Below are 55,368 nucleotides of genomic sequence, written 5' to 3' on the forward strand. Positions count from 1 at the left end.
ATCACGAAGGCGCCGTCGATTACCCGGAGAATCGTCTGCACCTGGAGGTATTCAGCGCGGGCGACGTGAAAACGTTCCTGCGCCTGAGCCGCCTTTGGGCAGACAAACTGCCCGCCAGCAGCAGGACTTGGCTGAAACTCGTCAAAGGCACTCGCGTAATCGCGCATCAGGGCACGTTCAGCAGCAAAAAGCCGCCGACGTTGAAGGCGGCAGGCACGTTCAGCGCCGCGCAGTTGTTGCTTCCCAAAAGTCTGATCGACGGCTTGCCGGCCGAACGAAAAATCGCGGTGCCTGCCAGTGGTGACAGCAAAGCGTGCAACTGGTATCGCCTGAATGGGCTGCTGCATGACGCCGACAACAACCTGCTCGACGGTTGGGTGCGTGAAGAAGTCGGCGTGACGCCGTGGCTCAGTCCTTGGTCGTGGGAGGGTTACGAGACCCTGGCAGACTACGATTCACCGCGGAGCATGCTCGCCTCTTTTATGCGTGCATCAGGCCGGTTCAACGAGGACGAGATCACACGCCATGGCGCGGCGGCTGACAAGGCCGACCAAGGCCCGATCAAAAAGCGCCTGTTCGACATCATTGACCGAAACCGCGACGGCAAACTGAGCGGCAGCGAGATACAAGCCGCACTGAGTTTCTCAGCCCATGCCCAGTCGATTTCGCAGTTGATAGTTCGCTACCAAAGCGAATGGCATCACGTCCCGGGCAAGTGGGATGCGCTGGATGACTTGCTGGGGCATGGCGGGGCGACGCCTAACCTGAACTGGTTGGCGGAGAAGGAGCGGATCAAGGCGATGAGTTGGTGGGCAGAGGTGGCCGGACGGCTTGGGTTGCCGGCGGATGGGAAGGTGCATCATCTGCATCCGATCGGGTTGATCAGTAGCTTTCAAGGAAGTGGATTCACGTTCAGCCTGGAAGCGATGCTTAAGCTTTATCCCCGGCTGGACTCAAATCGGCATAAGGACTTGACCACAATCGCCGACGAGCTTAATGCAAAAATTGAAGTTTACAAACTTGACACCCCCTTAAGACGCGCTCACTTTTTCGCTCAGATATTGGAGGAGACAGGCGAAGGATTAAGTGTCATTGAAGATCTAACTTACAGCGCCGATGCACTTATAGCACTTTTTAGCTACTTCAGGACTCGACCGAACGAAGCTAAAAAACACGGATACTATAAAAAGCACGGGAGGATAAAGGAAGATGGTTTTCCTATGTCCCAATCAGATTTTGAAGCGATCGCGAACGGTGCCTACGGAGCACGAAGTGAACTGGGCAACAGAGGCCACGCCAGCGGTGATGGCTGGAAATACCGCGGGCGCGGGCTCAAGCAATTAACAGGTATTCATAACTATAAAGTTTTCAACGACTGGCATGTCGAGAACCAGCACAACTGGCCTGAAGACAAAGTAAACTTTGTAGAAAACCCGGATCTGCTCACCCACATGAGATACGCAACGCGATCAGCGATAAACTTCTGGCTGAGCAAGAAGATATATGAAATTGCGGACAAGGGAGCAATGCCGGACGTTGTAAACCTGGTAACCGATATCGTCAACAAAGGCACCAAGAGTAGACGAAATCGCGTCAAGAATTTCGAAAGAATCTGGGCGAGCGGAATTTTAGAATGATACGTCCAGAAAATATAATAAGGCACTTTCGCGGGGCCGCCAAAAACGGCACACGGACCGGGCTCATAAAAGGGTTGCCAGCAATACTGTTGATGCTGACAAGCGCGGCCACCGAAGCAGCCTGTTTTGAGGAATATGAGGCTCTTCTCACTGAACGCTATGTAGGCTATGCGCCTACCGAGCACGAGACAGTTTGTAAGCGATGGCCGGCCACCGGATTACTGATTTTCGCAACCGCCATCAAAACAGATGTAATTGCTGACCTGGATTTAGTGATCATAGACCCCTCTACGCAAAGCATCGTGGGCACAACCCGTGAGAAAGAGACTCTCGACGCAGGCGCAATCAACAGTTATGGAATAACGATAGACACGGCAAATTACCGATTAGATAAAAATAACGTTGCGTTCGGGATCCGGACTTTGTGGGAAGGATCGTCACAGCCAAATCCATACGGTTCGACCTCGCTGAGTCTATACAGCTTAGGTGACAACGGATTGAACAATGTATTGAAAGGACTCACTGTCCAAGAGCGGTTTGGTGAATGGGACACGCACTGCGCTGGAAGCTTTCAAGAAAGGCATATGACTCTGGCAATGCAGCAGTCGCGAGAGAATTACGCTGACATCGTCGTCAGAGAGACGGTGAGAAATACAAGATCGTTTGAAGCTGAAGCCAACTGTGAGACCACTACCCTGGGGCAGAAAACCAACTCATACACGCTTGAATACAAGCAAGGATACGCAGTTCCTGAAAATTTAAAATCACTTGGCTACAAGTAAACCCTGCTCCAGATACTACCTGCATATGCCCAATTTTAGGAGAGTGCTTTATATGAGATGCAGCGTGTGGATGGCGGCACTTCCCAAGCGCTTCGCCATTATTGGTGTCGGTTGCGCAACGACAGTTGCTGTAGCGAGTTCGTCCACCAACGCACAAGCTAACTTCTCTTGGGAGGGTACGTTCAGAGTAGGCAGTTTGCTTTGCACCTCGCCAGAGAACGGATCTGACTGCTCAGACGTTTTCAGCGACAGTTTAGAAGCACGCAAAAAAGGTGAGGACTATCTGGTGACGCTTGAAAGCACCCAGGCCAATCAGCATGTCTGTGCGTTTTCATTTCTCATGAAAGAAGCTGGCCGACACCTGATTTACGAAACCGCGCACGGACGAGTACGGATGATCCGAACGGATGCAGCGCTGATCATCTCGTCGAGAAATGTCGACCCAACCGCGTTAGGCCTGGGTATTTGCGGGGCACATGCGGACATTGATGGCCTGGTATTTCCTTGGTCAAGTAAGCGTCGAGCTGAATGAGTCCGAAGCATGAAAAGAGTGAATCAAAGAAGTACATGCATCAAGTCGATTTTGAGCCTCGGATTCACAGTTACGATTCTGATGAGCGTGTCAGTTCTCGCCAGTGAGGACGTCAGTTGCGTCAAAGGCGAAACCCTCATTGCCGGTTGCCGTCTTGATGAGCAAAATCAGCGGTCAGTCTCTCTGTGCAGCAGTGCCAACAAAGAAACCATCACCTATCGATTCGGGACGCCTGAAAAGGATGAGATGACGCAAACATTCCGAGCAACCCGCCCGCTTTTTCGGTGGGTAGATAAGGCGACATACACCACCTATTTTGGATTTCGCACGGGTGATTACGGATATGTCGTAGGTGTGCCTCAACAAACCTTCGGTGCCAAAGCGTTTCTAGAGGTACTCAAGCTCAACAAAACCATCATGAGCAAAACCTGCACCGCGAACTCGTTCGGCTCGGAGCATCTGAAGAATGTTGTGATAAAGGAGCTGGATGACGGCTCGGTTCGAGCACAGCATTTTTCATTTCCGCCGTGATCCACGCATAAAGAGGAACAGTGTCCTGTGGACGCAAACCTTGGTCAAAAAAAAAACACCCCGACCACTCGGGGTGTTTACTTTCTGCGCTATGGGGTTCAGCCATAGGGTAAAACGCGGAGGACTTCAGTGCGCTGTAGCTGTGATCAACGTTGCACGCTCCCCGCTTGTTCGGTCAGCCGTTAGCGCACGCCTTCCTGACGCAGCGCGTTGGGCTGGAAGTCGCTGACAGTGGCGGTAAAGCCGAAGTCATAGGCTTTTTTCTCTTCGTTCTTCATGCCCAGCGCCAGGTAGCGGCCTGATTGCAGGTCGTACAGAGCTTCGAGGGCATACCACGGCACTTGTTTGTCGTAGTAGTTTTCGGCGTGGGCTTCAGCCACGCGCCACAGTTGACCACGGCCGTCATAGTGATCGATGACCGCGGCCTGCCAGGTGTCTTCGTCGATGAAGAAGTCACGTTTGGCGTAGATGTGACGCTGGCCTTCTTTCAGCGTGGCAGTCACGTGCCAGACGCGACGCAGTTCATAGCGCGCCAGGTCCTGATTGATGTGGCCGGCCTTGATGATGTCGGTGTATTTCAGCTTCGGATCGTCGAGCTTGTAGCTATCAGAGGCGATGTACATTTCTTGTTTGCCAATCAGCTTCCAGTCGTAGCGGTCTGGCGCGCCGTTGAACATGTCGAGGTTGTCGGAGGTTCGCAGGCCATCGGCGGCGGTGCCCGGCCCGTCATAGGACACTTGCGGCGCACGGCGTACGCGACGTTGACCCGCGTTATAAACCCACGCCGCGCGCGGCTCTTTGACCTGATCGAGGGTTTCGTGCACCAGTAGTACGGAACCTGCCAGACGCGCCGGCGCCGTCACTTCCTGTTTGAAGTAGAACAGGATGTTGCCCGGGTTCTTCGGATCGAAATCCTTCATCTTGTCGCGGAAGACGAACTCGTCGTGGAAGTACACCGGGTTGAACGAGCCGTTGGTCTGCGGCGTGGCCTGGGTAACCAGACGCGAGACGCTGCCGCCGCGATAACGGGTGATGTGGTTCCAGATGACCTCAAGGCCATCCTTCGGAATCGGGAACGGCACTGCGGTTTCGAAATTCTCCAGGCCGTTGCCGCCACCCACCAGCTTGGTGTTGGTGGCGTTTTTCTTGATGGCGGCGAATACGTCAGCGGGCACAGTCGCGCCACGATGGGACGGGTAGACCGGCATCTTGTAGGTGTCCGGGTAACGCTTGAACATCGCGTACTGGCCCGGGGCGAGTTTGTCCTTGTACTGATCCACGTTCTGCGCAGTGATGGTGAACTGCGCTTTTTCATTGGCGTACGGGTTGGCCAGGAAGCCTTTGTCGTCCACGGCGCCAGCATTGGTCGGCATCGGGCTCCAGGCCGGAATGGTGTTGGCAGCGTTGCCGGCTTTTTCCGCGCCCATCGGCGTCAGCGTGGTGCCCAGCTTGGCGGCTTCGGCGTCGGACACCGCAGCCATCACGCTGGTCGCCAACAACGACAGACCCAACACGCCAACCTGCAACAGACCCTTCGTGATTTTCATTTTCATTATTGTCCTTAGAAGTTCATGCCGAAGCTGAGCGCTACGAAGTCGCGATCGTCCACGGTGGTGTACTTGCCGTCGAAGAAGTTGGTGTAGGAAAGGTTGGCGGTGTAGGTGTTCTGGTACTCGGCGTCGAGGCCCAGACTCACGGCCTTGCGACCTTCCTCGAAGTTGCCGCCAGGACCTGGCGAGTAGCCGTCGACGTCGTGGGACCAGGCCACGCTCGGACGCAGGTTCACCCCGGCGAAGACGTTGTTGTAATCCCAGATGGCGCGAGCGCGGTAACCCCACGAATCGGTGGTGGTGAAGCCATCGTTTTCGCAGTAGCGGCTGAGGTTGTTCTGCGCGGCAGTGCCCAGGGTGCTGGCGTTGAGGGTCTGACATTGACCGCCTGGCAGCGGGCCCGGCCCATAGCTCGGGTCGCGGCCATAACGCAGTTTCGATGTACTTTCCAGCCCGCCGACGTGGGTCCAGCCCACCTCACCCACTACGGTCAGACGTTCGGCGCCCATCACCTGGTCGAAGAAGTGCGTGAAGGTGGTCTGCGCCTGGCTGATTTCCTTGCGGCGATAGCCTTTCTGGTCCTGGCCGGGTGCGCCCTGCAGCAGCGACACGTTCGAGTTCAGCGGCGACAGGCCGGAATACAGGATGTCGGTAGTGTTCAACTGCACCGGTGCGTTAGGGCGATAGCTGACTTCGCCGCTCCACGCCGTGCCGGTGGGCAAGGTGGTGGAGAAGCTCAGGCCGAACAGGTGAATGTCTTCCGGGTATTCAACGTAGTAGCTGGAGTTGGCAGCGACCACGACGGGCAACAGGGTTGGCGCGAGGGCCGCCGCGACGCCTCGAGGAACGCCGTTGGCCGCCAGACCGCCAACCAGGCCCGCTGCGCTGTAGGCGCTTGCCGGCCCGCCCTTGCCGCTGAAGATCGGCAGACGGCTGTGGTAGTTCATGTAATAGGCGCCGAACTCGGTGTCCAGCGGCTCGAAGTTGTAGTGCATGGCCAGGCCGTACTGGCCACTGTCTCGGGCATCGCGATCAGGGCCGCGGGCGACCACTGCGCCCTCGTCAGGATTACCAAAGTTCACGCCGCGCGCAGCCAGCGTGTTCTGAACGGGGCCACGCAACGCGGCAGGCAGAGCCGCATTGAGGCTGTTGCGGGTACGCAGTACGGCCAGGTTGCTGTTGCAGCCGTCCGCGATCACGTCCGGTTGCGAGAAGAAGGTGCCGCAGTTGTCGACGACGGTCTGGTCCCATTCCAGCTGGTAAAAGCCTTCAGCCGACAGGTTTTCGGTCAGGCTTTGCGACAGGTAGAACATGTTGACCGGAATCAGACCTTCCTTGATTTCCGAGCCAGGGCGACGGAACGCGGACACGTCGACCGGGTTGATGCTGTTGATGCCGCCCTGGATGAAGGTACTTTCACCCCAACTGACGACTTGCTTGCCCAGACGCACCGAGCCCGGCTCATCGGCAATGGAATAGTTGTGATAGACGAATGCGTCGAGCAGCTCGAAACCTGAGGATTTGGCGCCTTCCTTGCGGCCGGAATCGCTGATGTCCTTGAAGTCACGGCTTTCATCCTTGAGCTCGAAGTCATACCAGTACTTGCCCCGCAGGAACACACCGGTGTCGCCGTATTTCAGTTCAAGATCGTGGATGCCCTTGAAGATCTTCGAAAACGTTTCGCCGCTTTTGAAGTTCAAGTGACCGTCGTCGGAGGTTTGCGAAAGACCGTGACCGCCGTTGTTGGAGCCGATCAGGTTCTTGTTGGCGTTCTGGGTGGACCAGCTTGCCCCTATTGAGAGCGACGAGTCGAAGTTGCCTTCGATTTCTCCGATATTGAAACTGACGCCGAATGCAGGGCCGGCGAGCGTGGAAGCGAGGCTGACGGCCAGGGGCAATTTAGCCCGGCGCCAGAACTGGTTAGCTGATGTCATCGACGCTACTCCATGTGCTTTTATTTTTATGGCAGTGGGTGCTTCCAGAAACGACTCAGGCAGACGGGCCGCAGTGCCTGGGTGTCAACGCCGATCGGGCAGCCAAACAACTGCGAAACGATCAGTGCGCCTTTTCTCCGGTACCTACCTACTGCCGACTATAGCCAGCAGGGGCTGCTGCTTGATCCCTCTAAAGTGTGATTTGCAGCGCCAACACCTCTGGCACGCCGACTCCAGAATGGCAAATTACAACGCAGGGGGATCATGGCTGAAAAAAGAGAATTGGCAAGGAAGACGCCGGATTAGAGCCTTCGCGGCACATTTTCACGGGGATGAACCGATGAAATGGCCGCGAAGGAAAGCGTCAGAGCGTGGAGAGGAAAGCGCTGTTACTGCCCTGCCATTCGAGGATGTTCTGACGTATTTGCTTCTTGTCGAGCTTGCCGACGCTGGTCTTGGGAATTTCGGTAACAAGGGCGATCTGGCTCGGGATCGCCCACTTGTTAATGTGCCCCTGTTCCACAAACGGCTTGAGATGTTCCTTAAGGGTCTTGGCATCCAGGACGTGACCCTCGCGGGCGACCAGCAGCGCAAACGGTCGCTCGCCCCACTGAGGATCGGCGATGCCCACCACAGCCACTTCGCGCACACCGGGATGGCGACTGCAGAGGTCCTCCAGTTGCAGGGAAGACACCCATTCGCCGCCGGTCTTGATCACGTCTTTGATGCGGTCACGAATGTCGATCCCGCCCATGCTGTCCAGCGTCGCCACGTCACCGGTGTGCAGCCAGCCCCCAGCCCACAGTTCGGCGCCCTTCTCCGGCTCGCGGTAATAACCTTCACTCAGCCACGGTGCGCGCAGCACCAGTTCGCCTTGGGTCTCGCCGTCGGAAGGCAGGAAATTGCCCTCGCCATCGACAATCGCTGCCTCAACCAGCACACCCGGCGCGCCGGCCTTGATTCGGTAAGCAGTGCGTTCGTCTTCACTGGCGGCCATCAAGTCGTCATTCAGGTGCGCAACCGACACCAATGGCCCGGTCTCGGACATGCCGTAGGCGGCAGACAGCTGAATGCCTTTGGCCTTGGCTGCCTCGTACAGCGAACGATTGAGCGAGCTGCCGCCGATGATGATGTGCCAGCCGGTGAAATCCATGTTCTGGGCGGCTTTGGCGTTGAGGACCATTTGCATGATGGTGGGCACGCAGTGGGAAAACGTGACCTTTTCCTTCTGCCAGAGCTGCACCAGCAACTCGGGGTCGTAACGGCCGGGATACACCTGTTTCGCGCCCAGCATGGTCGCGGCATACGGCACGCCCCACGCATGAACGTGGAACATCGGCGTGATCGGCATGTAGACCTTGTCGCCGCCCAGAATGCCTTCGACGCTGCCCATGATCGTCGCGACGGCCATGGTGTGCAGCACGAGTTGGCGATGGGTGAAATAAACGCCCTTGGGGTTCCCCGTCGTGCCAGTGGTGTAGAACGTGGTCGCCACCGAGTTCTCGTCGAAATCCTCGAATTGATAGTGCGGACTCGCCGCCGCCAGCAACGCTTCGTACTCGCCCACAAGATTGGGCAGGTCGGCGGTCGCGCCATCGGTGTCGGTCAGTAACAGTGTTTTTTCGACGGTCGTCAGTTGCCCGGCGATGGCGTTGTAGAGGGGCACGAATTCGCTGTTCACCAGCACGAGCTTGTCTTCGGCATGGTTCATGGTGAACAGGATCTGCTCGTGCGAAAGCCGGACGTTGATGGTGTGGATCACCGCGCCAATCATCGGGATGGCAAACATGCACTCCAGGTAACGATGGCTGTCCCAGTCCATCACCGCCACGGTGTCACCCGCCTTGACCCCGGCCGCCGTCAGCGCACCGGCCAGCCTGCAGATGCGCTCGTTGAGCATTTGATACGAATAGCGCGAATGGTCCCGGTAAACGATTTCACGGTTTTTTTCGTAGCGCACGCCTGACAGCAGCAGTCGCTTGATCAACAGAGGGTACTGGTACGCCCCTTCGGCGGGCGGAATCACGCGGGTGTGCAGCATAGGAATCCCTTTTCACGGTGCAGGTGCGGGGGCTGAAAATATGCACTGTAGGGCCTGGGCGCGTCGATCGGATCAGCCGAAGGGATGAATTGTTGGTCTGAGGTGCCTAAAAAATACCAACTTGGCCTAGGAAATTCTGGACCGGTATAAAGAATTTTTTCGGTGCCGCCGAGATCATAAGAAAGGTGTCATTGGAATACCTAACCGCTCAAGAATGTTCCAACGTTGCTGAATAACGATGCAGCAGCGGTCAGGATTGATTTTCTTCGGATGAAGCTTTAGCTTTCACGTTCAATGCTGGCCATTATGAGGAATCGGTGTGGACAAGAAATTACTTGACGAAAGCAGCAAGTTTTTAAGTTATGTCTTAAGGCATGAACCAGAAGCCATCGGCTTGGAGCTGGATTCAGATGGATGGGCCGATATCGATGCGCTAATCCTGTGCGCCTCGAGAAATAATCGCGTTATTGACCGAGACCTGTTGGAGAAGGTGGTTAACGAAAGCGAGAAGAAAAGATTTATTATTTCAGAAAGCCGACAACTTATCCGAGCCGCGCAAGGTCATTCAACTCGCACAGTAAATCTTCAACACACGCAGACGATACCGCCCACACTCCTCTACCATGGTACGGCCACCAGATTCTTGGAATCAATCTATGAGAAAGGACTCATTCCGGGAATACGTCATCATGTGCACTTGTCGGAAAGCCCAGAAACTGCACATTCCGTAGGGCTTCGCTATGGCAAGCCAGTTGTCCTGAAAATTGAAGCCCTTCGAATGCATGAAATGGGCTTCAAGTTTTATAAGGCCGAAAACGAAGTGTGGCTAATCGATAAAGTCCCTGCGGAGTGGCTTCCTCTCAAGACTGGTCTATAACTTCGAATGACTGCGCTACGATGTGAAGTGCTGCCCCTTCAGACTGAAGATACAACCGAAAGTGCCTAAAATTGGCCGAGCTAGACATTTTATTAGCGATATCCACGATTTCTGAGCTTTTATACTCAACCAAGCAACTCAGCAACGATAAATCCCGGTCGTCAGGGCAACTAAAAAAGCTATGACCCGGGAACGGAGTCTTTACAAAATAGCTAGGCCAGAAAAATCGAAGGCTTTTCTTTACGCGTGTAGGCGCAGAAAGCTCCGGATCGTAATATATATCGAGTGTAAGATAGTTCTCAGCATAAGACATTGAAAAATCATCTTCACCATCTGAAGGTAGAAAGGTATCAAGATCTAAAAGCTTTTGGGGTTGAGATAGCTTCATTAATTATTACCTTCTTGCATTAAGTACGGAGCCGCCGTAATTCTTTCTAAGCTGCTCTTTGACAAGCTCGTCGAAAGTTGTATTCTCAAAAGCTACAACACCTGTTTTATTAGCCCCATACCACTGACTCTTGGGTATACCAGCATTTATAAGCGCTGTTGAGCTTCGGGTATTTGCTATGACATTGTGCCCATCAACAACAACGTAATCAAGAGGTACTTGCCTAGGGGTTATGGCGCCAGTCTCCAAGGCACTCGTGAGATCGGACACTGTATTTATGGGCTGCCCTGCAGCCATAGAATAAATATTTTGTCCGTCTTTGCTAAACGCCTTGGTCGGCTTAGACATTTTTTGTGCGAACACACTGTCTTCCAATACACCTAAAACGGGATTTCCTTTAGGAGGTGGTTCGTCGTCTTTTTTATCAGTTTTTGGTTTTTCTGGCTGTATCGGGGCGCTAGTTTCTTGCTCTTTTTTAGTAATTTCTGGCCTTTCTGTCTGCTTTTTAATCTCGGCTTCAAGTTCTTGTTTAGCCAACGGTATCGGCTCGCGTACTCGCAATTCAGGAAGTGCCAACAAGCCTTGTTCATTTCGAGCTAACCAACCAGCAATCTCTTTGTTAGTCATGTCTGCTTGAAGCTTTGCGCTACGCGCGGCAATGCTGTCCAGGCTGCTCACGACTCCAGCCTTAATCTGTCCTCTAGAGATATAAGTAACAATGGCTGTCAGCAACAGCATTACCAACTGCTCCTGACCTCTGGCAAGCTTCCTCGCTGCTGCGTCTATACGCTCGTCCACTATCCATGCGGACGCGCCTGTAGGGTCAAGTCCGGCAGGTCTGACGCCATCTTCAGCGTTCCATGCGGTAACGATGCCCTCATAAATGCTTGCGAGACAAGGAGGTAGCCCCTGGTAGAAATAATCGGCGATGGCTGAAAGCCCCATCCCCAGCAGAATCAAGTTGCCAACTTGCGCGCCTATGCCCCCACCCACCACAGCTCCCGGTAACGCACCCGCTCCAAACGCTAGCGATCCAGCCGCCCCACCGGCAACGGCCCCTACAGCTACGCTGCCGCCCATGATCATGGCGACCGCTTTAACCAATTGCAGCAACGTGGGCAGGATATCGGCGATGTTGATGGATGCCCATTTGCGCGTCAGATCTAGTTGGATAATGGGATAGGACTTGGCCATCGCCGACCTGACCGATTCGATGCGGCTTCCCCCTACACTGCCGTAGGCAAGAGTGGCCTCGGTGCTCACGCGTCGAGTGAAGCCATTCCAACTGCCGAGCGTGCTTTCCCAGCCCTGATCTAACGACTGGTTTAAATTACCGAACTTTTCTTCAAGATTACGCGCTACATCATCCCAACTGGGAACATCGGTTAGAAAATCCATTTACTCATCCCTGCCGTCTAAAGGCGGTAGTACCCAACCTAATTCCTTAAACAGTGGTACTTCACTAAACCCAACATCAATGCATCTCCGTCAACGCCAGCTTCAAACCCAGCGCAACAAGTACCCCACCCATCGCCCGATCAAACCAATGGCCCATCCGCGCGAATCCGAGGCTGGCTGAACAGGCGTGCCACCAGGCAGAACCATGCGCCGGTCGCGAATGCCAGGTAAACGCCGTAGCCCGCCTGAACCAGCATCGGCGTGTGCGGATTGATCACGACGGTGAACAGCGACAGGAAAAACAGCGTCGCTTTCGGGTTCAGCCCATTGGTCACGAACCCCGCCGTGAAGGCGCCACGCGCGGTGCGCTCGCCTTTGGCGATGTCCACGGGCGCATCCGATGCGTTTGCGGGTTTTGCGCGCAGTGCTTTGATGCCGATGTAAATCAGGTACGCCGCCGCAGCCCATTTCAAGGCATTGAACAGGACGATGGACTGCGAAACGATCAAGCCAATCCCCAGCAGCGAATAGCCGACGTGCAGGAAAATCGCTGTGCCCACCCCCATGGCGGTGTAGGTGCCGGCCTTACGACCGTGGGTCACGCTTTCGCGCACGACGACGGCGAAATCCGGACCGGGGCTGGCGACGGCCAGCAGGTGAATCAGCGCAACGGTTAAAAATTCGGTCCAGTACATCGAAGTTCTCCAGGCGTTATGGCGAGCGGCAGGCTCTGGTAGGCTCGTCACATTACGCTTCCCACCCACCGAGCAAAAGGTACAGCTGATGCCCACTCAACGCAGAGCAGTTTTCCTGGATCACACCTCTCTGGATCTGGGGGATCTCGACCTCGGGCCGTGGCGTGAAACCTTCAGCGAACTGGTGCTGCATGGCAGCACCACACCCGATCAGGTGGCCGAGCGTTTGAAGGACGCCGATGTGGCGATTTCCAACAAGATCATGATCGATGCCGCCACGTTCGCCGCCTGCCCGAAGCTGAAACTGGTGCTGGTGACGGCCACCGGCGTCAACAATGTCGACCTCGATGCCGCGCGTGAGCAAGGCGTGGTGGTCAGCAACTGTCAGGGCTACGGCACCCCTTCCGTGGCCCAGCACACGCTGATGTTGCTGTTGGCGATGGCCACCCGCTTGCCTGACTATCAACAAGCGATCCACCAAGGCCAGTGGCAGAAATCGAAGCAGTTTTGCTTGCTGGACTTCCCCATCGTCGAGCTGGAAGGCAAAACATTGGGGCTGCTGGGCCATGGCGAGCTGGGCGGCGGGGTCGCGAAGCTGGCCGAAGCCTTCGGCATGCGCGTGCTGTCGGGTCAGATCCCCGGTCGTCCTGCTCGCCCTGATCGCGTGCCACTGAATGAGCTACTGCCCCAGGTCGATGCCCTCACCCTGCACTGCCCGCTCAACGAGCACACTCGGGACATGATTGGCGCCCACGAGTTGAGCCTGCTGAAACCCAAAGCCTTCATCGTCAACACCGCGCGCGGCGGCTTGATCAACGAGCAGGCACTGGCCGATGCCCTGCGCAACGGCCATCTCGGCGGCGCGGCCACCGACGTGCTGACGGTCGAGCCCCCGGTTAATGGCAATCCGCTGCTGTCGGGCGATATTCCGCGCTTGATCATCACGCCCCACAGCGCATGGGGCAGCCAGGAAGCGCGGCAGCGCATCGTCGGCCAGATCAACGAAAACGCGCTGGCGTTCTATGAGGGCAAGCCGGTCCGCGTCGTCAGCTGACACGGAGCTTTTCGCAGGCTCGCCACTCGGCCGCACAGCGCGTGCGCGGCGTGGCAGGCCTGTTAAACTTCGCCCTTTTTTCGAGGAGCCGATGATGGACCCGCGCAGTGAAGTGTTACTCCGGCAGGCCGATTTGTTTCAGGGTTCCTTGCTGCTGACCGGCCTCCCTGCCGACGACTTGCTGAGCAAGCTGCCCAACGCGCGCGGCTGGAGCTGGCACGCTGGCGACTTCGACACCCTCGGTACACGATTTCCCGAGCGCGTGCACTTCGGCACCGAGGCCCCGGGCGAACCCTTTGAAGCCGCGATGGTGTTTTTGCCCAAGGCCCGCGACCTCGCTGATTACCTCATCAACGCGCTCGCGTCGCGTCTGGCCGGACGTGAGCTGTTTCTGGTGGGCGAAAAACGCGGTGGCATTGAAGCCGCTGCCCGCCAGCTGAGCCCCTTCGGGCGTACGCGCAAACTCGACAGCGCCCGGCATTGCCAGCTCTGGCAAGTCACCGTCGAAACGCCTCCGCAAGCCGTCGAGCTCGACAGCCTGGCCAAACGTTTCGACATCGAAATCGAAGGCGGCGCGTTGAAGGTGGTGAGTCTGCCGGGCGTGTTCAGCCACGGCCGTCTGGACCGGGGTTCGGCCCTGTTGCTGGAAAACATTGATCGACTTCCCGCCGGCCATTTGCTCGATTTCGGCTGCGGCGCGGGCGTTCTCGGTGCTGCGGTGAAACGCCGCTACCCCGAAACCCGCGTGACCATGCTGGATGTCGATGCGTTCGCCACCGCCAGCAGCCGTCTGACGCTAGCCGCCAATGGCCTTAAAGCCGACGTGCTGACGGGCAACGGAATCGATGCCGCACCGAAGGATCTGGATGTGATTCTGACCAATCCGCCGTTCCATACCGGCGTCCACACTGATTACGCCGCGACTGAAAATCTGCTGAAAAAAGCGCGAGAACATCTGAGAAAAGGCGGCGAACTGCGCCTGGTTGCAAACAGCTTCCTGCGCTATCAGCCGATTATCGAGTCGCATCTGGGGCCGTGCGCAATCATGGCCGAGGGTCAGGGTTTCCGGATTTACCGTGCGAAACGTGCGTGATAATTAGCGCTTGCCGAACACGAGACGTGTAGGCAGAATCCGCACCGTCCTAGGGGAGTAGTCTCCCACGAGCGCCATGCTCGTCCGGCACGCATCAACATACTTGGTCCACAGACCATGGTGCGTGCGACCCCAGATCCGCTCAGACGGATCGGTGGTTTGACAAGACCTATGACACGAACATCCTGACCCGGGGCGGGGAGGTTGTACGTGTCATAGCCGTGTTGACCCGCCCCTTAGGAAAACCCTGATGCTGGAATCCCTGTTGGTCCCCACCGCTGTCGTCGCACTGGCTGAAATCGGTGACAAGACCCAACTCCTCGCGCTCGTTCTTGCCGCTCGCTTCCGCAAACCCTGGCCCATCATTGCCGGGATTGTCGCAGCCACGCTGGCCAACCATGCCGCGGCCGGTGCCGTTGGCGCATGGTTCAGCAGCTATTTCTCCGACGCCGTCCTGCACTGGATCCTGGCCGCCAGCTTTACCGCCACGGCGCTGTGGACGCTGGTTCCGGATAAGCTGGACGACGACGAAGCCAGCACCAGTCGCAAGTTCGGCCCCTTCCTGACCACACTGATCGCTTTTTTCATCGCGGAAATCGGTGACAAGACGCAGATCGCGACCGTCATGCTGGCGGCGCAATACCCAAGCTTGTGGCTGGTGATCCTCGGCACGACGCTGGGCATGTTGCTGGCCAATGTGCCGGTGGTGCTGGCGGGTAATTTTGCTGCGGAGAAACTGCCACTGACGCTGATTCGTCGTCTGGCAGCAGGGGCGTTCTTCATTCTGGCGATCGTTGCGGTGTACAAGGCGATGCAGATCAGCGGCTGGGTATAGCCGCAGACACCAGCCCCCTGTAGGAGTGAGCTTGCTCGCGATGCTCTTCAGCCGTTTCGCAGATACGCGGCGACAGTTGATGATCGCGAGCAAGGTCAGTCCACGTGGGAGTGAGCTCGCTCACGAAGACGGCATTCCAGTCGCTGAAGATGCAGCGGATGTCCCGACCTCTTCGCGAGCAAGCTCGCTCCCACATGACCGTGTCTGCTACCGGGATCAGGCGATGATCAGCCCTTCGGCGCCTGCTGATACAACGGCATCACTTTCGGAATCGCCGCCTGCAGCGAGGCGATCCGGTTGGACGAAGCCGGGTGGGTGCTCATGAACTCCGGCTGCGACGCGCCGCCTTGGGCTTCCATCTTCTGCCACAGCGTGATCGCGGCATTCGGGTTGTAACCGGCGCGAGCAGCCAGCTCGAGGCCCAGCAAGTCCGCTTCGTTTTCATTGGCGCGGCTGTTCGGCAGCGTCAGGCTGTAATCGACCACGGTGTCGGCCAGCGCCAGACTGTCCTGCCCCAACCCCAACAATGCACCAGCGCCCTGCTTCGCCATCTGCACACCGTAGGCCTTGGACATGGCTTCACGGCCGTGTTCGCGCAAGGCGTGCGCAATTTCGTGGCCCATGACTGCCGCCAGTTCGTCATCGCTAAGCTTGAGCGTATCGATCAGGCCGCTGTACACGATGATCTTGCCGCCGGGGCCGCAGTTGGCGTTCAGCTCATCGCTTTTGATCAAGTTCACATCCCACTGCCACTGCGCCGCGTCGGGCCGCAATTTCGGTGCCTGGGCAATCAGACGCTTGGCGATGGCCTGGACGCGCTTGCCCTCGGCGCTGCTGTTGTCGAGCACGCCTTTGGACGTGGCTTCGCTGACCGTCTGCTGATAGGACTGGGCGTACATCTTGTTGACTTCGTCCGTCGACAGCATGCTGAACATGTATTGTTTGCGCTCGACACCCACCGAATCGCCGGTGGTGGTATTGACCGCCTGACACCCGGCCACCAGCAACGCTGCCGTTACGCCACAAAGAGCAAAAATCCTGCGCATTTCGTATCTCCAATGAAACAATCGCGCCATCCTAGGCAATACGCGGGCCGAGCACCAGATGCCAGCCGTCTGCCATGTGAAAAGGCGCAGGAAAACGCGGCTGTGTAACAGGAAAGAAATACGGGATCGCGATTCACACCGTGAGACAGCACTACAACGGCGTCAGGCATTCCGGCGCGTTGAGCTTCGGATCGTTCACCAGATTGGCCAAAGGCCGTTCGCGCAGTTGCATCTGCGGGGCGGCGAGCATGGCCTGCAAAGTGATCAGCGGGCAGTCCGGATCAAGCCAGGCGCGCTGCCCTTCTTCGTCGAGAATCAACGGTCGACGCTGGCTCATGGCCGACTGCGTGACCACAGCAACGCTCAGGTAGGTGTGGCCTTCAACGGGATAGGCCTCCCAGATCGCCGCGAAATACAGCGTCGATCCTTCGGCCGGCGTGAGCCAGAACGGCCGCTTGCGCACGCTGCCACGCCACTCATAAAAGCCGTTGGCCGGCAGCAGGCAACGTCGCTCACGAAACGCCTGTTTGAACATCGGCTGCTCCGCTACGGTTTCAGCGCGAGCATGGGCCGGCGTGCGCGACATGTCGGTCAGCCAGGGCGGCGTCAGCCCCCAACGTGCCCGCGCCACTTCGCGTCCGCGCTCGGCGCCCTCCTCGACCTCGCCTGGCGCTGCCCGAACCATCAAGACAGAAGCGGCAGGAGAAATATTCCACTGCGCTTGCTGGTCGCTCGGAAATCCGGGCAGGGCCGCAAAGGCAGGCGACCAACGAAACAGCGCATAACGTCCACACATGGGTTCAGCACAACTCTTTTTGAAAGCGAATGAGGCGCGCGCGAACCGGATTCAGCACAGCAACACATCGGGATAGCTGTCCGGCTCGTCACCGGACAGCGGAAAGGCGGCATTGTACTCGGTGATCAACAGACGCGCCCGCTCGGCCTGGTCATCCTCGACCGTCAGGCCCAACAACCCGAACGCCGGCAAATCCCCAACGGCGCCCAGTAAATGACGCCCGGTGATGTGGGACTCGATGCCTTCGCTGGCGAGCATGGCCTGCAGCAGCTCACCTTCCATCAGGTGTTCGGGCTCATAAATCTTGCGCATCACTCGTTCTCGCTGCGGACGTCCAGCGTCCACTCTTCTCCATCGGTTTGCAGGCTGAAGATGATCGGCCGGCAGCAGACGGGGCAATCTTCAATGTAGGTCTGATCGCCGCCGGACAGATCCAGCGCCGCCTCCACCGGTTCGCCACAATAAGGGCAGTCGTAATCCTGTATTTCCTGCATCGCAGTCTCCGGGCCCAGTTTTGCGTATAATCGCCGACTTGTTTGCGGGTCGAGCTTTATTCCTCAGCATCCGGGCATCAGCCTGAGTCGACACCTTGAGCGAAGCCGCCTTGTTGTGCGGCCGCCCCGCCGCCCAGGCATCAAGCCTGTGGTGTCGTGACTCGCTGCTGCACCGGACTCGACCTCCATTACCTTAGCCGTTTCCGACAAGAGAGCATGATGGGCGAATTCGATGCCATCCGACCGTACGACGACACCGAAGTAAAAGCCGTACTTGATCGGCTGCTGGGTGACAAGGCGTTCCTCGCGATCCTCACGCATTTCCGATTTCCGCGTCTGGCCGGCTCCCTCGGCTGGATTCTGCAACCGGCCATCGCGCGCAAGTTGCGTCGCCAGTTCGCCGGCATCGACACCGTCGCGGCCCTGCAGGACAAGGTCGAGCATTACGTCGATCACACCATCGAACGGGCCACTGACGGTGTGACCTACACCGGCGTCGAGCAGTTCAAGTCAGGGGTTGCGTACCTGTTTCTGGCTAACCACCGCGACATCGTGATGGACCCTGCTTTCGTCAATTACGCGGTCTACCACGCGGGCCTACCAACGCCACGCATCGCCATTGGCGACAACCTGCTGCAAAAGCCCTTCGTCAGCGACCTGATGCGCCTGAACAAGAGCTTCATCGTGCACCGCTCGATCACCGGGCGTCGCGAGAAGATGGCGGCTTACCAGTTGCTGTCGGCGTACATCAATCATTCCATCCGCAATGACTGCCAGTCGATCTGGATCGCCCAGGCTGAAGGCCGCGCCAAAGACGGCGACGACCGCACCGAGTCGGCCATCCTCAAGATGTTCCACATGAGCCGCAAGGACGAGCCGTTCGGCGAAGTCATCCAGTCGTTGAACCTGACGCCGGTGTCGATCAGCTACGAATACGACCCGTGCGATTACGCCAAGGCGCGGGAGCTGTACATCCGCGCCACCACAGGCAGTTACACCAAAGTGCCGGGCGAGGACGACGTCAGCATCGCGCTGGGGATCACCGGCTACAAAGGCCGCGTGCACGTGAACTTTGCCCCGCCGATCACCGAGCTGTTCGAGGACACCAAGCTGCTGGCCATCGAAATGGACCGGCAGATTCTCGGGGGCTATCGCCTGTTCCCGGTGCATTACCTGGCGTACGCGCAGTGGGCCAACGCCGAGCCGGCGCTCCAAGTGCCGAACGCGGCTCAAGTATTCCCGGCGGACGAACTGGAACGCGCTCAAGAGGAATGGCAGCGCCGACTCAATGGCTGCCCTGCCGAGCACCGGCCGTTTCTGATTCAGCAATACGCGATGCCGGTACGCAATCAGTACCGGGTGAAGGCCGGGTTGCCACTTTAGGCGCCCTACGCTTCCAAGAATAAACGGCGCCCCAGGGCGCCGTTTTTCGTTGTGCGCCTCCGTTGCCTTGGCGATATCAGCCTTCACAAATGTGTCACCGCTGACACACTCAAGCGTAAGACTGGCTCGCTAAGGTCGTCGCCTATCCAAATGAGTGAAGGCGTACGCTATGCGATCCAGCAAACCGGTTGCCCATGTAATGGTGTTTTCCCTGGTACTTTCATTGCTCGCCGTGTCGGTTCAGGCCGCGAGCCGTGCGGGAGACGACACCATCAACGGTGTCGACCTGCTTTCCGGATTCAATACCTTATGGACGACCGGCGCGACCTGGGACACGGGCACCCCCACAGCTCTGGGTCAGAGTCTGCTACGGCGCAACCTGCAAATCGTGGTCGACCGCGCCAACACTCGGACCCTCGCCCAGGAAACCGCCGCCTACTTCGATGACCGCCGTGACCAGAGCTACAGCGCCATCAGCGGCCTCGGCTCGTTGAGCGCTGCCTACAAGGCAGGCGCTGGCGCCTTCACGACCATCACGCAATTCGACGACAGCAACAAAACCGTCAAATACGACGATAAAGGCAATGGCGCCGGCAGTTCGTCCTCGGCGCTAGGCAAAGTCGTCGATCTGGTCAGCGCTGTACGCAACGACGCCTCGACAACGCCCGCCAAATCCCACTATTTGTATCCGCGGCCATGGCGTCAAAGCCTGGATGGTCAGAGCCTGGACTTCGTGGTCGCGCCCTCCCTGCGCCCGGCGGAAAGCACCACGCCCGCCAGCGACTCGGGTTTTCCCAGCGGCCATACCAATGCCGCGTACCTGTCTTCATACGCACTGGCCTATGCCATTCCCGAGCGTTTCAGCGAGTTGATGCTGCGCGCCTCGGAAATTGGCGACAACCGCATTGAAGCCGGCATGCACTCGCCGTTCGACGTGATGGGTGGACGCATCACCGCAACGTACTTCGCCATCGACAACCTCTCCAATCCGGCCAACGCCCAACTGCGCGCCGATGCGCGTGCTCAGGCACTGAGTTATTTCACGACGCAATGCGGCGGCGACGTCAACAACTGCATGGCGAGCATTGACCCGGCCACCGATCGCACGTCTCAACATGCGCAAGACAAGGCGCTGTTCACCTCGCGCATGACCTACGGCTTCGATCCGGTGGGCCCGACCAACCTGGCCGCCGTGGTGCCAACCAACGCCGAAGTGTTGCTGGAAACCCGCTTCCCTTACCTGGACGCCAGTCAGCGCCGCGAGATTCTGGCGACCACTGAAATCTCCTCAGGCTATGCGGTGATCGATCAGTCAGGGGGCTATGGCCGCCTGAACCTGTACGCCGCGGGCGATGGTTATGCGGCGTTCAATTCCAACGTCACGGTCAACATGGACGCCAGCCTCGGCGGCTATAACGCCATCGACGCCTGGCGCAACGACATCAGCGGCAGCGGCGCGCTGATCAAGAACGGCAGCGGCAATCTCATACTGACCGGCAATAACACTTACGCGGGCGGCACCGTGATCAACGGCGGCGTGCTGACCGGCCATGCCAAAGCATTCGGCAGCGGGACAATCACCGACAACGCGACGCTGGTGGTCGATCAGTCAACCAACGACACCCTCGCCAATACCCTGACGGGCAACGGCGCGCTGATCAAACGTGGCATCGGCTCGCTGAACCTGACGGGCAACAACAGCCTGTCCGGCGCAACGACGGTGCAAGGGGGTCGGCTGGCGGTCAATGGCAATCTGGGCAACTCCATCGTCAGCGTGCAGCAAGGCGCAACGCTGGGTGGCAATGGCACCGTCGGCGGCATCAATGTCGCGCAGGGCGGCGTGGTGGCGCCGGGTAATTCGGTCGGGCAACTGAACGTCAACGGTGATGTGAACCTGGCTCAGGGCTCGACTTACCAGATTGAATCGGACGCCAGCGGCAGAGCCGACCGCATCGTCGCCAGCGGCCGTGCAACCATTAACAACAGCACAATCTCGCTGGTTGAAGGCGGTAACTGGCTGGCCGCAAGCCGCTACTCGATTCTCGAGGCAGCCGGTGGCGTCAGCGGTGCGTTTGCCAACGTGCGAACCAACTTCGCTTTTCTCACCCCGACGCTGAATTACACGGCGACCGATGTCGGACTGACCCTGGACCGCAACGCACAGACCTTCGCCAGCCTGGCGACGACCCGCAATGCCCGAGCCGTCGCCCAAGGGTTGGACAGCGCGGGCGCTGGCAACGCGCTTTGGCGTGAAGTGGTGCAGGACGATACGTCGACCGCCCAGGCCACGTTCAAGGCACTGTCCAATGAGCTGCATGCGTCGACGCAGTCCGCGCTGATCGAGGACAGCCGTCTGGTGCGCAACGCCGTGAACGATCGCTTGCAGCAAGCGCAGTCAGCACCGGCACTTCGCGGCACGACGCAAACCCTCGTCGGTGACGACTCCCGTGGCGCGGTTTGGACTCAGGCCATCGGCGCGACCGGCAAAACCGACAGCACCAGTGATGTCTCGGGTCTCGACACGCACAGCAGCGGCATATTGTTCGGCGCAGACGTGCCACTCGACGACACCTGGCGCGTGGGTGCCATGGCCGGTTTCAGCAACAGCAGCTTCGACCTGCGCCATGCCTCCGGCTCGACCGACAGCGACAACTACCATCTGGGCGTCTATGCCGGCGCCAAGTGGGGTCAACTGGGCCTGCGCCTTGGCGCAATACGCACCTGGCACGATCTGACGGCCAAGCGCACGCTGGACTTGCCAGGGGCTTCCGAGCACTTCAAGGAAGATTACAACGCGGCGACCAATCAGGTATTTGGCGAACTGGGTTACGCCATCGAGCTGGGCAATGCGCAACTTGAGCCCTTCGCCAACCTCGCCCATGTGCGACTGGACACGGATTCCTTCGATGAAAACAGCAATGCGATCAGACTGGAGAACAAGTCTCAGGACAACAACATCACCTTCAGCACCCTCGGCCTGCGCGCCGCCACTCGCTTGAATGCGGGCAGCGTCGCGATCAAGCCCAACGCGACACTGGGCTGGCGTCGTGCCTACGGCGACGTGACGCCAGAGAACCGCGCGGCCTTCAGCGGCGGCGACACCTTCGATCTCTCCGGCGCACCGATTGCCCGCAACGCAGCAGTGCTTGGTGCGGGGGTCGATCTGGGCTTGAGCGACACGCTGAGCGTCGGGCTGAGTTACAACGGACAAGTGAGCAGCGATGCGTCGGATCAAACCCTGAACGCCAGGGTGACGCTGGCCTTTTAAGCGATCACAGCTTGGTGCTCACCCACGACAACAGCAGCGCGAACGCGAGGCACGCCGTGCCGAACCGATAGCTCAGGCGGATCATGCGCAAGGTGGGCACATCCATCAGGTGCATGGGTTCGTCGATTGGGGCTTGTTCGGTGAGATGGTGCAGATGGGCCATCTCCCGCTGCTCGCGAGTACGGGTGGTGTGCAGCAGCCAGATGCCGGGGCCGGCGGCGAGCAAGGCGCAGAGGTTGATGGCGAGACCGGGGGCGTGATGGATAAGCGACATGGTGCCTCGATGACGCCGGATTAATGGGCGCCGCAGACTCTGTTTGGATCTGTCGCTCACACTAGTCGCTGTCACCTTAACGTCACCTGAACCGGGCACTGTGTGGGACCTCAAATCGACCCACCGCCACGGAGAGCGTCATGCTGCACGCCCACAACCAGGACCGCCTTTACCTCATCGCCCCCAGCGACGAACAGGAAGCATTGATCGACGCACTGGCGTTCAACGTTCAGGACAGGCACTGGCTGGTGTACTGCGCGCTCGGCGGCCATGCGCACAACGATCTGCCGGAAGTGGATCTGCAGACCGGTTTCAGTTTTCTGGACTTTTATCAGGCAGCTTGACCCCCGCGCTGCGAGCCCCAGGTGACGCCGCTGAACAAACAAAAAGCCCCGGCTTCTCGCGAAACCGGGGCTTTTTTGTACGTCAGAATCAGGCGCTGAACTTACTGGCCGAGGGTGCGGCCAATCGTCTGATCCTGGAACAGGCGGGTCAGTGCGTCACTGAGCACGTCGCTGATCAGCTTGGTGTTGGTCTCTTCGTTTGGCGCCATGCCGAAGCGTTGATCCAGTGAGGCCGCGTAGCGACCGCTGTAGTTACGGCCGGCGTTCTGAACGTCAGCGCGGAACGTAGAGCTGATGTTGGCTTCGGTGACGTACAGGCCTTCTTTCGGCGATTGATACTTCAGGTCTGCCAGGGTGACGGTCAGCTGCGGACCATTACCATTCTGCACGGGCGTGAAACCCAGCAACCGCACGCCGGCTTCAGCCTGAGCCTGCAGCTGCGGCAGCAACTGCTGACCATTGACGGTGATCGAACTGGTTTCCGGGTACAGGCCACCACGAGTGCCCAGTTGCTGCGACTGACGACCGTCAACCACGCGCACGACCACTTGCTGGCCGTGGCCGACCGGCGCCAGTTGAGCGTTCAGCTTGGGTTCCGGGGTAAGGGATTGCGGGCTGTGGGCACAGCCCGCCAGGGTCAGACTGCCAGCGGCAAGCAAACCGAACAGAACGCGACGCAACATGCTCATTTCTCCATGGGCCAAGGCACAAAATGTGCCGCAGTATAGCGACCTCCCAAGGCCGCTCACTAGGGTAAAGATACGACAAAGTGCCATCCCACCGGTTCCGGGCAGACGACGTTGTCCACAGGATCAAAATCAACACAATTGCGCAATCGCAACGTCACAGCGGTGTCATGCCTGCCGGCCATACTTTTTTCAACTCTCCAGCAAGGAGTCCTGCCATGGACTTTCTTTGGTCGTTGTTCTCGTTGCGCCGCCGTCATCGTCACTATGCCCGTCTGGACCAGCACGGCATTTGCCTGGCATTCAAGCACTGCGCAGAAACGCCCTGTGGTCAGGGGTGGGTCGAAGTCCACGAAGCAAACCTGTGCTGGCTGCAGCGCCCACTCCCCTCCAGCGCCCGCGTGACTTCCCGGTCACGGGCGATTACCGCCCGGCATATGCTCAGCATCTGACCAAAAGACGAATAAAAGTCATTTTTCCTGGATCATTTCTGCCCGTTTCATCGCTATAATCTTCCCCCGATTATAAGGACGTCTCCTGATCGGGCCTCGCAGCATCGTCGATAGCCATTATCGACTCCTTCGTAACGCCCACAGAGAGCCTTCCACACAGACATGTGCAGCCCGATGTGGCCGCAGCGCAGACGCCGGATCGTCGACTAATCCGAACGTCCTTCGCCAGTTCTTGCCTCACATCGCGTATGAACCTGATCTGCAGAGCTGCCATCGCGCAGCCCTTTTTGAGGTTCGCGTCTCCAAAAGAGCGTGAAAAAAAACGGGTTTTCACAACTTCACAAGAGTGTGGCAAGCAAATGAATAGTTTCGCGTTTGTAAATGCACCGTTAGCGTCTGACCCAGCCCCCTTGCAAAGGACCGACCGCACCGCAGTCTCCGTCAAAAGAGCCTGAAGCCTGTCCGCTACGGATTTGGTTGCACAACCGGACGCCTTGACGATAGTCGAATTGCTGTACGGGCCGAAAAATGCGTTCATGCTTGCCTTATAAAAGCATCAACCAGGCTCGTTCGGTGGCGTCCGCTGAAGATGCAAAAAATTGCGAAGAATCGGACATGGCGATCCCGGCCAGGTTGAACGAGGCACTGCGCGAACACCGCGCCGCCCGAACCTGGCGACTGACCACGGGAACGCATGCCGTCAATTTGGTGCTGCAGATTTTGGAGACGCGTTAATGGCGCATAACGAAGCAGTCGACGTAGTGCTGGTCGGGGCAGGCATCATGAGTGCCACCCTCGCCGTACTGCTCAAAGAGCTGGACCCGAGCCTCAAGGTTGAAGTCGTCGAGCTAATGGATTCCGGTGCTGCAGAGAGCTCCAACCCCTGGAACAACGCAGGTACCGGCCACGCCGGGCTGTGCGAGCTGAACTACACGCCGGAAGCGGCCGACGGCTCGATCGACACCAAGAAAGCGATTCACATCAACACCCAGTTCGAAGTCTCCAAACAGTTCTGGGCCTACTTGGCTCGCAAAGGCACGTTCGGCTCCTCGCGCTCGTTCATCACGCCGGTTCCGCACCTGAGTTTCGTTCAGGGCGAAAAAGGCATGGCGTACCTGAAAAAACGCTACGAAGCACTGCGTCCGCACCACGCCTTTTCCTCGATGGAATACACCGAAGACAAAAGCAAGCTGGCAGAGTGGATGCCGCTGATGATGCCCGGCCGTCCAGCCGATGAGCCTATCGCGGCGACGCGAGTCATGCACGGCACCGACGTCAACTTCGGCAACCTGACCAACATGCTGCTCAAGCACTTGGCCAGCGCGCCCGATGCGCAGGTCAAATACTGCAAACGCGTCACCGATCTGAGCCGCCAGGGTGACGGCTGGACCGTCACCATCAAGGACGTGAACAGCGGCGAGACTCGCAACATCGACGCCAAATTCGTGTTCCTGGGCGCAGGCGGCGCGGCGTTGCCATTGCTGCAGATGTCCGGCATTGAGGAAGGCAAGGGTTTCGGCGGCTTCCCGGTGAGCGGCCAGTGGCTGCGTTGCGATAACCCTGAAGTGGTGAAGCATCATCAGGCCAAGGTGTACAGCCAGGCGGCAGTGGGTTCGCCACCGATGTCGGTGCCACACCTGGACACCCGCGTTGTCGACGGCAAGAAGTCCCTGCTGTTCGGACCTTACGCCGGCTTTACCACCAAGTTCCTCAAGCACGGTTCGCTGCTGGACCTGCCGCTGTCGATCCGCGCAGCCAACATCGCGCCAATGCTGGCAGTGGCCCGCGACAACATGGACCTGACCAAGTACCTGATCAGTGAAGTGCGGCAGTCGATGGAACAGCGGCTCGATGCACTGCGCCGTTTCTACCCGGAAGCCAAAGCCGAAGACTGGCGCCTGGAAGTGGCCGGTCAACGGGTACAGATCATCAAGAAGGACCCGAAAAAAGGCGGCGTTTTGCAGTTCGGTACCGAGCTGGTGTCGGCGAAGGACGGCTCCCTCGCCGCACTGCTGGGCGCCTCGCCGGGCGCTTCAGTGACCGTTTCGATCATGCTGGACCTGATCGAGCGTTGCTTCCCGGACAAGGCGCGCACCGAGTGGGCCACCAAGCTGAACGAGATCTTCCCGGCTCGCGAAAAGGCACTGGAAACCGATGCGCAGCTTTATCAGCGTGTCAGTGCTCAGAGCGATGCCACCCTGGATCTGGTGCAGAACAGCGAAGCAGCCACTTTCGCCTGATCGTTGGGTTGCTTCAAAAAGCTGTAAAAGAAAACCCCGCCAAACCAGGCGGGGTTTTCTGTTTTTGCACTCAATGGCAGCCGCTTTAACCGGAAGATCCGGGCTGCAGCTTCAACGCTACTTCATCACAAATCTGACGGAGTACGCCTGCATCGAGTTCGTCCCTTTGGTCACCGATGCGATGCATTCCGCCGGTACTGTTCCGAGCGACCTGCCCGTTGCCGACTTCTCCGGCGCCGGTGTGATCGAGACCCAACTGAACGTCACCGAGTGGGCTGCCGTGAACTCGCAGGTCTTGCCTTCGCCGCTCACGCGGAAGCTCGCAGAATCATTGCGAGGATTCTTCAGCGGGATGGACACAGATGCAGTGGGTGCGTCAGCCGAAAAGCCGTAACCGGTGTAATCAGCATTGGGTTTGGCCCAGCTGGACCATACCAGCGCGAGGTCGATGCCTGTCTGATTCCACATTTCCATGTTGAGCTGGATTTTATTGGGGTAAGCCGCCTGAGCGGATGCTGCCGCGACCATCATTGCGATGGCGGCGATTGTGCGCGTGAAGCAAGTCTTTACGTTGTTCATGTCGTGAATTCCTTTTCGCTTGATGATGCGAGCGTCCTGCTCGCGTTCCTGTGAGCGTTGTCACAGGGCTGAGTATGAATCAGCGTGCCGCTTTCGATAGTCGCAAACGCCGAAGGAGGCGGTAGGAAGGGTCTTTCGATTCTGTAGTGAGAGCGCGTAAGCAGGAATCTGATTACCGGAGGGAAGCATCAGGCGCCGAGGGACGGCGCCCGGGAAGCGGGTCGAATCAGCCTTTCGCCCTGTCGATCAGTTCGATGTATTCCTCGGCATTGCGTTGATCCTTGATCAGCGCCACGAAGTCATTGCCGTGTTCGTCTTTGCCGTCGAGGTCGTAACCGGCTTCCTTGAAGAACGTCAGAAACCGCGCGAAATCGTCAACGCGCAGGCCTCGATAAGCCTTGATCAGCTTGTGCAGCGACGGCGAAGTCGCGTCAACCGGCTCGAAATCCAGGAACAGCTTGATCTGGGCGTCGCCGATTTCATCGCCAATCACCTGCTTCTTATCTTTACGCATTGCTGACTCCAACTGACTTGCGGGACATTTCACGGGCGGGCAGTTTACCCCCCGCCCGGTCGCCGGCTCAACGCGCGCGTACGCTGCCGGTGTGCAGGTCGGCCCAGACGTGACCGTTGGCATAGCTGAGGAATTGGCAGTAGACCTTTTCGTTACGCAGCAAGTCCACGAGCACGCGGTATTGCGTCGCCGGGTAATAGAGCGTCAGCGTGCGCGACGGCTCGTCGTAAGTCGGTTTTTTCAGGCTTTTGCTTTCGCCGTCGAAGTGGATCAGCACGTCGGCAATGGTCGCGCCCTTGTTCATGGGCTTGCCTTTCAGGCGCAGGGTCAGTGGCGAGGTGACCGGGATCGGTTGCTGATTGGACTGACGCTGGCTGCCGATCACCACCGAATACTCAGTGATCTGCAGCAATTGCTGCTGCTCGGGTTCGCCCTCGCGCACGGACAATTCGTCCGGCGGCAGGTACTGCGCGTGCATGGGTTCGGCGAGTGCGGGGAGTGGCAGCGTCAACAGCAACATCCACGCAGCGGTGGTTCGAAACGATAACGACATGGGCGCCTCCCGAAAAAGTGGGAGGCACTCTAGCATGGGCTATGCCCGGATCAGGCAGATCCTGTGGGAGCGGCCGGGGTGGTGCTCCCACAATAAAGCGGTGCTTGCTGTTACATCCCCTTCACGGCATAGATCCCGGCCGCGTTGCGCCAGTAGCCTTTGTAGTCCATGCCGTACCCGAAGATGTAGCGGTCAATGCAAGGCAGACCGACGAAGTCTGCTTTCAGGTCAGGGCGCGCCTTGCGGTCGTGGTCCTTGTCGATCAGCACGGCGGTATGAACAGCGCTTGCACCGGCATGTTTGCAAAAGTCGATGATCGCGCCGAGGGTGTGACCTTCGTCGAGGATGTCGTCAATGATCAGCACGTCACGGTCGATGAACGAAACTTCAGGTTTGGCTTTCCAGAACAGGTCGCCACCGCTGGTTTCGTTGCGATAGCGGGTAGCGTGCAGGTAGGACGCTTCCAGCGGGAAATTCAGATGAGTGAGCAGCTTGCCAGCGAAGATCAGGCCGCCGTTCATGACGCAAAATACCACCGGGTTGCGATCGGCCAGCACGCCATTGATTTGCTCGCCGACGCGGGCGATGGAGGCTTCGACTTCGGCCTCGTTGTAAAGGCAGTCAGCCTCGCGCATGACTTGACGGATATGCTCGAGATCAGCGGACATGACGCTCTCCAAGGGGGCTGTGTAAGGAAAAGCGGGCAAAGGTACGCATCCGCCGACATCAGGGCAAGTGTTTCTGGACTAACGTTGCACTGCCGTTCCAGAAATCTCGACACGCGAACCTAACCGTCAGGACAAGTTACAGCTGAATAGATTAATCTAAGCCGTTTTTTTTGCCCGCCCGCTGGAGCCTTTCCCCTATGCCCATTCGTGAGATCCGCCATCCGCTGATCCGCCACAAGCTCGGCCTGATGCGCCGTGCCGATATCAGCACCAAGAATTTTCGTGAGCTGGCTCAGGAAGTCGGCGCGCTGCTGACGTATGAAGCGACCAAGGATCTGCCGCTGGAAACCTACGAGATTCAGGGTTGGGCCGGCACGGTTCAGGTCGAGAAGATCGCCGGCAAGAAGATCACCGTGGTGCCGATCCTGCGGGCCGGTATCGGCATGCTTGAAGGCGTGCTCAGCCTGATCCCGGGCGCCAAGGTCAGTGCCGTGGGCGTCGCGCGCAATGAAGAAACCCTCGAAGCCCACACGTACCTGGAAAAGCTCGCTCCCGAGATCGACCAGCGTCTGGCGCTGATCATCGACCCGATGCTCGCCACCGGCGCCTCGATGGTTGCCACCATCGACCTGCTGAAAAAAGCCGGCTGCCGCGACATCCGCGCGATGGTGCTGGTTGCCGCGCCGGAAGGCATCGCTACCGTCGAGAAGGCCCACCCGGACGTCAACATCTACACCGCGTCCATCGATCAGCAACTGAACGAACACGGCTACATCATTCCGGGCCTGGGCGATGCCGGCGACAAGATTTTCGGCACCAAGCAGAAGGACGCCTGATGAAGCCGGATGAGTTCAACGATCCACTCTGGCGCACCATCCTGTCGGGCGCGCAGATGCTGTTCGTGGCATTCGGCGCGCTGGTATTGATGCCGCTGATCACTGGCCTCGATCCCAACGTTGCGCTGTTCACGGCAGGCCTGGGCACCCTGTGCTTCCAGGTGGTGACAGGCCGTCAGGTGCCGGTCTTCCTCGCGTCGAGCTTTGCTTTCATTACCCCGATCATTCTCGCCAAGGGCCAGTTCGGCCTGGCCGCGACCATGGGCGGCGTCATGGCAGCAGGCTTCGTCTACACCTTCCTTGGCCTGGCCGTGAAGATCAAAGGCACCGGTTTCATCGACCGCCTGCTACCGCCGGTGGTCATTGGGCCGGTGATCATTTCCATTGGTCTGGCGATGGCACCCATTGCCGCCAACATGGCAATGGGGCGGACGGGTGACGGCGCCGCAGAGCTGATCCCGTACAACACCGCCATCATCATTTCGATGGCGGCGCTGCTGACGACGTTGATCGTTGCCGTGTTTGGCAAAGGCATCTTCCGCCTGGTGCCGATCATCTCGGGCGTGCTGGTGGGTTTTGCGCTGTCGTTCTATTTCGGCGTGGTCGATGCGGCGAAAATTGCTGCCGCGCCATGGCTGGCCTTGCCGCACTTCACGGCACCGGAATTCAACTGGCAGGCGATCCTGTTCATCGTACCGGTGGCACTCGCTCCGGCCATCGAGCACATCGGCGGCGTGATTGCGGTCGGCAGCGTGACGGGCCGTGATTACCTGAAGAAGCCCGGCCTGCACCGCACCTTGCTGGGTGACGGCATCGCGACGACCGTGGCTGGCGCTTTCGGTGGCCCGCCCAACACCACCTACGCCGAAGTGACCGGCGCAGTGATGCTGACGAAAAACTACAACCCGAAGATCATGACTTGGGCGGCGATTTTCGCCATTACCCTGGCCTTCATCGGCAAGTTCGGCGCGTTGCTGCAAAGCATTCCGGTGCCGGTCATGGGCGGGATTCTGTGTCTGCTGTTCGGCTCGATCGCGGCGGTGGGCATGAACACGCTGATCCGCCACAAGGTCGACCTGGCCGAGGCGCGCAATCTGGTGATCGTGTCCGTGACGCTGGTGTTCGGCATCGGCGGCGTGCTGATCGGCACCGGCAACGGCCCTGATGATTTCGGCATGAAAGGCATCGCGCTGTGCGCCGTGACCGCCATCGTGCTGAACCTGATCCTGCCGGGGAATGACGCGTGGAAGAACAAGCATCTGGATGATCAGCTGCCGTAGTTTGGAAGCGTTATGAAAAAGGGGGTATCACTCAAGTGATGCCCCCTTTTTGCTTGTGCATCCCCTGAGATCCTCGGCGTACACCGAAACTGTGGGAGTGAGCTTGCTCGCGAACGCGGTAGGCAGTTGCATCGATCTCGCATGTTCGAACGCTTTCGCGAGCAAGGTGAAACGCCACCCCGGTCGCTACCACATGGTTCTACGTGAAAGCTAAGCTCGCGTTATTACACGACCATCGCCGGTGCCTTTTCGCACAATGTGTTCAGCGCCTTCGCCCAGTTCGGGTCGTCGTTCAGACACGGAATCAGCACCAGCTCCTCGCCCCCGGCTTCCCTGAACACTTCAGCCCCGCGATCACCAATTTCTTCCAGCGTTTCGATGCAGTCCGCGACAAACGCCGGGCACATGACCAGCAGTCGCTTCACGCCTTGAGCAGCAAGCTCCTCCAGATGCGGTTCGGTGTAGGGTTCGATCCACTTGGCGCGGCCCAGGCGCGACTGAAACGACACTGACCACTTGCCATCGGCAATCCCCATCAGCTTGGCGAACTCTGCCGCTGAGCGCATGCACTGGGCGCGGTAGCAGACCGCCAGGACCTCAGGCGACGCCGTCTCACAGCAGTTGCCGCTCTTGAAACAGTGATTGCCGGTCGGGTCGAGCTTGGTGAGATGCCGCTCGGGCAGACCGTGAAAACTCAGCAGCAGGTGATCGTAATCCTGCTGCAGATGCGGCCGCACGCTCGCCACCAGGGCGTCGAGGTATTCCTGCTGATTGAAGAACGGCGTCAGCAGCGAGAAGTCAAAATTCAGCTTTTTCTCACGCACTACGCGCTTGGCTTCTTCAATCACCGTGGTCACGGTACTGTCCGCAAACTGCGGATACAGCGGCGCCAACGTGACCTTTTTGATGCCCTGGGCTGCCAGGCGCGTGAGCACGGTCTCGATCGACGGCTCGCCGTAACGCATCGCCAGTTCGACCGGGCCGTGTTTCCATTCCTTGACCATGGCCTGCTGAAGTCGCTTGCTCAGCACCACCAGCGGCGAACCCTCGTCCCACCAGATTGACGCGTACGCATGGGCCGACTGCTCCGGGCGCTTGATCAGAATCAGCGACACGATCAGGCGACGCACTGGCCACGGCACGTCAATAACGTAAGGGTCCATCAGGAACTGATTGAGGTAGCGGCGCACGTCAGCGACCGACGTGGACGCCGGTGAACCCAGATTAACCAGCAATAAAGCGTGATCGGTCATGCAACACCTTGATGTCAGTGGCGGCCCAAAAGGTTTTCCAGGGCCGCGCGCAGATCAGTGAATCGGAAAGTGAAACCCGCCTCTTGCAGGCGGTCTGGCCGGGCGCGTTGACCGCCCAGCAACAGGATCGATAGCTCGCCCAGCAACACTCGAAGCGCAACGGCCGGCATCGGCATGAAGGATGGTCGGTGCAGCACGGACGCGAGGGTCTTGGCGAAATCCCGGTTGCGGGCCGGTGACGGCGCGCAGGCATTATAAGGACCTCGGGCATCGTCCCGGCTCATCAGAAAATCAATCAGGGCGATTTGATCTTCTATATGAACCCACGGCATCCATTGGCGTCCGTTGCCGATCGGCCCGCCCATGCCCATCTTGAACGGCGGCAACAGCCGCTGCAGCATGCCGCCTTCGTCGGCCAACACCAGTCCGGTGCGCACCAGCACCACGCGAATGCCCAGGGTCTCGGCACGTTGTGCGGTCTCTTCCCAGGCAATGCACAGACGGCTGGCGAAGTCTTCGCTGACCGGTTGCGCATTTTCGTCGAGCTCGCGCTCACCGCCGTCGCCATACCAGCCTACCGCCGAGCCGGATATCAACACGTCGGGTTTCTGCTCGCGGCGCTCAAGCCACGTGACCAATTGCTCAGTCAGGGTGATGCGGCTGTCCCACAGCAGTATTTTGCGTTTGCGGGTCCACGGACGGTCGGCGATGGGTGCGCCGGCCAGATTGATCACCGCGTCGACGTGCTGGCTGCCTATGTCGTCGAAGTGAGCTATCCCGCGAACGTTGGCGCCGCAGAGCCGCGCAACGTCATCGGGTTTGCGACTCAAGACCGTCAGCTGATGGCCCTGCGCGAGCCAGTGTTTACACAAACGACGCCCTATCAAGCCTGTACCGCCGGTCAGCAAGATGTGCATGACTGAGTTCCTTACGTGGCGTTCATCGCAATTGCGGAGTCTATTTCTTCACAAGCCATGAGCTCGTGCGCGGAGTGATCACTCAACTTTAGGTCAGGTTAGAGCGATCCACTTCACTGCTGTTCTATAGGACAGCCCGATCGTGCAGTTGAACGATTGAAGCAAAGCGTCAGACTTGTCAGCGAGCCCTTGGAAAGGTCCGCGTCCTGCGTGTGCAGGGCGACAACTTATACCGAAAAACGGCATTGTACAGCTTTTGCCTGAGGCGTAGTCTGTGCAGACAAGGTAACGAGGCCCCTATGACTGTCCCCATTGCAATCATCGGTACCGGCATCGCCGGACTCTCCGCCGCCCAGGCGTTGCAAGCCGCCGGGCATAGCATTCATCTCTTTGACAAGAGCCGCGGCAGTGGCGGCCGGATGTCCAGCAAACGCAGCGATGCCGGCGCACTGGACATGGGCGCGCAATACTTCACCGCCCGCGACCGTCGCTTCGCCGCCGCCGTCCAGCAGTGGCAAGCCGAGGGCCACGTGGCCGAGTGGAAGCCGCTGCTCTACAACTATCATGGCGGAAAACTCAGCCTGTCGCCCGACGAGCAAGTGCGCTGGGTCGGCGCGCCGCGCATGAGTGCAATCACCCGGGCCATGCTCGGCGACATGCCGGTGACCTTTTCCTGCCGCATCACCGAAGTCTTTCGTGGCGAACAACACTGGAATCTGCTGGACGCCGACGGCCAAAGCCATGGCCCGTTCAGTCAGGTCGTGATCGCCATCCCCGCGCCCCAGGCCACCACCCTGCTGGCCGACGCGCCGAAACTGGCGAGCGTTGTCGCGGGCGTGAAGATGGAGCCGACCTGGGCGGTCGCGCTGGCTTTCGATACCCCGCTGGACACGCCCCTCGAAGGCTGCTTCGTGCAGGACAGTGCCATCGACTGGCTGGCTCGCAATCGCAGCAAACCCGGGCGCGACAGCCAGATGGACACCTGGATTCTGCACGCCACCAGCGCCTGGAGTCGCCAGCATGTGGACATGGCCAGGGAGGACGTCATCGATCACTTGCACGGCGCGTTCGCCGAGCTGATGAATTGCGCGATGCCGGCCCCGGCATTCACCCTCGCCCACCGCTGGCTGTACGCAAGGCCGGCTGGCGGACGCGAAGTCGGCGCGTTGTCCGATGCAGATCTGGGTCTGTACGTCTGCGGCGACTGGTGCCTGTCGGGCCGAGTCGAAGGCGCCTGGCTGAGTGGTCAGGAAGCCGCGCGACGTCTGCTGGAACACCTCAAATGAATCGAATCAACCCGCGCAAGCTGCTGCTGTCGAAATGGACGGCAGCGTCTCCTAAAAACCGTGAAAAGCACTTTTTGGTCACCGAGTTGTTTTGTGATGAAGAAGGGACGGTGCTGGAGATCGAACTGCAAGCCGTCATGACCAAGCGCAGCCAGACGCTGGCCTGGCAGACCCTGCAGAATGACCAGAGCTGGCAGATGGGTTGGAAGTAAACCCTTCCCAACTGCCGCCTCAACCCGTCATTACGGCTGAATTCCCGCACCTTGTCGTTTCATTCACCGATCTTGTACAAATTATTTGACTTGCACTGCTACAAACCTATGATGGGCAAATGTTGTACAGAGAAACGGATCTGTATAAGAAGTTCATCGAGGGTTTGTCATGTCTGCTGTACTCGATCATTCATCAGAGCAAGCCTCCAAACCCAAGCTGGGCGTCAGCGCCTGCCTGATGGGTGTGGAGGTCAGGTTCAATGGCGGGCACAAGGAATCGCACCTTCTGACCCGGGCCCTCAACGAATACTTCGATTTCGTGCCGGCGTGCCCCGAGGTCGCCATCGGTATGGGCATCCCTCGCGAAGCCATTCGTTTGGTGGGAGACACAGACCACCCTCGGGCGATCGGCACGGTTCATCACGCCATGGATGTTACCGAGCAACTGGCTGATTACGGCGAGCACATGGCTACTGAGATGAGCGACATCTGCGGCTATATCTTCATGCAGAAATCGCCGTCGTGTGGCCTGGAGCGGGTCAAGGTGTACCGCGATAACGGCGTGCCGTTCGAAACCGGCGGACGTGGCATTTATGCCCAGGCGTTCTGCGCGCGTCATCCTGATCTGCCGGTTGAAGAAGACGGCCGTTTGAACGACCCGGTGCTGCGGGAGAATTTCATCACCCGTGTGTTTGCCTATGCCGCGTGGCAAGAGCTGCTGAAAAGCGGCATCACCCGCCGTGCGCTCACTGAGTTTCACGCCCGCTATAAATACCAATTGATGGCCAACGATCCCGTCCAGTACAAGGCGCTGGGGAATCTGCTGGGCACCATGGGCCGGAATGACCCTGCCGAGATCGCCCCGCGCTACTTCAGTCAATTAATGAGCGCGCTGAAAAAACCGGCGACCCGGCGCACCCACACCAATGTGCTGCAGCATCTGTGCGGTTATCTGCGCCAGACCCTCAGCGCATCCGACAAGAAAGAAATCCAGGGCGTCATCAATCAGTACCACCAGGGCATCGTGCCGCTGGTTGTGCCGCTGACGCTGCTCAAACACCATTTCCGCCGACACCCCGATCCGTACATTGCGCTGCAGGTTTATCTGCAGCCACATCCGGAAAACCTCAGTCTGCGCAACGCGATTTGAACATGACAACTACCGAGCAAGAACCGCCGGAAGGCGACCCGCAGGACCCCGCGAACGCCTTTGAAAACGGCTGGCTGCCGATTCGCGAAATCGCCCGACTGACCGGTGTGAACGCAGTGACCCTGCGCGCCTGGGAACGTCGATATGGCCTCATCGTTCCGCACCGTACAGCCAAGGGCCATCGTCTTTACAGCAACGAACATGTCGACCGCGTGCTGACCATCCTCACGTGGCTGAATCGCGGCGTGTCGGTCAGTCAGGTCAAGCAGTTGATCGACGATCAGCAGGCGCCAGCGCCCAGTGTCGAGAATGACTGGGACATTCTTCGCCAGACTCTGCAGGAAGCCATCGGCGCCCTGGCCGAGCGGCGACTCGATGATTCCCTCAACCGCGCGATGTCGCTGTATCCGCCGCGCACGCTTTGCGAACAACTGTTGCTGCCGCTGCTGGCGTCACTTGAGCAGCGCTGGCAAGGCCAGTTCGGCGCGCAGCTTGAGCGGGTGTTTTTCTACTCGTGGCTGCGCAGCAAGTTCGGCGCACGGCTGTACCACAACAACCGTCAGGTCAGCGGCGCGCCCTTGCTGCTGGTCAATCAGTCCGACCTCCCGCTCGAGCCGCATCTGTGGCTGACCGCGTGGCTGCTCAGCAGCGCCGATTGCCCGGTGGAAGTGTTCGACTGGCCATTGCCGGCCGGCGAGCTGGCCCTGGCCTGCGAATACCTCAAGCCGCGCGCAGTGCTGTTGTATTCCAGCAAGTCACTGAACGTCGGCCAGTTGCCTCGCCTGCTGCACAACATCGAGTGCCCGAAGCTGATCGTCGGGCCTGCGGTGCGCATTCATTCGACGGAATTATCCGCAGCCGAGGGTGAAGTCTCGGGCCTGTCCCTCGCCGAAGACCCTTTGACCGCCCAGGCTGCCTTGCAGCGGCTGGGGCTTATCTAAGGAATAACTATGCAATTGATATGGCTGCGCAGTGATCTGCGTGTGCACGACAACACCGCGCTGAGCGCTGCCATGGAGCAGGGCCCGACTCTGGCCGTGTACATGATCAGCCCGGGCCAGTGGCAGAGCCATGACGATGCCCCATGCAAAGTCGATTTCTGGCTGCGCAACCTCCGTGAATTGAGCAAGGCACTTGCGGCGCTGAACGTGCCGCTGCTGATTGTCCATGCAGACACGTGGTCGCAGGCGCCCAAGGCGATCCTGGAGTTGTGTCAGCAACATGGGATCGAAAACGTGCACGTCAATGACGAGTACGGCATCAACGAGAGCAAACGAGACCGTGAAGTGGAGGCGGCTCTCGACGGCGCCGGCATTCTGTTTCGTCGTCACCTCGACCAGCTGTTCTTCCAGCCGGGCAGCGTGCTGACCAAAAGCGGCGGCTATTTCAAGGTCTTCACCCAGTTCCGCAAGGTCTGTTACGCACGCTTGCATTACTCGATGCCGGCCCTGGTTGCGCTGCCCAAGCCACAACAGAAGCTGTCCGTCAAAAGCGATGTCGTGCCGGATGCGGTCAAGGGTTTCGCCGCGCCGACCGAGACCCTGCGCTCGCTCTGGCCGGCCGGCGAAGATGAGGCGCGTGATCGCTTGCAACACTTCACCGACGAGCAAGTGCATTACTACGATCAAGAGCGCGACTTCCCCGCCAAGCCCGGCACCAGTCAGCTGTCTGCGTACCTGGCGGCCGGGGTGATCTCGCCCCGCCAATGCCTGCATTCAGCACTGCGCAGCAACAACGGCGAATTCGAGACCGGTAATCCGGGCTCAGTCACCTGGATCAACGAGCTGCTCTGGCGTGAATTCTACAAGCACGTGCTGGTGGGCTTCCCCCGTGTCTCCCGTCACCGCGCCTTCCGCCCGGAAACCGAAGCGCTGAAATGGCGCAATGCGCCGAAGGATCTGGAAGCCTGGCAACAGGGTCGTACCGGGCTGCCGATTGTCGATGCAGCCATGCGCCAGCTGCTTGAAAACGGCTGGATGCACAACCGCCTGCGGATGATCTCGGCGATGTTCCTGACCAAGAATCTGCTGATCGACTGGCGCGAGGGTGAACGCTATTTCATGCAGCACCTGATCGACGGCGATCTTGCGTCGAACAATGGCGGCTGGCAGTGGAGCTCATCGACCGGTACCGACGCATCGCCCTACTTCCGGATTTTCAATCCACAAAGTCAGTCGGAGCGCTTCGACCCTGAAGGTCGATTCATCAAGCAATGGGTGCCTGAACTGGCTGAGTTGAACAAGCGAGACATTCATAACCCGTCCGCGCTGGGCGGGCTGTTCGGCGTGGAAGGCTACCCCGCGCTCATCGTCGATTTGAAAGCCAGCCGCGAACGCGCCCTGCAAGCGTTCAAGTCGCTGCCCCAGCGGCAAGCCGAGACGCAGGAGAATGGGTGAGCATTCGTCACGCCGGTTAGCGGTCTACTGCGCGGTGATTTAAACTGCCGCCCATGACGACTGTGATCCCTTCGCTTCAACTCCCTGACGAACCCGCAATCACGTGTTCCACCTGCGCGGCCTGCTGCTGTCAGCTGGAAGTCATGTTGATTACCGACACCGGCGTGCCCGAGCGTTACATCGACACCGATGACTGGGGCGGCGAAGTGATGCTGCGCCTGGACGATGGCTGGTGCGCGGCACTCGATCGCGACACGATGATGTGCACGATCTACGACCGTCGACCGTTGATTTGCAGGGAGTTCGAAATGGGTGCGCCGGAGTGTATTGCCGAGCGAGAAGGAATCGCGACCGCTTATCTGTGATGGTCGCGGCAAGCAGGAAGCACGGGATTTGATGTTTGCCTGGCTCAGCTGCTTTGGCTGACACGTTCCCGGCTAAAGCCGGTCCTACAAGGTGGTTTTTCAGTAGGACTGGCTTTAGCCGGGAAGAAGCGGGTAGTGCATTGCAGGTGCGGTTAAATCCGCTCGTGCAATAACGCAATCAAACGCTTAGAACGGCATCGTGTAGTGAATCGCGTAGCTTTCGATACCGTCGTTATTGGTGGTCATGCCGCCGTTGGAGTAGTGAGTGGCGCGCAGGCCAACTTCATGTCCACCGGCAAAGCGCAGACCGAAACCCAGACGGTCTTCAAACTGGAACGCGCTGCCCAGCTTGTTGCCTTCCACTTCGGTGCGCTGGAATACAGCGGCGCCGATACCGGCTTCAATGTAAGGCTTGACGCTCTCACCCGAAAACTCATAAACGAATACCGGAGAGAACGACAGGCTGTTGTTGCTGGAGCTCTTGTCGCCTTCCCAGTAGGTGTAAGCGCCGCTCCAGTAACCGGTCAGGCGACCGACACCGGTTTGCCACCAGCTTTGATCCCAATCAAATTGCGCGCCCAGACGATAAGTCATCGTGGATTCGCCAGTGTGTCCTACGGAAAACTCGACCCCATCAGCTTGAGCAATTGCGCTTTGCCCCAACAACGCAGCCGCAATCGCAGCCAAACAAAACAGTCGCTTCATCTGAAACATCCTATTTTCGAAAGCAGTTAAAAATTTTTTATATCGACAGAAGTGCTGTAGAAGCCGGCGGCTGAACTTTAGTTCACCCACAGCCGAAGCGATTCACGTTTTTTTCACGAAACGAAGCTTCGCACATTGTCGGAGTTGATACAAAGCACGCGTAGGACGTTTCTGAAATCTTCTGGATCACCGGTCGTCCAGAACTGAGCAGTCCGAGGATGACCGCTCGCCAGCAGCTCGCGCTCGCCCAATAACCGCTGCAACTGCCGGGCTACGGCGGCGCCGGTGTCGATCAGAGTGATAGAGGCAGGGATCATTTCCCGCAGCAATGGCTTGAGAAACGGGTAATGGGTGCAGCCCAGAATGATGGTGTCGCAACCCGCCGCGAGTAACGGCGCGACGTAACCCTGAAGCAACTGGCGAATCGCCGGGCTAACCAGATCGCCCGTTTCGATCAGCTCCACCAGGCCCGGACACGGCTGCGTGATGACTTGCACATCTGCCGCAAAGCGATCGAGCAACGCGGCGAACTTGGCGCTTTGCAAAGTGCCGGTGGTCGCCAGCACGCCGACGACGCCGGTCCGCGTCGCCGCAGCTGCAGGCTTGACCGCCGGCTCCATGCCCACAAGTGGCCAGTCAGGGTAGCGGACGCGCAAGTCGGCGATGCCGGCCACTGTTGCCGTATTGCAGGCGATCACCAGGGCCTTGGCGCGCTGGCTGTGGAAAAACTCGGCAATCGTCGCGCAACGTTCGCGAATGAATTCCGGGGTTTTCTCGCCGTAGGGAATGTGGCCGCAATCGGCGACGTAGAGCAACGATTCCCGTGGCAGCAACTGCTGTATTTCCGCCAGCACCGACAACCCGCCGACGCCGGAATCAAACACCGCCACCGGCGCATCGCTGTCTCTATTCATGCTCGGCGGTAACTCGGGGCCCGGTACCGCACACACTGCAGCCAGGGTCGCGTTTGACTTTCAATTCGCGGAATCGCGTGCTCATGACATCAATCAGCAGCAGTCGCCCCACCATCGGCTCGCCAAATCCGGCCAGCAGCTTCAGGGCTTCGAGAGCCTGCAAACTGCCAACCAATCCTACCAACGGACCGATCACGCCCGCCTCGCTGCAAGTCAGTTCGGTTTCGCTGCCGTGCCCGTAAAGGCAGTGGTAACAAGGGCTCTCCGGACGACGCGGATCGAACACCGACAGTTGCGCTTCGAGGCGAATCGCAGCGCCGCTGACCAGTGGTTTGCAGGCGGCGACGCAGGCGGCATTGACGGCTTCACGCGTAGAGAAATTGTCGGAGCAGTCCAGCACGAGGTCTACCCCGGCAACGGCTGCGGCCAGGGAGTCAACATCAAGGGCGGCGCGATGGGGCACCAGTGTGATCAGCGGATTGATCGCAGTCAGCCGCGCAATGGCTGAATCAATCTTACTCAGCCCTACGCTCTGGGTGTCGTGAATGATCTGGCGTTGCAGGTTGGTGAGATCGACGCTGTCGAAATCCGCCAGATGCAGTTCGCCGACGCCGGCCGCCGCCAGGTACAACGCCACCGGCGAACCCAGCCCGCCGAGGCCGACGATCAACACGCGGCTCTGCTTGAGGCGCAGCTGACCGTCGATGTCGACCTGTTGAAGAAGGATCTGCCGGCTATAGCGCAGCAGCTCTTCGTCCGTCAGCACGGCACTCGCCCGAAGGTAATGCGCTCGTGGTCGCCCAGGTCGCGGCGGGTCTTGATCTCTTCGAATCCGTGCGCAAGCAACAACTCGCGAACCGCTGCGCCTTGATCGTAGCCATGCTCCAGCAACAGCCAGCCGCCAGCTTCAAGGTGCACGGGCGCTTGCGACACAATCAGGCGCAGGTCGTCCAGGCCATCGGCGCCGGAGACCAGCGCACTGCTTGGCTCGAAGCGCACATCGCCTTCGACCAGATGCGGGTCATTGGAGGCAATGTAGGGTGGGTTGCTCAGGATCAGGTCAAAACGCTGACCTTCGACGGCACTGAACCAGTGGCTGTGAAAGACCTTCGCGTTGTCCAGATGCAGGCGCTGACGATTGCGTTCGGCAAGCTCGACCGCCTCTTCAACGCGATCCACCGCCGTGACGCTCCACTGCGGACGATCCTTGGCCAGCGACAGAGCAATGGCGCCGGTGCCCGTGCCGAGGTCGAGCAGCGTGTGAGGAATCGCACCAGGCAGAAGCTCCAGCGCGGTTTCCACCAGCATCTCGGTTTCGGGCCGGGGGATCAGCGTATGGGGAGCGACTTCCAGGTCGATGTTCCAAAACCCTTGCAGGCCCAGGATGTACGCGACGGGTTCGCCGGTTCGACGACGCTTGAGATAGCCATCGAAAGCGTGCGCCGCTTCGGTGCTGACAATACGCTCGGGCCAGGTGTGCAAAAAGCTGCGTGGCTTGCCCAGGGCAGCGGCCAGCAACAATTCTGCATCCAGACGCGCTGTCGGAGAATCCGGCAACTCGGCGCTTCTTAACAAACTGGCGATGATGGTCATTTAATCACCCAGTGCCGCAAGTTGGTCTGCCTGATACTCGGCAAGTAACGGTTCTATCACTGCATCGACCCCGCCGGCCAGAACTTCATCAAGGGAGTAGAGCGTCAGGTTCACGCGGTGATCCGTGACGCGCCCCTGTGGGAAATTGTAAGTACGAATGCGTTCCGAGCGATCCCCGGAACCGACCAGCAATTTACGCTCACTGGCGATGGCGTTGGCCGCCGCAGCGGTCTGCTGATCGTTGAGCTTGGCCGACAGCCAGGACATGGCCCGCGCACGGTTCTTGTGCTGCGAACGCTCTTCCTGACACTCCACCACAATGCCGGACGGCAAGTGCGTAATGCGGATGGCCGAGTCGGTCTTGTTGACGTGCTGACCACCGGCGCCGGATGAGCGATAGGTGTCAACGCGCAAGTCGGACGGGTTGATCTCGATGGTCTGCTGTTCGTCAGGCTCTGGCAACACCGCCACGGTACACGCAGACGTATGAATGCGGCCCTGGGATTCGGTTTCCGGCACGCGCTGAACGCGATGCACACCCGACTCGAATTTCAGCTTGCCGTAGACGTGCTCGCCTTCGACCCGCGCAATGACTTCCTTGTAGCCGCCATGCTCGCCCACGTTCTCCGACAGGATCTCGACACGCCAGCCACGCCGCTCGGCATAACGGGAATACATGCGGAAAAGGTCGCCGGCAAAGATCGCGGCTTCGTCACCGCCCGTGCCAGCGCGGATTTCCAGAAACACGTTACGGCCATCGTTCGGGTCTTTGGGCAGCAGCATTTTTTGCAGGTCAGCTTCAAGGACCAGCAACTGATCCTTGGCTTCGCGCACTTCCTCGACTGCCATTTCGCGCATGTCGGGGTCGCTGTCCTTGAGCAGCGCCTGCGCGCCTTCGAGGTCGCTCTGCACTTTCTGCAGCTGCCGGTACACCTGAATCACTGGCTCGACTTCGGCGTACTCACGGGAATACGCGCGAAATTTGGTCTGGTCGGAGATGACTTCGCCATCGCCGAGCAGCGCGGTCAATTCCTCGAAACGGTCGCTGAGCACGTCCAGCTTATTAAGCAGTGAAGCTTTCATTGCGGGGATTTATCCGTGGAGCCCTCGTTGAGGGCAAAGAGTTCCTGGGCCATGGCCAGCGCATCGACGCGGCCTTCAGCGGAGAGCTTTTTGAGCTGCACGCTGGGGGCGTGCATCATTTTGTTCGTCAGGCCACGTGCCAGCGCCATCAATACATCTTCGGCGTTGCTGCCATTGGCCAGCATGCGCTGGGCTTTCTGCAATTCTTCGTCACGCAGGCGTTCGCTCTGCTGACGATACGCCTTGAGCACGTCGACCGCCGCCAGTTCGCGCAGCCGCGACATGAAATCGTCGACGCCCATGCTGACCAGTTCTTCGGCCGCCTGCGCCGCGCCCTGGCGGCTCTTGAGGTTTTCAGCGACGACTTCGTGCAGATCGTCGACGGTGTAGAGGTAGACGTCGTCCAGCTCGCCGACCTCAGGCTCGATGTCGCGCGGCACGGCGATGTCGACCATGAAGATCGGCTTGTGCTTGCGCAGTTTCAGCGCGCTTTCGACGGCGCCCTTGCCCAGAATCGGCAACTGACTGGCCGTGGAGCTGATGACGATGTCGCTGTTGACCAGCTCGGCCGGGATGTCGGCCAACAGCACCGCATGAGCACCGAACTGCTCGGCCAGAATATTCGCGCGCTCGAGGGTGCGGTTGGCAACAACGATACGCTTGACTCCGAGATCATGCAGGTGACGCGCGACAAGCGTGATGGTCTCCCCTGCCCCGATCAACAGCGCCTGGCTGCGCTGCAGGTCGCTGAAAATCTGCTTGGCCAGGCTGACGGCGGCAAAGGCGACGGACACCGGGTTCTCGCCGATGGCCGTGTCGGTGCGTACCTGTTTGGCAGCGCTGAAGGTGGCCTGAAAAAGACGCCCGAGCAATGGGCCGACGGTGCCGGCCTCCCGGGCAACGGCATACGCCGATTTCATCTGACCGAGGATCTGCGGCTCGCCGAGCACCAGTGAGTCCAGGCCCGACGCCACGCGCATCATGTGTCGCACCGCCGCGTCGTCTTCATGCACATAGGCACTGGCGCGCAGCTCATCGACATTCAGATGGTGATAATCCGCCAGCCAGCGCAACACGACGTCGGCGGTCAGCTGATCCTGTTCGATATAAAGTTCGCTGCGATTGCAGGTGGAGAGAATGGCCGCTTCCCGGCTGCGGGTCAGGCGGCAGAGCTGCTGTAGCGCCTCAACCAGCTGCTCAGGCGTAAATGCCACGCGCTCGCGGACATCAACTGATGCAGTCTTATGGTTGATACCCAGAGCAAGAAAGGCCATTCAAGGTCGCTGATGGTGACGTGAAGCCGGCAATTGTCCTACTTCGATAGAGTCAGGACAACCACCGCAATACATTCAGAACGTCCGCAGCACACTATTGTCCCTATACAGGTTGCTTATCACCGCCTCTGGCCTGCGACAAAATGTCCACGCACAGGCTGTAGATTAAGCATATCCAGATTTCGCGCGGGCTGTGGGTTTGCTCCCGGCCTTGTGTCATGATGCTTCCAAACCGCAGGTAAGCCGCCCCTCCTCTATATGAATAAATCCTCCGCGTTGTTCCTTGCCCTTGTCGCTCTGAGTGGCTGCCAGTCTACGGCCTCCGTTTCTACGGAGCCTTCTGCTCCCGCGAAAGAAGCGCCGCCCGCACCCGAGGCCAAACCTCAGGTGTACGGCTCGTTTACTCAGGAAACCGTCGTCAGCCTGCTGACCGCCGAGCTTGCCGGCCAGCGCAATCGCTTCGACATCGCGCTGGACAACTACGTGACCCAGGCGATCCAGACCCAGGATCCGGGGATTTCCGAGCGCGCCTTCCGCATCGCCGAATACCTGGGGGCCGATCAGGCCGCCCTCGACACCTCAATGATCTGGGCGAAAAACGACCCGAGCAATCTCGAGGCACAGCGCGCGGCAGCCATCCAGCTGGCGCGGGCCGGGCGCTACGACGATTCCATGCGTTATATGGAGAAGGTCCTTCAGGGCCAGGGCGACACGCATTTTGATTTCCTCGCGTTGTCTGCGTCAGAAACCGATTCCAATACGCGCAAAGGGCTGATCACCAGCTTCGATCGCCTTCTGATGAAGTACCCGAAAAACGGCCAATTGATCTTCGGCAAGGCGCTGTTGCTTCAGCAGGAAGGCGACAGCGCCGCCTCGCTGAAACTGCTCGAAGACAATCCGCCGGGTGAAGGTGAGGTGGCGCCGATCCTGTTGCGTGCCCGACTGCTGCAAAGCATGAACCGCGGCAAGGAAGCGATCCCGCTGCTCGAAAAAAGTATCAAAAAATACCCGGATGACAAGCGCCTGCGCCTGACCTATGCGCGCATGCTAGTGGAACAGAACCGCATGGAAGACGCCAAAGTGCAGTTCTCCAGCCTGGTTCAGCAGTACCCGGATGACGACGAGCTGCGTTATTCGCTTGCCCTCGTCTGCCTGGAAAACAAGGCATGGGATGAAGCGCAGGGTTATCTCGAAGACCTCGTTGCACGCGGCAGTCACGTCGACTCGGCCCACGTAAACCTCGGCCGCATCTACGAAGAGCGCGACGATCCGCAAACCGCGCTCGCCGAATACGCTCAAGTGGGCCCCGGCAACGACTTCCTGCCTGCGCAGCTGCGTCAGGCCGATATCCTGATGAGCAACGGCAACACTGCAGAAGCGTCGAAGCGGCTGGCCCAGGCACGTGCCGATCAACCCGATTACGCCATTCAGCTGTACCTGATCGAAGCCGAGACCCTGGCCAACAACAACCAGAGCGACCGCGGCTGGCAAGTGTTGAGTCAAGCGCTCAAGCAGTACCCGGATGATCTGAATCTGCTCTACACCCGCTCAATGCTGGCCGAGAAACGCAACGATCTGAAACAGATGGAGAGTGACCTGCGGGCCATTCTCAAGCGCGAGCCGGACAACGCCATGGCGCTGAACGCTTTGGGCTATACCCTCTCGGACCGCACCACACGCTACGCCGAGGCCAAGGAATTGATCGAGCGCGCGCACCAGCTCAATCCGGAAGACCCGGCGGTGCTCGACAGCCTCGGCTGGGTCAACTACCGCTTGGGCAATCTGGATGAAGCCGAGCGCCTGCTGCGCCAGGCGCTGGAGCGTTTCCCGGATCACGAAGTTGCTGCGCACCTGGGCGAAGTCCTTTGGGCCAAAGGCGAGCAGCGTGAAGCTCGCAAAGTATGGGGCAAGGCCCTTGAACAACAACCTGACAGCCCGGTTCTGCGCAGCACCATCAAACGCCTGACCGGCGCCGAGACCCTTTGAATTTATGCAATTGCGCCACGTACTCGTATTCAGTCTGATCGCCCTGCTCGCCGGCTGTGCCGGCATGTCCTCCCGCGAAGCCGTGCAAGGCAAGGGGGACGCCAATCAATGGCGTGTGAACAAAGAACAACTCAGCAGCCTCGATGGCTGGCAGATCAACGGCAAGGTCGGCATCCGCGCGCCAAAGGATTCCGGCAGCGGCACGCTGTTCTGGCTGCAACGCCAGGATTACTACGACATTCGCCTGTCCGGCCCGCTGGGGCGCGGTGCTGCCCGCCTGACCGGTCGACCTGGCGCGGTGTCGCTGGAAGTCGCCAATCAGGGCCGCTACGACGCGCCTGACCCGGAAACCCTGCTCAAGGATCAGCTCGGCTGGAAATTGCCGGTGTCGCATCTGGTCTGGTGGGTGCGCGGTTTGCCCGCGCCGGACAGCAAAAGCAACCTGACCCTTGACGGTGACAGTCGCCTGGCCAGTCTTGAGCAGGATGGCTGGCAGATCGAATACCTGAGCTACACCCAGCAAAACGGTTTCTGGCTGCCTGAACGCATGAAGCTGCACGGGCAGGATCTGGACGTCACGCTGGTCATCAAGGACTGGCAACCACGCAAACTGGGGCAATGAGCATGTCGCAACCACGACTGACACTGCCCGCCCCTGCCAAACTGAATCTGATGCTGCACATCACCGGACGCCGCGCCGACGGTTATCACGAACTGCAGACGCTGTTCCAGTTTCTCGATTACGGCGACGAGCTCAGCTTCGCGCTTCGTGACGACGGCGAAGTGCGACTGCAGACGGAAATTGCCGACGTCCTCCACGACAGTAACCTGATTGTCAGAGCGGCTCGCGCCCTCAAGCAACAATCGGGTTGCCCGCTTGGCGTTGATATCTGGCTGAAAAAAGTCCTGCCCATGGGCGGCGGCATCGGCGGCGGAAGTTCCGACGCGGCAACCACACTGCTGGGCCTGAATCATCTCTGGCAGCTTGGCTGGAATGAAGATCGGCTGGCGGCGCTGGGCCTGCAGCTTGGGGCTGACGTGCCGGTTTTCGTGCGCGGACATGCTGCTTTTGCCGAAGGCATCGGCGAGATCCTGACCCCCGTAACCCCCGAAGAACCTTGGTATCTGGTGCTAGTGCCGCAAGTATCTGTAAGTACAGCAGAAATTTTTTCAGATCCACTGTTGACACGTGACACTCCTCCCATTAAAGTGCGCCCCGTTCCCAAGGGAAACAGTCGGAATGACTGCTTACCGGTTGTAACGAGGCGGTATCCAGAAGTTGGTAACGCTTTGAATTTGTTAGGTAAATTTACCGAAGCAAAATTAACCGGAACTGGAAGTTGTGTGTTTGGGGCCTTCCCAAGCAAAGCTGAAGCTGATAAAGTCTCGGCCCTTCTTACAGAGACCCTTACAGGGTTTGTAGCAAAAGGCGCAAACATCTCGATGTTGCACCGGAAGTTACAGGCGCTGCTCTAAAAGGAACCGAGTGCCAGGCACTCGTGCAACAGATACAGGGGCGTCGCCAAGCGGTAAGGCAGCAGGTTTTGATCCTGCCATGCGTTGGTTCGAATCCAGCCGCCCCTGCCATTTTCCTATAGTCATCCAGGCATACCCTAAGCCTCCAGGTACTGCGCGTGTCCAAGATGATGGTCTTTACGGGGAACGCCAACCCCGATCTGGCTCGGCGTGTCGTACGTCAGCTGCATATCCCTCTCGGTGACATCTCTGTTGGAAAGTTTTCCGACGGTGAGATTACCGCTGAGATCAATGAAAACGTTCGCGGTAAAGACGTCTTCATTATCCAGCCGACCTGCGCTCCGACCAACGACAACCTGATGGAACTCGTCGTGATGGCAGATGCCTTCCGTCGCTCCTCGGCCACTCGTATCACTGCTGTAATCCCTTACTTTGGTTATGCCCGCCAGGATCGCCGTCCGCGCTCTGCCCGTGTGGCTATCAGCGCTAAAGTGGTTGCGGACATGCTCACCGTCGTCGGTATCGACCGTGTGCTGACTGTCGACCTGCACGCTGACCAGATTCAAGGCTTCTTCGATATTCCGGTAGATAACATCTACGGCTCCCCGGTTCTGGTGGATGACATCGAAGACCAACGCTTCGAAAACCTGATGATTGTCTCCCCGGATATCGGCGGCGTCGTGCGTGCACGTGCTGTTGCCAAATCCCTGGGCGTCGATCTGGGCATCATCGACAAGCGCCGCGAGAAGGCCAACCACTCCGAAGTGATGCACATCATCGGTGACGTTGAAGGCCGTACCTGTATTCTCGTCGACGACATGGTCGATACCGCGGGCACTCTGTGCCATGCGGCCAAGGCGCTGAAAGAACACGGCGCTGCCAAGGTCTTCGCGTATTGCACACACCCTGTTCTGTCGGGCCGTGCGATCGAGAACATCGAAAATTCCGTGCTGGACGAACTGGTGGTGACGAACACCATCCCGTTGTCCGCTGCTGCACAGGCCTGTGACCGTATCCGCCAACTGGATATCGCACCGGTAGTCGCTGAGGCGATGCGTCGCATCAGCAACGAAGAATCGATCAGCGCGATGTTCCGATAAGGGCCCTGCCCTGCCGAACCATCCGTTGACGAAAAGCGCCCCGCCCCGACACTCAATGCCGGGGCGGGGCTTTTTTGCCCATACCGTGTCAGGCGCTGGTCGCAAACGCCGCTCGGTCATGGCTATTTTGGAGATACAAAATGAACGAATTTACTCTGAACGCCCAAGCGCGTACTGACCTGGGGAAAGGTGCGAGCCGCCGCCTGCGTCGTCTCGCCGCCTCCGTCCCAGCCGTTGTCTACGGTGGTGGCCAGGAAGCAACTTCGATCACCATCGAAGCCAAAGAACTGGCCAAGATGTTTGAAAACGAAGCTGCCTACAGCCACGTTATCGAGCTGAACATTGCTGGCGCCAAGCAGAACGTCATCGTTAAAGCGATGCAGCGTCACCCTGCCAAGCAGTTCATCATGCACGCCGACTTCATCCGCGTCGTGGCTGGCCAGAAACTGACCGCTATCGTTCCAGTGCACTTCATCAACGAAGAAGCACCGGTCAAGAAAGGCGGCGAGATCTCGCACACCACCACCGAGCTGGAAGTGACCTGCCTGCCGAAAGACCTGCCTGAGTTCATCGAAGTTGACCTGGGCGCGCTGGAAATCGGCGACAACGTTCACCTGTCCGACGTTAAAGCACCTAAAGGTGTTGAATTCGTTGCTCTGGCGCACGGCAAGGACCTGGACATCGCAAACGTCCACGCTCCTCGCATCGTCCAGGACGAAGAAGAAGGCACCGCAGAAGGCGAAGCAGAGTAATCATTACTCGCTAGCCGGTTGAACCCGTGATGATGCTCGCCATCATCACACTCGACCCAAGGAAGAGCCCCTGACGTGACCGCCATCCAACTGATCGTCGGCCTGGGAAATCCAGGCCCCGAATACGAACAGACCCGGCATAACGCAGGGGCTCTTTTCGTTGAGCGCATTGCCAGCGCACAGCGTGTCAATCTGACCGCTGACCGCAAATATTTCGGCCTGACGGCTAAGTTCAGTCATCAAGGCCAGGACGTTCGTCTGCTGATTCCCACCACCTACATGAACCGCAGCGGCCAGTCCGTGGCAGCTCTGGCGGGTTTCTTCCGGATTCCTCCGCAAGCCATTCTGGTGGCCCACGACGAACTCGACCTGCCTCCGGGCGTCGCCAAACTCAAACTGGGTGGCGGGCACGGCGGGCATAACGGGCTACGCGACATCATTGCGCAGCTCGGCAACCAGAACGGCTTCCACCGCCTGCGGCTTGGCATCGGCCACCCGGGCGACGCCAGTCTGGTGTCCAATTTCGTACTGGGTCGTGCGCCACGCGCCGAGCAGGAAAAACTGGACGCCAGCATCGACTTTGCCCTCGGCGTGCTGCCGGATGTACTCGCTGGCGACTTCGCCAAGGCGATGCGCGTCCTGCACAGCCAGAAGGCCTGACATCACTCGAGGGGAAACACCATGGGATTCAACTGCGGCATCGTCGGCCTGCCCAACGTCGGCAAGTCCACCCTGTTCAACGCCCTGACCAAATCAGGTATTGCGGCGGAGAACTTTCCCTTCTGCACCATCGAACCGAACACCGGCATCGTGCCCATGCCGGATCCGCGCCTGCAGGCCCTGGCCGACATCGTCAACCCGAAGCGCATCCTGCCGACCACGATGGAATTCGTCGACATCGCCGGGCTGGTAGCCGGTGCCTCCAAAGGTGAAGGCCTGGGCAACAAGTTCCTCGCCAACATCCGCGAGACCGACGCCATTGCTCACGTCGTGCGCTGCTTCGAAGACGAGAACGTGATTCACGTCTCCAACAGCGTCGACCCGAAACGCGACATCGAGATCATTGATCTGGAACTGATTTTCGCTGACCTCGACAGCTGCGAGAAACAACTGCAGAAAGTCACGCGCAACGCCAAGGGCGGCGACAAGGACGCAGTGGTCCAGAAAGGCTTGCTGGAGCAACTCATCGCTCACTTCACACTGGGCAAACCTGCGCGCAGCCTGATGAAGAGCATGAGCGCCGATGAGAAAGCCGTCATCAAGGGCTTTCATCTGCTGACCACCAAACCGGTCATGTACATCGCCAACGTCGCTGAAGACGGTTTCGAGAACAACCCGCACCTGGACGTGGTTCGCGCCATCGCTGAAGAAGAAGGCGCCATGCTGGTGCCGGTCTGCAACAAGATCGAAGCGGAAATCGCCGAACTCGACGACGGCGAAGAAAAGGACATGTTCCTGGAGGCCCTGGGCCTTGAAGAGCCTGGCCTGAACCGCGTGATCCGTGCCGGCTACGAGATGCTGCACCTGCAGACCTACTTCACGGCCGGCGTCGAAGAAGTGCGTGCATGGACCGTCCGCGTCGGCGCTACCGCGCCACAGGCTGCGGGTGTGATCCACACCGATTTCGAAAAAGGCTTCATCCGCGCCGAGTGCATCGCCTACAACGACTTCATCCAGTACAAGGGTGAGGCCGGTGCCAAGGAAGCGGGCAAATGGCGCCTGGAAGGCAAGGATTACATCGTCAAGGACGGTGACGTTCTGCACTTCCGTTTCAACGTCTAACGCGCGCGTGGACCTCCACGACCCCCGTTGAACATCAAAGCCCGCGTATCACTCAGTGATTCGCGGGCTTTTTGCTTTCAGCGCTTTGTATCTGTCAGCAACGCCCGCATGCCTCGGTGCAGCTCAGACAATCGGCTGTGCTGCGCGGAACAGCAGAACGACGCCTTCGAGCCTGAGCGTCACATCGCGAAAATGCATGCGCAAATGCGCTTCGAAACCGGCCTGGGTGTCGTGGCTGTTTCCGAAGATGCCTTTCTTGTTGTAGACCGCCATCAGCTTGCGGCCAAAGCCATTGTGACCCGCCTCGTCCCCCAGAATAGTCGCGCCAAACAACACGCCGTCCGGGTTCAGGTTGTGCTTGAGGTGAGCGAAGATCGCCGCCTTGGCGTCCAGCGGGCCCGGCAGGCAATGCAGCAGGTAAAACAGCGATATCGAATCGAAGCGCTCGTTTCCGGGTATCGGCGTCATCACGTCATGCTGGAGGGTGCGCGTGTCTGGCCGGCCGATCCTGCGCTTGGCGGCGGCGAGGCTGCTCGGGTTGAGGTCCATCAGGGTGATTCGGGTGTTCGGCGGCAGCTTGGCTTTCGCCAGGTAGTAACCCGTGCCGACGCCAATATCCAGATGATGAGCACGTACGTTGGCGCGGAAGAACGGCAACAGCACGTCATCGGTCGGGCAACGCCAGGCATACCGGTTGGAAATGCCCAGCACCCACGCGTCGTACAACGCTAACGTCAGGGGCGAATAAACCGCCGCACCCGCGGCACTGCTGTCGGTCATGGAAAAATCCCTACGGCGATGGGTATCGAAATACGGTGAGAAAGCGACAAATCTTATACGTCGCCTGGCTTTCGTCTTTCAACCCACACCCCATGCGCACCCGTGAAAACGTGCGCGCTGATCGCCCTCGTGCCTTGCTTGCTCGGCTTACCCCAGCTGGAATCTCGCGGTGTTGTCGCTCAAGGCCCGGCTGCCTTTGGTCAACGTGTCTGCAGCCTGATTGACCGCACGCGCGCCGTCCAGCAGACGGCCTGCAGCCTGATCCACCTGTTGGATGTTGCCACTGACCTCGTCCGCTGTTGCGGCCTGCTCTTCAACCGCGGTGGCGATCTGCGCCAGCGTGTCGGTGACGATCTGCACGGCGCTGGCAATCTCTTCCAGCCGCTCGCCCAGCCCGGTCACCGACTGCGCATCACTCACCGCCTGGCCACACGCCGCTTCCATCAGGCTGACGGCTTGGCTGACGGTCGAGCGCAAGCTGTCCACGGTCCCGGCAATTTGCGCGGTCGACGCCTGGGTCCGCTGGGACAAACTGCGCACTTCGTCAGCGACCACGGCGAAGCCACGGCCCTGCTCGCCCGCACGCGCCGCCTCGATGGCGGCATTGAGCGCCAGCAGGTTGGTCTGTTCGGCGATGCCGCGAATGGTGTCGACCACAGACTGGATCTGCTGCCCCTGCTCACTGACCTTGCCCAGCGCGTTGGCGGTATCGGTCAGTTTCTGGTTCAGTTGCTGAATGCTCGCCGTGGTGCGCTGGCTGTCGCGACTGCTGTCCTCAGCGATGCGTCGGGTGGCCTGGGCGCTGCCGGATGCGGCTTCACAGCTGCGGGCGACGCCCATGGACGTCGCGGCGAGCTCAGTAGCCGCCGCTGCAATCTGGCTGATCTGCTGTTGTTGATCTTCGACTTCGTTGAGCGTGCTGCCGGACTGCGCATTAAGGGTCAGCACCGCAGAGCCCAATTGCTGGGTTTCGTGGTTGACGCCTAGCAGACTGGTGCGCAGTTGCACCACGGCAACGTTGAGCGCGGTGCTAATCGCAGCCAGTTCGTCACGCCCTTCAACGGCGACCTCGACGCACAAGTTGCCGTCACGCAGGGACTCGGCCAAGGTCGTGATGCCTTTGGCGCTGCGCTGAATCGACGCCTGGAGGCACATGAAGAGGTACAGCGCCGCGAGCGCGAGAATGCTGAATATCGCGGCCACCGGCACAAACTGCTGAGTAGCCTGTTCATGGTAATAATCGAGCCGGCCGGTGAGTGAAGACAGTGACTGCTTGCGCAGGGCCGCCAGTCCGTCGCTGACGTTATCGACGCTGCGTTCGAAACCGGCCGGGTCGAGCTTGATGCTGCCGCCGAACACACCGTCGTCGAGCACTTTCAGTTCGGTATCGAGGCGCTGAAGACTGTCTTCATACTGACGCGTCCAGACCTCCATACCCGGGTAAGCCTTTGCTTTTAGCGAGCCTACTGCTTTGACCAACTGATCGCGGGCGTCGCCGATGCGACTGCGCAGGTCGCGCATCTGAAGACGGCTTTGCAACGAGAACTGTCCGGACGCGATCGACGACTGGCCGATACTCGCCATGCGCCCTACCCGCTCGACAAGGTCCGGCGCCTGCTGCGTCGCGATCTGCATCAGCAAGTAGGTTTCAAGCCAGGGGTCTAGGATCAAGCCGCTGTCCATGGCGATCTGTTCGCGCAGGCTCTGCAGCGCTGTAAGAGCGGATGTGAAGCGGTCGTAGCCGTCCGGCCACCAGCCGACCGCCCGCAAGGATTCCGAATCCATGCCTTTGACCGAGGCCTGCAGCGCTTGATACCGGGTCATGATGTCCGCGCTGGCGTTCTGTGCCTTGAGTTCATCACCCAGGGAAGCCAGGGACCGGTTCAGGTCAGGGTTCGCAGCATCCAGCGCGCTCATGGCTGCCTTCGCGGCCGGCGTTGGATCATGAAGAATGTCGGCCGCCTTCCAGCGCGCAGCGCGATTGCGCTGGGCCGTCAGTTGCACATCCAGCGCATCGAGGGCCATGAGCTGACGCACGCCGGCTTGTTCCTGGGAAATCACCGCCAGCTTGCTGCGGTAATCCTGGCCGATCATCCACAGGCTGCCGGCAAGCGGCAAAATAAACAGAAAGAAGAGCACCTGAAACTTGCGTGCGAACCCGAGACGTCCGAGCAGGCGGATGCCTGGCGACAAAAGACTCTGCATAGCCGACTACTCCTCACCGACAAACGCTGCATGACAAATGATCGTCGCTGCGCTGCCTTACATTCTTACCGGCAAAATGCCATGTCTGTGTTTTGAAAACGATAACCGCCCATCTTTTGAACAAGGGAAGCGTTTGGGCCTATCGAAGTCTGCTGCCGCTTCCATCTATAACGGCAGCGTTGCGGCAGGCATAAGCAAGAACCGGACCGATAGCACGAAGCCATCAAACCGGGCACAAGCCCGAGGACGGTGCAGGATAGGTGCGCGAAAGTGGGGCAAAAGCACTCAGCGCCGAGTTAGAAACTGTCACCGACGTGCAGGGATGAGGAATGGCTGAAGGGCCGCGAGGCTAACCGATTGATCGTGTGGATAAATTTTTTCAAAGAGACGCTTGACACATCTCCGATCTGAGCGAATAATGCGCGCCACTTGGCTACATAGCTCAGTTGGTTAGAGCATAGCATTCATAATGCTGGGGTCCGGGGTTCAAGTCCCTGTGTAGCCACCAAGTACCTCAACAAAGCCCGCCTTGTGCGGGCTTTGTTGTTTCTGGCTTTCCGTGGCTAAAGTGGGATCCCAATACGCCGATAGCCCTGTACTGCATCTCGCAGGGCACGGAGGCAATATGAAGAAGATCGCTATCGCTGGACTGGTCGCTCTGCTTTCCATCGTTTCACTCTCCGCGTCGGCGTGTCCGAAAGGCACCCATCCGACAGGCGGGACGGGCTCTCACCACAAAGGCGGGACCTGCGTATAAGACCAGCCCGGCAATTGCCGGGCTTTTTGATGCTGTGGTCTAGTCTGAGGCGTCCAACGCCAATCTTCCTGTGGTCCGGGTGCAAGCGGCAATCCGTGACAACCGCGCCCTCGTCCAATAGATTACGCCCCTCGAAACGCCCCGAGCTTTTCGCGCCTCAACCCCAGTTAACGAAGCAGTGGATGTTCAATGTCTGATTCCCATACCGATCCGGCGGCAAACGCCGTGTCGTCGAAGCAAGCCTACGAAGAAGCCATCAACCTTTCACAACACGTGCCACAGGCCAAAACCATCAGCGAGATGGTGCTCGACGCTTTCCAGAGTGCCAAGGAAAGCGACCAGATTCGCGATCTGCGCCTGGCCATACGCGCCGCCCATGACCGATTCGATGATGACCAGGCCTACGAACTGATGGGTCAGCTTAAACAGCTCAAGGACGCCGAAGCCGCTGACATGGCCGCGCTCGAAGACCTGAGCGCGAAGTTTCCGATCAGCCGGATTCTCTCCAGCTATAAAGACGATCCGAGTTTTCAGGAGCTCGTCTACAGCCTGGCGTTGAAGGTACTGAACCAGACCCATCAAGCGGTCAGCAACCCGAGTGGCGGCAAGGGCAAAGCGACGC

Annotated in this window: 55 protein-coding genes, 2 tRNA genes, 1 pseudogene and 1 riboswitch (1 of these 59 only partly in view); of the genes and pseudogenes, 32 read left to right on the forward strand and 26 right to left on the reverse strand. The window is 59.1% G+C overall.

What is annotated here, in order from left to right; translation table 11 throughout:
- The 4 genes from ABEH28_RS25690 to ABEH28_RS25705 form a co-directional block, all read left to right on the forward strand.
- A partial coding sequence (locus ABEH28_RS25690; RefSeq protein WP_346631439.1) for a hypothetical protein occupies positions 1 to 1,637 on the forward strand: 1,637 nt, incomplete at its 5' end.
- A complete protein-coding gene (locus tag ABEH28_RS25695; RefSeq protein WP_346631440.1) occupies positions 1,634 to 2,419 on the forward strand; it encodes a hypothetical protein in 786 nt (261 codons plus the stop codon). The genes ABEH28_RS25690 and ABEH28_RS25695, both read left to right, overlap by 4 nt.
- Before the next feature lie 70 nt (positions 2,420 to 2,489).
- Positions 2,490 to 2,951 (forward strand): hypothetical protein, encoded by a 462-nt coding sequence (locus ABEH28_RS25700; RefSeq protein WP_346631441.1) that lies wholly within the window; start codon positions 2,490 to 2,492, stop codon positions 2,949 to 2,951.
- A gap of 9 nt (positions 2,952 to 2,960) precedes the next feature.
- Positions 2,961 to 3,482, forward strand: a complete 522-nt coding sequence (locus ABEH28_RS25705; RefSeq protein ID WP_346631442.1) for a hypothetical protein — start codon at positions 2,961 to 2,963, stop codon at positions 3,480 to 3,482.
- A gap of 182 nt (positions 3,483 to 3,664) precedes the next feature.
- On the opposite strand, the gene ABEH28_RS25710 is transcribed toward ABEH28_RS25705, so the two are convergent.
- The 3 genes from ABEH28_RS25710 to ABEH28_RS25720 all read right to left on the reverse strand — a co-directional run bounded on the left by ABEH28_RS25710 (position 3,665) and on the right by ABEH28_RS25720 (position 9,007).
- Positions 3,665 to 5,029, reverse strand: a complete 1,365-nt coding sequence (locus tag ABEH28_RS25710) for a DUF1329 domain-containing protein (protein WP_192174913.1) — start codon at positions 5,027 to 5,029, stop codon at positions 3,665 to 3,667.
- Positions 5,030 to 5,043: 14 nt separating this feature from the next.
- On the reverse strand, positions 5,044 to 6,966 hold the full coding sequence (locus ABEH28_RS25715) for a DUF1302 domain-containing protein (protein WP_192174914.1): 1,923 nt from the start codon (positions 6,964 to 6,966) through the stop codon (positions 5,044 to 5,046).
- A gap of 364 nt (positions 6,967 to 7,330) precedes the next feature.
- Positions 7,331 to 9,007: a fatty acid--CoA ligase gene (locus ABEH28_RS25720; RefSeq protein WP_346631443.1), complete on the reverse strand. Its 1,677-nt coding sequence runs from the start codon at positions 9,005 to 9,007 to the stop codon at positions 7,331 to 7,333.
- A 319-nt stretch (positions 9,008 to 9,326) separates the two neighbouring features.
- On the opposite strand from ABEH28_RS25720, the gene ABEH28_RS25725 reads away from it, so the two are divergent.
- Positions 9,327 to 9,884, forward strand: coding sequence for an RNA 2'-phosphotransferase (locus tag ABEH28_RS25725; RefSeq protein ID WP_192174916.1), 558 nt, complete (start codon positions 9,327 to 9,329; stop codon positions 9,882 to 9,884).
- Here ABEH28_RS25725 and ABEH28_RS25730 read toward each other — a convergent pair.
- From ABEH28_RS25730 to ABEH28_RS25740, 3 genes and pseudogenes are all read right to left on the reverse strand, one after another.
- The gene (locus ABEH28_RS25730; RefSeq protein WP_192174917.1) at positions 9,868 to 10,272 is read right to left on the reverse strand and encodes a hypothetical protein; all 405 of its coding nucleotides are present in this window, start codon (positions 10,270 to 10,272) and stop codon (positions 9,868 to 9,870) included. The genes ABEH28_RS25725 and ABEH28_RS25730 overlap by 17 nt on opposite strands.
- Before the next feature lie 6 nt (positions 10,273 to 10,278).
- The gene (locus ABEH28_RS25735; RefSeq protein ID WP_346631444.1) at positions 10,279 to 11,670 is read right to left on the reverse strand and encodes a DUF6861 domain-containing protein; all 1,392 of its coding nucleotides are present in this window, start codon (positions 11,668 to 11,670) and stop codon (positions 10,279 to 10,281) included.
- 76 nt (positions 11,671 to 11,746) lie between these two features.
- Positions 11,747 to 12,365 (reverse strand): annotated as a pseudogene (locus ABEH28_RS25740) (LysE family transporter).
- An 88-nt stretch (positions 12,366 to 12,453) separates the two neighbouring features.
- Here ABEH28_RS25740 and ABEH28_RS25745 point away from each other — a divergent pair.
- The 3 genes from ABEH28_RS25745 (at position 12,454) to ABEH28_RS25755 (ending at position 15,347) form a co-directional block, all read left to right on the forward strand.
- Positions 12,454 to 13,419: a 2-hydroxyacid dehydrogenase gene (locus tag ABEH28_RS25745; protein ID WP_346631445.1), complete on the forward strand. Its 966-nt coding sequence runs from the start codon at positions 12,454 to 12,456 to the stop codon at positions 13,417 to 13,419.
- Between the two features lie 94 nt (positions 13,420 to 13,513).
- On the forward strand, positions 13,514 to 14,512 hold the full coding sequence (locus ABEH28_RS25750) for a class I SAM-dependent methyltransferase (protein ID WP_346631446.1): 999 nt from the start codon (positions 13,514 to 13,516) through the stop codon (positions 14,510 to 14,512).
- A 40-nt stretch (positions 14,513 to 14,552) separates the two neighbouring features.
- Positions 14,553 to 14,672, forward strand: a riboswitch (yybP-ykoY riboswitch).
- A gap of 90 nt (positions 14,673 to 14,762) precedes the next feature.
- Positions 14,763 to 15,347 carry a TMEM165/GDT1 family protein gene (locus ABEH28_RS25755; protein ID WP_346631447.1) on the forward strand — a complete coding sequence of 195 codons (585 nt, stop codon included), beginning with the start codon at positions 14,763 to 14,765 and terminating at the stop codon, positions 15,345 to 15,347.
- A gap of 227 nt (positions 15,348 to 15,574) precedes the next feature.
- Here ABEH28_RS25755 and ABEH28_RS25760 read toward each other — a convergent pair whose 3' ends face one another.
- The 4 genes from ABEH28_RS25760 to ABEH28_RS25775 all read right to left on the reverse strand — a co-directional run bounded on the left by ABEH28_RS25760 (position 15,575) and on the right by ABEH28_RS25775 (position 17,683).
- On the reverse strand, positions 15,575 to 16,393 hold the full coding sequence (locus ABEH28_RS25760; RefSeq protein ID WP_192174923.1) for a M48 family metallopeptidase: 819 nt from the start codon (positions 16,391 to 16,393) through the stop codon (positions 15,575 to 15,577).
- 151 nt (positions 16,394 to 16,544) lie between these two features.
- A complete protein-coding gene (locus ABEH28_RS25765; RefSeq protein WP_192174924.1) occupies positions 16,545 to 17,189 on the reverse strand; it encodes an SOS response-associated peptidase in 645 nt (214 codons plus the stop codon).
- 51 nt (positions 17,190 to 17,240) lie between these two features.
- On the reverse strand, positions 17,241 to 17,501 hold the full coding sequence (locus tag ABEH28_RS25770; protein WP_346631448.1) for a DUF2007 domain-containing protein: 261 nt from the start codon (positions 17,499 to 17,501) through the stop codon (positions 17,241 to 17,243).
- Positions 17,501 to 17,683: a CPXCG motif-containing cysteine-rich protein gene (locus tag ABEH28_RS25775; protein WP_192174926.1), complete on the reverse strand. Its 183-nt coding sequence runs from the start codon at positions 17,681 to 17,683 to the stop codon at positions 17,501 to 17,503. Before ABEH28_RS25775 ends, ABEH28_RS25770 begins: the two co-directional genes overlap by 1 nt.
- Positions 17,684 to 17,902: 219 nt before the next feature.
- Between ABEH28_RS25775 and ABEH28_RS25780 the strand changes: the two genes are divergently transcribed.
- Complete coding sequence (locus ABEH28_RS25780; RefSeq protein ID WP_346631449.1) at positions 17,903 to 19,066, forward strand: 1-acyl-sn-glycerol-3-phosphate acyltransferase; 1,164 nt, start codon at positions 17,903 to 17,905, stop codon at positions 19,064 to 19,066.
- A 169-nt stretch (positions 19,067 to 19,235) separates the two neighbouring features.
- The gene (locus tag ABEH28_RS25785; protein WP_346631450.1) at positions 19,236 to 22,334 is read left to right on the forward strand and encodes an autotransporter domain-containing protein; all 3,099 of its coding nucleotides are present in this window, start codon (positions 19,236 to 19,238) and stop codon (positions 22,332 to 22,334) included.
- A gap of 4 nt (positions 22,335 to 22,338) precedes the next feature.
- On the opposite strand, the gene ABEH28_RS25790 is transcribed toward ABEH28_RS25785, so the two are convergent.
- Positions 22,339 to 22,608 carry a hypothetical protein gene (locus ABEH28_RS25790; protein ID WP_172609708.1) on the reverse strand — a complete coding sequence of 90 codons (270 nt, stop codon included), beginning with the start codon at positions 22,606 to 22,608 and terminating at the stop codon, positions 22,339 to 22,341.
- 140 nt (positions 22,609 to 22,748) lie between these two features.
- Here ABEH28_RS25790 and ABEH28_RS25795 point away from each other — a divergent pair, with 140 nt between their 5' ends.
- Complete coding sequence (locus tag ABEH28_RS25795; RefSeq protein WP_065991803.1) at positions 22,749 to 22,952, forward strand: hypothetical protein; 204 nt, start codon at positions 22,749 to 22,751, stop codon at positions 22,950 to 22,952.
- A gap of 101 nt (positions 22,953 to 23,053) precedes the next feature.
- Here ABEH28_RS25795 and ABEH28_RS25800 read toward each other — a convergent pair whose 3' ends face one another.
- The gene (locus tag ABEH28_RS25800) at positions 23,054 to 23,635 is read right to left on the reverse strand and encodes a YajG family lipoprotein (protein WP_192174929.1); all 582 of its coding nucleotides are present in this window, start codon (positions 23,633 to 23,635) and stop codon (positions 23,054 to 23,056) included.
- Between the two features lie 221 nt (positions 23,636 to 23,856).
- On the opposite strand from ABEH28_RS25800, the gene ABEH28_RS25805 reads away from it, so the two are divergent.
- The 3 genes from ABEH28_RS25805 to mqo all read left to right on the forward strand — a co-directional run bounded on the left by ABEH28_RS25805 (position 23,857) and on the right by mqo (position 26,330).
- Positions 23,857 to 24,090 (forward strand): hypothetical protein, encoded by a 234-nt coding sequence (locus tag ABEH28_RS25805; RefSeq protein WP_346626974.1) that lies wholly within the window; start codon positions 23,857 to 23,859, stop codon positions 24,088 to 24,090.
- A gap of 540 nt (positions 24,091 to 24,630) precedes the next feature.
- On the forward strand, positions 24,631 to 24,825 hold the full coding sequence (locus ABEH28_RS25810) for a hypothetical protein (protein WP_133771915.1): 195 nt from the start codon (positions 24,631 to 24,633) through the stop codon (positions 24,823 to 24,825).
- Positions 24,825 to 26,330 (forward strand): malate dehydrogenase (quinone), encoded by a 1,506-nt coding sequence (mqo, locus tag ABEH28_RS25815; RefSeq protein WP_346631451.1) that lies wholly within the window; start codon positions 24,825 to 24,827, stop codon positions 26,328 to 26,330. The genes ABEH28_RS25810 and mqo overlap by 1 nt, the downstream gene beginning before the upstream one ends.
- A 117-nt stretch (positions 26,331 to 26,447) precedes the next feature.
- Here mqo and ABEH28_RS25820 read toward each other — a convergent pair whose 3' ends face one another.
- From ABEH28_RS25820 to ABEH28_RS25835, 4 genes are all read right to left on the reverse strand, one after another.
- On the reverse strand, positions 26,448 to 26,909 hold the full coding sequence (locus ABEH28_RS25820) for a hypothetical protein (RefSeq protein WP_192174932.1): 462 nt from the start codon (positions 26,907 to 26,909) through the stop codon (positions 26,448 to 26,450).
- A gap of 226 nt (positions 26,910 to 27,135) precedes the next feature.
- Complete coding sequence (locus tag ABEH28_RS25825; RefSeq protein ID WP_192174933.1) at positions 27,136 to 27,423, reverse strand: PA4642 family protein; 288 nt, start codon at positions 27,421 to 27,423, stop codon at positions 27,136 to 27,138.
- Positions 27,424 to 27,490: 67 nt separating this feature from the next.
- Positions 27,491 to 27,976 (reverse strand): hypothetical protein, encoded by a 486-nt coding sequence (locus tag ABEH28_RS25830; RefSeq protein ID WP_346631452.1) that lies wholly within the window; start codon positions 27,974 to 27,976, stop codon positions 27,491 to 27,493.
- A 110-nt stretch (positions 27,977 to 28,086) separates the two neighbouring features.
- Positions 28,087 to 28,644, reverse strand: a complete 558-nt coding sequence (locus tag ABEH28_RS25835) for a hypoxanthine-guanine phosphoribosyltransferase (RefSeq protein ID WP_346626971.1) — start codon at positions 28,642 to 28,644, stop codon at positions 28,087 to 28,089.
- Between the two features lie 197 nt (positions 28,645 to 28,841).
- Between ABEH28_RS25835 and upp the strand changes: the two genes are divergently transcribed.
- Positions 28,842 to 29,480 (forward strand): uracil phosphoribosyltransferase, encoded by a 639-nt coding sequence (gene upp, locus ABEH28_RS25840; RefSeq protein WP_133771905.1) that lies wholly within the window; start codon positions 28,842 to 28,844, stop codon positions 29,478 to 29,480.
- Entirely contained in the window at positions 29,480 to 30,760 is a 1,281-nt protein-coding gene (locus ABEH28_RS25845) for a uracil-xanthine permease family protein (RefSeq protein ID WP_346631453.1), read from the forward strand. The genes upp and ABEH28_RS25845 overlap by 1 nt, the downstream gene beginning before the upstream one ends.
- Before the next feature lie 224 nt (positions 30,761 to 30,984).
- Here the strand turns inward: ABEH28_RS25845 and hemH are convergent, their stop codons facing one another.
- Entirely contained in the window at positions 30,985 to 32,013 is a 1,029-nt protein-coding gene (gene hemH / locus ABEH28_RS25850) for a ferrochelatase (RefSeq protein ID WP_346631454.1), read from the reverse strand.
- Between the two features lie 14 nt (positions 32,014 to 32,027).
- Positions 32,028 to 32,930, reverse strand: coding sequence for a TIGR01777 family oxidoreductase (locus ABEH28_RS25855; protein WP_346626969.1), 903 nt, complete (start codon positions 32,928 to 32,930; stop codon positions 32,028 to 32,030).
- A gap of 299 nt (positions 32,931 to 33,229) precedes the next feature.
- Here ABEH28_RS25855 and ABEH28_RS25860 point away from each other — a divergent pair, with 299 nt between their 5' ends.
- The 6 genes from ABEH28_RS25860 to ABEH28_RS25885 all read left to right on the forward strand — a co-directional run bounded on the left by ABEH28_RS25860 (position 33,230) and on the right by ABEH28_RS25885 (position 38,339).
- Positions 33,230 to 34,216: an NAD(P)/FAD-dependent oxidoreductase gene (locus ABEH28_RS25860; RefSeq protein WP_346631455.1), complete on the forward strand. Its 987-nt coding sequence runs from the start codon at positions 33,230 to 33,232 to the stop codon at positions 34,214 to 34,216.
- Complete coding sequence (locus ABEH28_RS25865) at positions 34,213 to 34,428, forward strand: TIGR02450 family Trp-rich protein (RefSeq protein ID WP_346631456.1); 216 nt, start codon at positions 34,213 to 34,215, stop codon at positions 34,426 to 34,428. The genes ABEH28_RS25860 and ABEH28_RS25865 overlap by 4 nt, the downstream gene beginning before the upstream one ends.
- A 169-nt stretch (positions 34,429 to 34,597) precedes the next feature.
- The gene (locus ABEH28_RS25870; RefSeq protein WP_192174941.1) at positions 34,598 to 35,578 is read left to right on the forward strand and encodes a DUF523 and DUF1722 domain-containing protein; all 981 of its coding nucleotides are present in this window, start codon (positions 34,598 to 34,600) and stop codon (positions 35,576 to 35,578) included.
- A 2-nt stretch (positions 35,579 to 35,580) separates the two neighbouring features.
- Positions 35,581 to 36,519, forward strand: coding sequence for a MerR family transcriptional regulator (locus tag ABEH28_RS25875; protein ID WP_192174942.1), 939 nt, complete (start codon positions 35,581 to 35,583; stop codon positions 36,517 to 36,519).
- 9 nt (positions 36,520 to 36,528) lie between these two features.
- A complete protein-coding gene (phrB, locus tag ABEH28_RS25880) occupies positions 36,529 to 37,974 on the forward strand; it encodes a deoxyribodipyrimidine photo-lyase (protein WP_346631457.1) in 1,446 nt (481 codons plus the stop codon).
- A gap of 53 nt (positions 37,975 to 38,027) precedes the next feature.
- A complete protein-coding gene (locus ABEH28_RS25885; RefSeq protein WP_122536194.1) occupies positions 38,028 to 38,339 on the forward strand; it encodes a YkgJ family cysteine cluster protein in 312 nt (103 codons plus the stop codon).
- A gap of 186 nt (positions 38,340 to 38,525) precedes the next feature.
- Here the strand turns inward: ABEH28_RS25885 and ABEH28_RS25890 are convergent, their stop codons facing one another.
- The 6 genes from ABEH28_RS25890 to hemA form a co-directional block, all read right to left on the reverse strand.
- Positions 38,526 to 39,044 (reverse strand): acyloxyacyl hydrolase, encoded by a 519-nt coding sequence (locus tag ABEH28_RS25890; protein WP_192174944.1) that lies wholly within the window; start codon positions 39,042 to 39,044, stop codon positions 38,526 to 38,528.
- 113 nt (positions 39,045 to 39,157) lie between these two features.
- Positions 39,158 to 39,958 (reverse strand): glutamate racemase, encoded by an 801-nt coding sequence (murI, locus tag ABEH28_RS25895; protein ID WP_192174945.1) that lies wholly within the window; start codon positions 39,956 to 39,958, stop codon positions 39,158 to 39,160.
- The gene (locus ABEH28_RS25900) at positions 39,951 to 40,724 is read right to left on the reverse strand and encodes a molybdopterin-synthase adenylyltransferase MoeB (RefSeq protein WP_346631458.1); all 774 of its coding nucleotides are present in this window, start codon (positions 40,722 to 40,724) and stop codon (positions 39,951 to 39,953) included. The genes murI and ABEH28_RS25900 overlap by 8 nt, the downstream gene beginning before the upstream one ends.
- Positions 40,718 to 41,551, reverse strand: a complete 834-nt coding sequence (gene prmC / locus ABEH28_RS25905; RefSeq protein ID WP_346631459.1) for a peptide chain release factor N(5)-glutamine methyltransferase — start codon at positions 41,549 to 41,551, stop codon at positions 40,718 to 40,720. Before prmC ends, ABEH28_RS25900 begins: the two co-directional genes overlap by 7 nt.
- On the reverse strand, positions 41,552 to 42,634 hold the full coding sequence (gene prfA, locus ABEH28_RS25910; RefSeq protein WP_192174948.1) for a peptide chain release factor 1: 1,083 nt from the start codon (positions 42,632 to 42,634) through the stop codon (positions 41,552 to 41,554).
- Entirely contained in the window at positions 42,631 to 43,908 is a 1,278-nt protein-coding gene (hemA, locus tag ABEH28_RS25915; RefSeq protein ID WP_192174949.1) for a glutamyl-tRNA reductase, read from the reverse strand. The genes prfA and hemA overlap by 4 nt, the downstream gene beginning before the upstream one ends.
- 258 nt (positions 43,909 to 44,166) lie before the next feature.
- Here hemA and ABEH28_RS25920 point away from each other — a divergent pair, with 258 nt between their 5' ends.
- From ABEH28_RS25920 to ychF, 8 genes are all read left to right on the forward strand, one after another.
- Positions 44,167 to 45,894 (forward strand): tetratricopeptide repeat protein, encoded by a 1,728-nt coding sequence (locus ABEH28_RS25920; protein WP_192174950.1) that lies wholly within the window; start codon positions 44,167 to 44,169, stop codon positions 45,892 to 45,894.
- A 4-nt stretch (positions 45,895 to 45,898) separates the two neighbouring features.
- Positions 45,899 to 46,516, forward strand: a complete 618-nt coding sequence (lolB, locus tag ABEH28_RS25925; RefSeq protein WP_282369450.1) for a lipoprotein insertase outer membrane protein LolB — start codon at positions 45,899 to 45,901, stop codon at positions 46,514 to 46,516.
- A gap of 2 nt (positions 46,517 to 46,518) precedes the next feature.
- Positions 46,519 to 47,370: a 4-(cytidine 5'-diphospho)-2-C-methyl-D-erythritol kinase gene (gene ispE, locus ABEH28_RS25930; protein ID WP_346631460.1), complete on the forward strand. Its 852-nt coding sequence runs from the start codon at positions 46,519 to 46,521 to the stop codon at positions 47,368 to 47,370.
- Between the two features lie 36 nt (positions 47,371 to 47,406).
- A tRNA-Gln gene (locus ABEH28_RS25935) sits at positions 47,407 to 47,481 on the forward strand.
- Positions 47,482 to 47,528: 47 nt separating this feature from the next.
- On the forward strand, positions 47,529 to 48,470 hold the full coding sequence (locus ABEH28_RS25940; protein ID WP_037018241.1) for a ribose-phosphate pyrophosphokinase: 942 nt from the start codon (positions 47,529 to 47,531) through the stop codon (positions 48,468 to 48,470).
- A gap of 140 nt (positions 48,471 to 48,610) precedes the next feature.
- Positions 48,611 to 49,222 carry a 50S ribosomal protein L25/general stress protein Ctc gene (locus ABEH28_RS25945; RefSeq protein WP_065991778.1) on the forward strand — a complete coding sequence of 204 codons (612 nt, stop codon included), beginning with the start codon at positions 48,611 to 48,613 and terminating at the stop codon, positions 49,220 to 49,222.
- A gap of 75 nt (positions 49,223 to 49,297) precedes the next feature.
- Complete coding sequence (gene pth / locus ABEH28_RS25950; protein WP_108120616.1) at positions 49,298 to 49,882, forward strand: aminoacyl-tRNA hydrolase; 585 nt, start codon at positions 49,298 to 49,300, stop codon at positions 49,880 to 49,882.
- Positions 49,883 to 49,903: 21 nt separating this feature from the next.
- Complete coding sequence (ychF, locus tag ABEH28_RS25955) at positions 49,904 to 51,004, forward strand: redox-regulated ATPase YchF (protein ID WP_282369436.1); 1,101 nt, start codon at positions 49,904 to 49,906, stop codon at positions 51,002 to 51,004.
- Positions 51,005 to 51,127: 123 nt separating this feature from the next.
- On the opposite strand, the gene ABEH28_RS25960 is transcribed toward ychF, so the two are convergent.
- Together ABEH28_RS25960 and ABEH28_RS25965 are read right to left on the reverse strand one after the other, a co-directional pair.
- The gene (locus ABEH28_RS25960; RefSeq protein WP_192174954.1) at positions 51,128 to 51,784 is read right to left on the reverse strand and encodes a class I SAM-dependent methyltransferase; all 657 of its coding nucleotides are present in this window, start codon (positions 51,782 to 51,784) and stop codon (positions 51,128 to 51,130) included.
- A 147-nt stretch (positions 51,785 to 51,931) separates the two neighbouring features.
- On the reverse strand, positions 51,932 to 53,989 hold the full coding sequence (locus ABEH28_RS25965) for a methyl-accepting chemotaxis protein (RefSeq protein ID WP_346631461.1): 2,058 nt from the start codon (positions 53,987 to 53,989) through the stop codon (positions 51,932 to 51,934).
- 431 nt (positions 53,990 to 54,420) lie between these two features.
- Between ABEH28_RS25965 and ABEH28_RS25970 the strand changes: the two genes are divergently transcribed.
- Together ABEH28_RS25970 and ABEH28_RS25975 are read left to right on the forward strand one after the other, a co-directional pair.
- A tRNA-Met gene (locus tag ABEH28_RS25970) sits at positions 54,421 to 54,497 on the forward strand.
- Positions 54,498 to 54,935: 438 nt separating this feature from the next.
- Positions 54,936 to 55,368, forward strand: the 5' portion of a protein-coding gene (locus ABEH28_RS25975; RefSeq protein WP_346631462.1) for a hypothetical protein. It continues 272 nt past the right edge of the window; the window shows 433 of its 705 coding nt (coding positions 1-433); its start codon is at positions 54,936 to 54,938; its stop codon lies beyond the right edge, outside the window.

Origin of the sequence: Pseudomonas sp. Ps21-P2, from assembly GCF_039672565.1 — a bacterium.
In the GTDB taxonomy this organism is placed as follows: Bacteria; Pseudomonadota; Gammaproteobacteria; order Pseudomonadales; family Pseudomonadaceae; genus Aquipseudomonas.

Bases quoted from the DNA above. Each gene is read 5' to 3' on its own strand.
- ABEH28_RS25695 (WP_346631440.1), top strand. From the start codon at position 1,634: ATGATACGTCCAGAAAATATAATAAGGCACTTTCGCGGGGCCGCCAAA.
- ABEH28_RS25700 (WP_346631441.1), top strand. From the start codon at position 2,490: ATGGCGGCACTTCCCAAGCGCTTCGCCATTATTGGTGTCGGTTGCGCA.
- ABEH28_RS25705 (WP_346631442.1), top strand. From the start codon at position 2,961: ATGAAAAGAGTGAATCAAAGAAGTACATGCATCAAGTCGATTTTGAGC.
- ABEH28_RS25710 (WP_192174913.1), bottom strand. From the start codon at position 5,029: ATGAAAATCACGAAGGGTCTGTTGCAGGTTGGCGTGTTGGGTCTGTCG.
- ABEH28_RS25715 (WP_192174914.1), bottom strand. From the start codon at position 6,966: ATGACATCAGCTAACCAGTTCTGGCGCCGGGCTAAATTGCCCCTGGCC.
- ABEH28_RS25720 (WP_346631443.1), bottom strand. From the start codon at position 9,007: ATGCTGCACACCCGCGTGATTCCGCCCGCCGAAGGGGCGTACCAGTAC.
- ABEH28_RS25730 (WP_192174917.1), bottom strand. From the start codon at position 10,272: ATGAAGCTATCTCAACCCCAAAAGCTTTTAGATCTTGATACCTTTCTA.
- ABEH28_RS25735 (WP_346631444.1), bottom strand. From the start codon at position 11,670: ATGGATTTTCTAACCGATGTTCCCAGTTGGGATGATGTAGCGCGTAAT.
- ABEH28_RS25745 (WP_346631445.1), top strand. From the start codon at position 12,454: ATGCCCACTCAACGCAGAGCAGTTTTCCTGGATCACACCTCTCTGGAT.
- ABEH28_RS25750 (WP_346631446.1), top strand. From the start codon at position 13,514: ATGGACCCGCGCAGTGAAGTGTTACTCCGGCAGGCCGATTTGTTTCAG.
- ABEH28_RS25755 (WP_346631447.1), top strand. From the start codon at position 14,763: ATGCTGGAATCCCTGTTGGTCCCCACCGCTGTCGTCGCACTGGCTGAA.
- ABEH28_RS25760 (WP_192174923.1), bottom strand. From the start codon at position 16,393: ATGCGCAGGATTTTTGCTCTTTGTGGCGTAACGGCAGCGTTGCTGGTG.
- ABEH28_RS25765 (WP_192174924.1), bottom strand. From the start codon at position 17,189: ATGTGTGGACGTTATGCGCTGTTTCGTTGGTCGCCTGCCTTTGCGGCC.
- ABEH28_RS25770 (WP_346631448.1), bottom strand. From the start codon at position 17,501: ATGCGCAAGATTTATGAGCCCGAACACCTGATGGAAGGTGAGCTGCTG.
- ABEH28_RS25775 (WP_192174926.1), bottom strand. From the start codon at position 17,683: ATGCAGGAAATACAGGATTACGACTGCCCTTATTGTGGCGAACCGGTG.
- ABEH28_RS25780 (WP_346631449.1), top strand. From the start codon at position 17,903: ATGGGCGAATTCGATGCCATCCGACCGTACGACGACACCGAAGTAAAA.
- ABEH28_RS25785 (WP_346631450.1), top strand. From the start codon at position 19,236: ATGCGATCCAGCAAACCGGTTGCCCATGTAATGGTGTTTTCCCTGGTA.
- ABEH28_RS25790 (WP_172609708.1), bottom strand. From the start codon at position 22,608: ATGTCGCTTATCCATCACGCCCCCGGTCTCGCCATCAACCTCTGCGCC.
- ABEH28_RS25795 (WP_065991803.1), top strand. From the start codon at position 22,749: ATGCTGCACGCCCACAACCAGGACCGCCTTTACCTCATCGCCCCCAGC.
- ABEH28_RS25800 (WP_192174929.1), bottom strand. From the start codon at position 23,635: ATGTTGCGTCGCGTTCTGTTCGGTTTGCTTGCCGCTGGCAGTCTGACC.
- ABEH28_RS25805 (WP_346626974.1), top strand. From the start codon at position 23,857: ATGGACTTTCTTTGGTCGTTGTTCTCGTTGCGCCGCCGTCATCGTCAC.
- mqo (WP_346631451.1), top strand. From the start codon at position 24,825: ATGGCGCATAACGAAGCAGTCGACGTAGTGCTGGTCGGGGCAGGCATC.
- ABEH28_RS25820 (WP_192174932.1), bottom strand. From the start codon at position 26,909: ATGAACAACGTAAAGACTTGCTTCACGCGCACAATCGCCGCCATCGCA.
- ABEH28_RS25825 (WP_192174933.1), bottom strand. From the start codon at position 27,423: ATGCGTAAAGATAAGAAGCAGGTGATTGGCGATGAAATCGGCGACGCC.
- ABEH28_RS25830 (WP_346631452.1), bottom strand. From the start codon at position 27,976: ATGTCGTTATCGTTTCGAACCACCGCTGCGTGGATGTTGCTGTTGACG.
- ABEH28_RS25835 (WP_346626971.1), bottom strand. From the start codon at position 28,644: ATGTCCGCTGATCTCGAGCATATCCGTCAAGTCATGCGCGAGGCTGAC.
- upp (WP_133771905.1), top strand. From the start codon at position 28,842: ATGCCCATTCGTGAGATCCGCCATCCGCTGATCCGCCACAAGCTCGGC.
- ABEH28_RS25845 (WP_346631453.1), top strand. From the start codon at position 29,480: ATGAAGCCGGATGAGTTCAACGATCCACTCTGGCGCACCATCCTGTCG.
- hemH (WP_346631454.1), bottom strand. From the start codon at position 32,013: ATGACCGATCACGCTTTATTGCTGGTTAATCTGGGTTCACCGGCGTCC.
- ABEH28_RS25855 (WP_346626969.1), bottom strand. From the start codon at position 32,930: ATGCACATCTTGCTGACCGGCGGTACAGGCTTGATAGGGCGTCGTTTG.
- ABEH28_RS25860 (WP_346631455.1), top strand. From the start codon at position 33,230: ATGACTGTCCCCATTGCAATCATCGGTACCGGCATCGCCGGACTCTCC.
- ABEH28_RS25865 (WP_346631456.1), top strand. From the start codon at position 34,213: ATGAATCGAATCAACCCGCGCAAGCTGCTGCTGTCGAAATGGACGGCA.
- ABEH28_RS25870 (WP_192174941.1), top strand. From the start codon at position 34,598: ATGTCTGCTGTACTCGATCATTCATCAGAGCAAGCCTCCAAACCCAAG.
- ABEH28_RS25875 (WP_192174942.1), top strand. From the start codon at position 35,581: ATGACAACTACCGAGCAAGAACCGCCGGAAGGCGACCCGCAGGACCCC.
- phrB (WP_346631457.1), top strand. From the start codon at position 36,529: ATGCAATTGATATGGCTGCGCAGTGATCTGCGTGTGCACGACAACACC.
- ABEH28_RS25885 (WP_122536194.1), top strand. From the start codon at position 38,028: ATGACGACTGTGATCCCTTCGCTTCAACTCCCTGACGAACCCGCAATC.
- ABEH28_RS25890 (WP_192174944.1), bottom strand. From the start codon at position 39,044: ATGAAGCGACTGTTTTGTTTGGCTGCGATTGCGGCTGCGTTGTTGGGG.
- murI (WP_192174945.1), bottom strand. From the start codon at position 39,958: ATGAATAGAGACAGCGATGCGCCGGTGGCGGTGTTTGATTCCGGCGTC.
- prmC (WP_346631459.1), bottom strand. From the start codon at position 41,551: ATGACCATCATCGCCAGTTTGTTAAGAAGCGCCGAGTTGCCGGATTCT.
- prfA (WP_192174948.1), bottom strand. From the start codon at position 42,634: ATGAAAGCTTCACTGCTTAATAAGCTGGACGTGCTCAGCGACCGTTTC.
- hemA (WP_192174949.1), bottom strand. From the start codon at position 43,908: ATGGCCTTTCTTGCTCTGGGTATCAACCATAAGACTGCATCAGTTGAT.
- ABEH28_RS25920 (WP_192174950.1), top strand. From the start codon at position 44,167: ATGAATAAATCCTCCGCGTTGTTCCTTGCCCTTGTCGCTCTGAGTGGC.
- lolB (WP_282369450.1), top strand. From the start codon at position 45,899: ATGCAATTGCGCCACGTACTCGTATTCAGTCTGATCGCCCTGCTCGCC.
- ispE (WP_346631460.1), top strand. From the start codon at position 46,519: ATGTCGCAACCACGACTGACACTGCCCGCCCCTGCCAAACTGAATCTG.
- ABEH28_RS25945 (WP_065991778.1), top strand. From the start codon at position 48,611: ATGAACGAATTTACTCTGAACGCCCAAGCGCGTACTGACCTGGGGAAA.
- ychF (WP_282369436.1), top strand. From the start codon at position 49,904: ATGGGATTCAACTGCGGCATCGTCGGCCTGCCCAACGTCGGCAAGTCC.
- ABEH28_RS25960 (WP_192174954.1), bottom strand. From the start codon at position 51,784: ATGACCGACAGCAGTGCCGCGGGTGCGGCGGTTTATTCGCCCCTGACG.
- ABEH28_RS25965 (WP_346631461.1), bottom strand. From the start codon at position 53,989: ATGCAGAGTCTTTTGTCGCCAGGCATCCGCCTGCTCGGACGTCTCGGG.